This is a genomic window from Microbacterium sp. PM5 (assembly GCF_003293595.1).
Classification (GTDB): Bacteria; Actinomycetota; Actinomycetes; order Actinomycetales; family Microbacteriaceae; genus Microbacterium.
In genome coordinates, this window is the sequence record NZ_CP022162.1 from 2,607,741 (window position 1) to 2,663,891 (window position 56,151).

Sequence of the window (56,151 nt, forward strand, 5' to 3'; positions counted from 1 at the left end):
CAGCTGTCCGTGCTCGCGACTCTGGTCGCCGAGACCGAGACGGTGCTGGCAGAGGTCTCGGCGGCCCAGGTGGCTGAGGTGCGGCTGCTCGCGCGGGCCGGCCAACTCGCCGAGCGTCAGGCCGCCACCCAGCGGGGCTCGGTGCGCGTGCACGACATGGCCCTGCGTTCGATCGCCGCCGAGCTCGGCGGTGTCATGCGGGTGACCGACCGCACGGTGCAGCAGCGCATCGGAGAGGCGCGCGAACTCGTCGAGAGCTACCCTGCCACCCTTGAGGCGTGGGAGGCCGGGCGCCTCACCCGCGCCCACGTGCGCGTGATCCTGGATGCCGGGGCGTGCGTGCCTGCCGATCGCAAGGCCCCGTTCGAGGCGGAGGCGATTCGGCTGTGCGCCGCCGACACCCCCAACCGGGTGCGTTCCGCGGTCGAGATCCTCGCCGAACGCTGCGCCGAGCGCTCGTTCACCGAACGGCACGCGGAGGCGAGCCGCGGCCGACGGGTGCGTGTGGTGCCGGGCGCCCAGGGCATGTCCGACCTCATCGCGACGGTTCCGACCGTCATCGCGGAAGGGGTCATGGACCGCCTCACGCAGCAGGCGACGGTCATCATCGATGCGCGCACTCCCGACGACGACCCGCGCACCACCGATCAGGTGCGTGCCGACGTGCTCAGCGACCTGCTGCTGACGGGCGCGCCGGCGCTCGATCCGACCGCGTACGGCGACGGGCCGGGAACGCTCGGTGCGATCCGCGCCCAGGTGCAGGTCATCGTGCCCGCCCTCACCCTCCTCGGCGCCGACGAGGGACCCGTCGACCTGGTCGGGCGCGCACCCATCGACGCCGCCACCGCGCGGTGCCTCGCTGCCGAGACCCACTCGCTCGCGCGCGTGCTCACGGATCCCGTCGACGGCACCGTCATCGCGGTCGACCGGTACCGCACCGCCGTACCGCAGCGGCGATTCCTGCGCGCCCGCGACCAGCACTGCCGTTTTCCCGGATGCCGCCGCGCGGCCATCCGCTGCGAGATCGACCACACCATCGACCATGCCCGGGGTGGACCCACCGCGCTGTGGAACCTGGCCCACCTGTGCCAGCGGCACCATTCGATGAAGCAGTTCACCGCGTGGAGGGTGCGACAACATCCCGGCGGCGTTCTGGAATGGACATCTCCGACCGGCCGCCTCTACCGCGAAGACGCACCCGTGCCGCCGGTCGCGTTCGTCATGAGTCCTGCGCCACCGCCGGTACCCACCGACACCGCACCGCCGTTCTGATCCGCACGCTGGCCGTCCGGCATGCCGTGCACCGGCGCGCGGTCGTTAGAACCGCGGCGCGGCGGCGTCACGACAGCGGTGCGGCGCCCTCCGACAGGGTCGACGCCGTCACGCCCGGAACGTCCTCGAGTGCGTAGTACACCGGCAGGCCGCGCGCCTCGGCGATCGCGACGTCCTGATCCGCACCGCGCGACGCTCCCGGCAGGCGCAGCACCGCATCGCAGCGCTGGAGCAGGCGCTCCGCCGTCGGGTACATCACCTCCGCGGCCAGCGGGTCGGTCGGGCCCGTCGCCCCCGCGCTGTCGAGCACCGGCAGCGCCACCCATTCGCCGATCATCGGCAGATGACCGGCTCGAAACAGCGGCCACGCCGCCGTCTCGAGCCGTTTCAGGTTCTTCGCCATCAGCGCGGGGTCACCATCGGTGCCGGACGCGTAGGGGCCGGCGATCAAGATCATCAACGACGTACTCATGTCGGCTACACTAAGACACAACGTGCAAAAACAAGAAAGAACGTGAATGCTCGCCGCTGCCCGCAAAGACCTCCTGCTCGACCGCCTCCGCCGCGATGGGCGCATCGTCGCGAAAGAGATCGCCGCCGAACTCGGCCTCTCCGAAGACAGCATTCGTCGCGATCTGCGCGACCTCGATGCCGCCGGCCTCGCCGTGCGCGTCTACGGCGGCGCCCTGCCCGCCTCGCCCGCCGTCGTCGACTACGCCTCCCGCACCGCCGTCGCCCCCGACAGCAAGCGCCGCGTCGCCGCCGTCGCGGCATCCCTCATCGAACCCGGCGCCACCGTCATCCTCGACGGCGGCACGACCAGCCTCGCCCTCGTCGACGCGCTCCCGCGCACCCAGCCCGGCACGGTCATCACCCACAGCCCCACCATCGCCGCCGCCCTCCTCGACCACGTCGTCGACGTCTTCCTCATCGGCGGCCAGCTGTTCAAGCACTCCGCCGTGGCCTGCGGAGCCGCCGCCGTCGAAGCGGCCAGCCGCATCAGCGCCGACCTCTTCTTCGTGGGCGTCACCGGCATCCATCCCACCGCCGGACTCACCACCGGCGATGCCGACGAAGCTGCCATGAAACGCGCGCTCGCCGCCCGCGCCGCCGACACCTATGTGCTCGGCAGCGACGAGAAGATCGGCACCGCCTCTCGGTACGAGGTGCTCGCTCTCGACGCCGTCACCGCGATCATCGCCGACGTCGCCGAAGCCGACCCGACCGCACGCGCACTCGCCGCGCGCGGCGTGACCCTGCTGCACGCACGCTGACTCAGACGGCGATCATCACCAGACTCGCGATCGTGCCGACCGGGTGGTCGGGCCGCACCGACAGCGTTGCCTGATTCGCCCGCACGGCATGGCGCGGCGCGAACGCCGGATCTCGCGTCGCCGTGCGGTGACCGGCAGCGCCCATGAGGTGCGCCAGCTGTCGCCGTCGCTCCTCGTCCGTCGTGTGCCGCCCGTCGTCGGCCACCGACACCGTCGTGCGGTGATGATCGCGATGTGCTCGCACCACGATCCGGCCCGCCGTACGGCAATGGCCGATCGCATACGACAACAGGTCGGCGAGCACCTGACGCAGCTGCGTCTGCTCGAACCGCACGCTGCCGCAGCCCTCATCGATCACCTGCAGCGTCACCCCTCGGGCCCCTGCAACGCCCAGGAACACGGCGCATACGTCCGAGAGGGCCGCCGACACCTCGGTGGCGGGTATCGACCGCGCGACGTCCTCACGAGCCGTGCGGAACAGATCGTCCACCACGTCGACCAGCTGTTCCGTCGCCCGACTCAGCCGCCCGCCGATCTCACCAGCCGGGGAGTGCGATTCGAGCAGCTCGGCATAGCCGGCCACCGTCGTCAGGTGACCGCGCAGGCGGTGCGCCGCATCGCGCAGGAAGTCGTCACGGATCCGCGACGCCTCGAACACCGTCGTCATATCGCGCGCCACGATCACCGCGCCCCGCCGGGCGCCGCGCTGATCTCGGAACGGGCGGGCGGTGATCGACATCGCGCGCTGCTCGGCCCCTTCGCCCACCCACGTCGTATACGGAATCGCGTTGCCCGTCGACGCCACGTGGTGCAGGAGCTGCGGCCCCACCGCGATCGGCGTGGTCCGGTCGGCGTGGAAGAGGCGCAGGTCGCGGTACTCCGCGCCGGCGCTCAGGGTCTCGGGCAGCCCGGCCCGTGCGAACGCGTCGCGTGCCGGGCCGTTCAGGCGTAGGGGGATGCCGCGCTCATCGGTCACGATCACCGCTTCGCCGACGATCTCGTTCAGGGCCGACAGCACGAGCGGCCCGTCATCGCAGGCGCGGCGCGAGAGGCGGCCGCGTCCGCGCGCCGTCGATCCCGTTCTCCTCCTCGCCATACTCATGGGTCCTCTTCCGTGCTCGCCACGGTGTGCATCCCCCTCGACGGTTCTAGCAGAGGGCTTCGCTCGGCTCCGAGCGCAGCGGCGGCAGTTGTAGGTGGAATCACCGACGCGTTCTGCGCTGCCGTGCGCGAACTCGCCGTCTTCTTCGTCATTTTCGACGGCGAGCCGCACGAGTGCGTGAAAATGGTCGTCGGCGGGGGCCACTCGACAGGAGAATGCACATGTCACGCCCGTGCCCCCGATCGCTCCGCCTCCACGTGATCCCGCGATCGTGACGGGGCAGCTCCGCATCCTCGACGTCATGGTCGTCGAGGATCAACCGCTCTTCCGCGAGATGCTCGCCGTGCTGTTGGCCGATCAGAACGGCCTGCGCGTCTCCGCCGTCGCCTCCTCGGCGCAGAGCGCCCGCAACACCGACGTCCGCACTCTCGATGTCGCCCTCATCGACCTGCGCCTGCCCGATGGCGACGGCATCCGGCTGGGCCGCGAGCTGCGGCTTCGCCGCCCCGGTCTCGGCATCCTCGTGCTCTCCGCGTCCGACTCGATCAGCACCCTCCTGGAGGTTCCGGGCAGCGAGGCCGCCGGGTGGGGCTTTCTCTCCAAGAACTCCTCGCTGTCGGCATCCGCGCTCGTCTACGCCATCCGCGCCGTCGCCGCCGGGCGCACCGTGCTCGATCCCGCGATCCGCGCTCAACGCGAGATCCGCCGCAACAGCCCGCTCACCCGGCTCAGCCGACGCCAGCGCGAAGTGGTCGCCCTCGTCGCCGAGGGCTTGACCAACGCGGCGATCGCCGACCGGTTGGGCATCTCGCCCCGCTCCGTCGACGCGCACCTCAACGCGGCCTACGGCCTGCTCGGCATTCCGGCCAGTCGTGAGCGCAACCCGCGTGTCGAGGCGGTGCGCAGCTACCTGCAGCACACGACGTCGCCCTGGACCTCGGCGGGATGACCCGGTCGGGCCCCTCGCGCGACGTGCGTGCAGATGCCGTGACCGACCATCGGATCGTCCTGGTCGCGACGGCGGCGGCCACCCTCGCTGTCACGATCTACACCAGCCTGCAGGGCTGCCTGCTCAGCGGATGCCCCGCCGTCCACGGCGGCGGTGTCGGGGTGTGGGCCACGGTGGGCGCGGCCGTGGTCGCACCGGTCGTCATGCTGTCGGCCGTGCACCTGCTCAGGCCCGAGCGCTACGGCTACCTCGCCCGGTGCCTGTCGGTCGTCGCGATCGCGGTCGGAGCGGCCCTCACGCTCGCAGCCGCTCGAGCGGTTCTCGCGGCGATTCTCGCGCCGGATGCCGTCGCGCCGACCAGCATCGGCGAGTACGTCAGCGCCGCGGTGGCGGCGGCATGCGCGGTCGGTCTCGGACTCGTGCAGGTGGACGTCGCCCGCCGCATCCGCCACGCCGAGCGGGAGCAGTCGATCGCGCAGGCACGCGCCGCAGGCCTGGTCGCCGAACTGCAGGAGGAGGAACTGCGCCTGCGCTACGAGCTCGCCGAGACGATCCACGGCAGCGTGCAGGGCACCTTCGTCGTCATGGAGGCGCGGCTGCGGCATCTGGCGCTGTCGACCGCGCACGCCGATGCCGGAGTGGCCGGCGAGCTGCACGCGGTCGCCGACCAACTCCAACGGCTGCGCGAGAAAGAACTGCGCGCGCTCAGCGGACGGCTCTACCCCGTCGACCTCGAGCGCGGGCTCGCACCGGCCGTGCGCGCGCTCGTCGTGCGCCTGCCGCCGTCGGTGGCCGTCACGGCGCCCGACGACGCCGTCTTCTCGGCTTTCGAGAGCCGCCTCTCGCACGAAGCACGCGTTCTGGTGGTGCGGGTCATCGAGGACGCCCTCTCCAACGCGCTACGCCACGGCTCGGCCGACCACGTCGTCATCTCGGCGCGCGAGAGCGGCGGCATCCTGCTCATCGTGGTCGGCAACAACGGCTCCGCGCCGCCGGCGACACCGGCGCTGTCGGGGCTGGCGCGCCTTCGGCGACGAGCGCAGGTGCTCGGCGGAGAGCTCGTGCTCGAAACGCTCCACGGCGGGCGCTCGCGCACCGGCGCCCGACTGAAGCTCACTCTGCCGCTGAGTGCGGAAAGTGCCGGGGATGCCGCGGCATCCGCCTCCGCCACAGCAGCACCGCACACACCGCCCCCTGCACCATGACGACCGCGCTGATCGTCGACGCGATCACCCCCGCAGACTGATCCGCCGCGGTCAGCAGATCGAAGCCGGCGTGCCACAGCACCACGGGAACGATGCTCCACCGTGCGCCGGCCGTCATCCACGACAGGACGAACGATCCGAGCACCAGAGCCAGCATCCAGCCGACGATGCCGGCGCCCATCGCCTGATACGTCGGGTTGAAGAAGAACGCCGGAGCGTGCCAGACGATCCAGACCACGGCGACCAGCACCGATGCCCAGAACACCGTGACGCGCTCCGCGAGCGCGGGAAGCAGCCATCCGCGCCACCCGGCCTCCTCGCCCAGGCCGAACGTCGCCGCCCACACCAGTGCGACCAGAGGCCAGGGCAGGCCCGGCAGCTTTGCCGTGGTGCCGAAGGCGGCCGGGTCGGGCCAGCCGCCCGCGGCGAACGCAGCGGTGAAGAAGCCGATCAGGTAGTACAGCGCCGGCATCCCCAGCGCGGCGAACCACCAGAACCCGCCGAACCGCAGGCGCAGGATGCGTCGCGCCCACCGCGCCACGGCCGCCGGCCCCGCCGCGAACCAGGTCGCCGCCACCGCTCCGACCGCCGGTCCCACCGACGCGATGAAGAACGTGGCCGGTACGGCGTCGAGCGTGCCCGACGGCGCGGTGCGCGCGTCGACGAGAAGCGGCAGCCACAGTCCCCAGGTGACGGCGAAGGTGACGCCCAGGAACACCGCCACGGTGCCGCGCCGCGCGGGCGCCGCGATCCCCGCCGCTGGGTACGCGCTCATGCGTCGAGTCAACTCCGCCCCTCGCGGCACAGCCAGCGGTCGCGGCCGTGTCAAAGCGTCGTCGCGGGAACGCTCCCAGTCCGACCGCGCGATCGCCGGCGTCTGCGCCCCTACGTGCTTCCACGTAAAACTCTCGTGAAATCGCGGATTTCCGTCGATGGGCTGTTTCGCGCTGAGACACAATGATGCTGCGCCTGGTCTTGGGGCCCGGCGCGACCCTTCCGTTTCTGGGAACGGAGCACTTTCTGCAGCGCTGCGCCTCCCTCGCCGGATGCGCCGGGCCTGCGGTCGGCGGGTCGCATCGTGGGGAAAATGAGGAGTGACGATGAGTCGAGCTGGCGACGCTCGCATTGTGGAGATCTACGTCAACGCACACTGGCAGCCCGCGCCCTCGCGCCGTTACCTCGATCCGCCCACGGCTCGCCAGCTGCGCGCCGAGGGCATCACGATGGTGCGGGTCGCCCCCAGCCTCTGGAGTCGCATCACCGGCCGCGCCGCCGGTCTCGCCGGTCGCGACATCTCCGTCGCCCGCTACCTCGCGACCACCACGCACCGCGGCGGCGACGCCACCAGCCGGGCGTGACCGACCGGCCGCGCTCGGTGCGCGTGCTCGTCGTGGAGGGGCAACCCCTCCTTCGTGATCTGCTCGCGCGTCTCATCGATCAGCAACCGGGCATGCGTGCCGTCGCGCTGTGCGACTCGGCCCGCGCGGCGATCGAGGCGACCGAACGCGCGATCGACGTGGCCCTCATCGGCCCGCACGTTCCCGACGGCGGCGGGGTTCCGCTCGGCGAAGCTCTGCGTGCCCGATCGAGCCGCCTCGGCATCGTCGTGCTGGCGGCGCCCGAGACGCGGGATCTTCTGCGCCGCGTGCCGGCGGAAGACGCGGCCGGCTGGGCCGTGCTCTCCAAGAACCTCTCGCTCACGTCCCCGGCTCTCGTGTATGCCCTCACGTCGGTCGCCGCCGGACGCCGCGTGCTCGATCCCGCCATCCGGGCGGAGAGCGTCGAATGGCGCGAGAGCCCGCTGTGCCGCCTCAGCGCCCGCCAGCGCGAGGTGCTCTCCCTCGTCGCCGAGGGTCTCAGCAACACGGCGATCGCCCGGCGACTCGCCCTTTCGCCCCGCTCGGTCGAAGCGCACCTGCGGGCGGCGTACGCCGTGCTCGGCGTGGGGTCCGACCCCGCACGCAATGCCAGAGTCGATGCCGTGCGCGCCTATCTCGCGCACGGGGGAGCCGAGCGCGAGACCGCGATGGGTGAGATTCCTCTCATCTAGCCCCATGAGCCGCCTCGGGTGGTCGATGATGGGCGTGCCCCATCCCCATGCGGTGACGAACCCCAGATGTCACCAATGGAAGGCGGTCGCCCTGCCCCTGCCGGGGGGCTGGCGCAGGGCGACCGCATCCCTCCGCGCTGGGCCGGTGCTCAGGTCGTCGGAGGTTCGGTCCGCGCTCGGGCGAGCGTCTCCGCGAAGACGGCGAGCACGATGCCGAGGCAGGCCCCCGCCGTGTTGGCGACGATGTCGAGCACGCTCGGCGTGCGCGCGGCCAGCGCGATGGCCTGGCCGGTCTCGATCGTGACGGTCGTGAGGAACGCGATCGGCATCACCAGCCACCGATCGCGCGCGAGAATCAGCGTCAGAAGGAAACCCAGCGGCACGAACAGCAGGATGTTCGCGCCGAACTCGATCCGCGCGTAGGTCAGCAGCGGGAAGAGCCGCGTCACCGCTCGCAGCAGTGGCCCGGCCCCGGAGTCGACGGGAACGGGCCAGAATGCGATCAGCGCGAGCGCGATCACGTACGCTGACAACCACGCCCGGGCACTTCGACCCCACCCCGTCAGTCGCGTCTGCCAGGTCGTCGCGAGACGCCCACCGAGTGGGGGAGAACCGGCCTCTTTCGTCATCGGGCTTCCCTTCTACCGGGTCGCCCCGTCGCGACGAGAATACGGGCGGATTATAAGGAATTCCCTCTCCCCTCCATGTAGACGAATGGTTACACTGACTACTACTTGGGGGTAGGAATGGTGGGGTTGAGCTAATGGCCCGGCGGGAGCCGCGCGCGATCAACGTGGTGTCAGCGTACTGGGACACCGCCGGAAGTGGCCGCTTCTTCACGCGCTGGAGCGCGGTCGTGTCGCTGCCCGTTTCGGCGCTTCTGCTCGTCGCCATCGTCGAGGGCACCCGTGACGGCTATGTGCAAGGCATTGCCGCGGCTGTGCTCAGCTGGGTCGTCCTCGCCCTTCCCGTTCTCGCCGTGGCTGCCGCCGAACGGCGAATGCGCGATCACCGCTCTCGTGCGCTCCTGGTCACCGTCACGCTGCTGCTCGTCGCGACCGCGCGTCCGATCCTCAACGAGACGTTCATCCACCTCCTCTACAACGGCCGCTCCGGCGGCGTGTGGGCGGCGCGCATCGGCACCAATGTCATCGTGGCTTTCGGTCTGTTCACCCTCGTCGCGATCATCACCACCCAGTACCAGCAGACCCGTGCGACCGCCGACCGTCTTGCCCACGCTCTGGGCCGCTTGGATGCCGCAACCGAGCAGGTCGTCACCGACGATCGTGACGCACGTCTGGTCATCCGGGGCCTCGTCGCGGAGCTTCGTGCCGAGCGCGACGCCATGCTGGCGCGGGTGATCGACTTCGACGCCGTGCGCGACTTCTCCGAACGCGTGCGCGCCGCGAGCCACCGCCTGGAGGAGATGGCCGCCGCCAGTGCGCCGGTTCCCGCGCTGTGGGCGCCGCGGTCTCGCGCCGCTCGGCACCGTCACGGGCTCGAGCGGCTCCAGCCGACGCCGCTGCTGTGGGTCGGGGCGCTCTACCTGCTCATGGCTGCGCCGTATCTGCTGACGGTGGGAGACGTCTCCGATGTCGTCATCGCCGGCGTCGCCGTCTTCCTGCTCGATCTGGCTGCCGGCGCCGTGCTGCGCGCGGTGCCGAATCACAGCCGACGTGGCCGAGGCGTGATCTTCCTCCTCGTGTGGACGTTGGCGGGAATGACGTCCGCCGTCGTGGGACGTCTCCTGCTCCCGGCGACCGGGGCGCTGATGATCATCCCGGCGTTCGCCATGCCGCTCGCGGCGATCGTGCTCTCCCTCGCGATCGACACGTATCGCTGGGCGCGCACCGACGAGGCCGATGCCACCCGAGAGCTCGCCCGTGCGGCGGGTGACTTCGCCGACCGCGTGCGGCGAGCGCAGGCTCCGTTGCTGCACGCGGCATCCACCCTCCACGGGCGCGTGCAGGGGCGCTGCGTGATCTTCGCCGCTCGCGTCGACGAGAATCCGCCGACGGCCGATGACATCGCCCAGTTCCGTGTCGAGACCGACCGGGCGCTCGACGAGGTGCTCGTGCCCGTGCCGACGTCGGAGATCGAGACGGTGGGCGCCTTGCGGCGGATGCTGGCGGGGTGGGAGCCGATCATGGTGCTGGAGACCCGCATCGACGACGCCGCGGCGTCGGCCGTGGACGGTGCCGAGGCCGCCCCCATCGTCTCGGAAGTCGTCAACGAGGCCCTCGTCAACGCGGTCAAGCACTCCGGTGCGCGCGCGGCACGGATCGACATCTCCACGGATGCCGGGGGAGACCTCCACGTGCGCGTCGCATCGGCCGGTGAGCTGCCTCGCGCGGTCATGCCCATGCGGCCCTTCGCGGGACGAACGCTCCTCTATCAGGACGGGCGCGACGTCGTGCTCGAGTCGACCCTGCCGGCGACCCTGATCGCTGCCCCCGCCTGAGTCGGCACGTCATCTGGCCGTCGCCCGGCCGACACAGAGCGATCCTCTGCGGGCGCTATGCTCGCCCTACGCGCGCGTCCTCGGACGCCTCGGAGCAGACCCCCCTTCACGCCCCGCAGGAGATCGCATGTCCATTCGCTACAAGGCCGTCATCCCCGCTGCGGGTCTCGGCACGAGGTTCCTTCCCGCCACCAAGGCGATGCCCAAAGAGATGCTGCCCGTCGTCGACAAGCCGGCCATCCAGTACGTCGTCGAAGAGGCGGTGGCCGCCGGCATCCGCGACGTGCTCATCATCGTCGGCCGCAACAAGAACAACATCGCCAACCACTTCGACTCGGTCCCCGAGCTCGAGACGGCGCTGACGACGAAGGGCGACACCGCCAAGCTCGGCAAGGTCGCCCACTCGTCGCAGCTCGCCGACATCCACATCACCCGCCAGGGCGAACCGCGGGGGCTCGGGCACGCCGTGTCGCGAGCGGCCTCGTATGTCGGCGACTCCTCGTTCGTCGTCATGCTCGGCGACGACCTCATCGATGAGCGCGACCCGCTCCTTCCGACCATGCTCGCGGTCCACGAGCGCACCGGCGGTGCCGTCGTCGCGCTCATGGAGGTCGATCCCGAACAGGTCCATCTCTACGGCGTCGCCACCGTCGGGGCTCGCGGCGACGACGGTTCGGTCCGCATCCTCGACCTCGTCGAGAAGCCCGCCCGCGAGGATGCCCCCTCCAACCTCGCTGTCATCGGCCGCTACGTGCTGGGTCCGGAGGTGTTCGGAGTGCTCGCGCACACCGAGCCCGGCAAGGGCGGCGAGATCCAGCTCACCGATGCCCTCCGTGAACTCGCGGCCGATTCGGACGGGCCCGGCGTGTACGGTGTCGTCTTCAGCGGACGCCGCTACGACACCGGCGACCGGGTCGACTACATCAAGGCGATCCTGCAGCTCGCCTGCGACCGCGACGACCTCGGGCCCGAGCTGCGGCCGTGGATCAAGCAGTTCGCCGCCGGCCTCGACGAGACGGTCGTTTCTCCGGCTCCGCCTGCGGTGGAGACGGCCTGATCCCGGTAGTCTGGTACCGACAACACAGGAACGGTGAGCTTCGCCTGCAGAGCCTGTCCCCCCAACCCCCGGTAGTGTCCCCACACGACCGGTTGGCGGTCGCCGACCCCCCGCGTGCGGCCGCCGCGACCGAGGAGCCGGAGTATCCCTTCGGCTCCTCGGTCGCCCTTTTTCACGGCACGTATCGAGTCGCCTTGACCGCGTCGTCTCGACGGGTTTGGCGGTGATGACCGCGTAGCGTAGACTTTCCCTTTGGTGCTCGTGCTGCCTGCGGCCGACGCCACGAACGTGAGCCCTCCACTGGCGTGTTCCCCTCCGCGGATCTCGTACCCGCGCAGCGAACCACCCCGGAGCGGGATTCACGAACCTCTCCGTTCGAATCAAGAAAGCAGCACTACTGTGACGCGCACCTACACCCCCAAGGCCGGTGAAGTGACCCGCGAGTGGGTCGTCATCGACGCGACCGACGTCGTTCTCGGACGCCTCGCCTCGCACGCCGCCGCCATCCTCCGCGGCAAGCACAAGCCCACCTTCGCGAACCACATGGACACCGGTGACTTCGTCATCGTCGTCAACGCCGAGAAGGTCGCCCTCACGGGTCAGAAGCTCCAGAAGAAGATGGCCTACCGCCACTCGGGCTACCCGGGCGGGCTCACGGCCACCTCGTACGCCGAGCTCCTCGAGAAGAACCCGGTCCGCGCCGTCGAGAAGGCGATCCGCGGCATGCTCCCCAAGAACAGCCTGGGTCGCCAGCAGCTGTCGAAGCTGAAGGTCTACGTGGGCGCCGAGCACCCGCACGCGGCCCAGCAGCCCACCCCGTACACCTTCGGCCAGGTCGCTCAGTAAGCGCGCCGAGAGATATAAGGACAACTCATGGCGAAGATCGCTGACTCCATCGAAGAGAACACCCTCGACAACGCGGAGAGCTACACCACCGAGAGCGCTCCGGTCGAGGCCGCTGCCGCGCCCCGCCCGGTGCTGTCGGTTCCCGGTGCCGCCGTCGGCCGCCGCAAGCAGGCCATCGCGCGCGTCCGCCTCATCCCCGGCTCCGGCACCATCACGGTGAACGGCCGCACGCTCGAGGACTACTTCCCCAACAAGCTGCACCAGCAGCTCATCAACGACCCGTTCACGGTGCTCGACCTCGCCGGCGGGTACGACGTCATCGCCCGCATCTCCGGCGGCGGCCCCTCGGGTCAGGCCGGTGCGCTGCGCCTGGGCATCGCCCGCGCGCTGAACGAGATCGACGCCGAGAACAACCGCCCGACCCTCAAGAAGGCCGGCTTCCTCTCGCGCGACGCCCGCGTCAAGGAGCGCAAGAAGGCCGGTCTCAAGAAGGCCCGCAAGGCTCCGCAGTACTCGAAGCGCTAAAGCTTCATGGCGCTGTTCGGGACGGACGGTGTGCGGGGCCTGGCCAACGGCCCCCTCACCGCCGACCTCGCGCTCACCCTGGCCCAGGCGACTGCCGTCGTCCTGGGCCAGGGCCGTATCGCCGAGGCGCGAAAGGCCGCGGGCAAGCGGCTCACCGCTGTCATCGCACGTGACCCTCGCGTGTCCGGTCAGTTCCTGTCGGCAGCCGTCGAAGCGGGGCTCGCCTCGTCGGGCGTCGACGTCCTCGACGCCGGAACGCTGCCCACGCCGGCGGCTGCCTACCTGATCGGCGACATCGACGCCGACTTCGGCGTCATGATCTCGGCATCGCACAACCCTGCCCCCGACAACGGCATCAAGATCTTCGCCCGCGGCGGCGTCAAGCTCCCCGACGAGGTCGAGCGACGCATCGAAGAGGCGATGGCGGGTGAGAAGCTGCGTCCCACCGGCGGCGACGTCGGGCGGGTGGTGCGCTTCTCGGATGCCGAGGACCGCTACGCGATCCACCTGCTCGCGTCCCTGCCGCACCGCTTGGACGGGCTGCACGTCGTCCTCGACTGCGCGCACGGCGCGGCATCCGGTGTCTCGCCCGAGACGTTCCGCAACGCCGGGGCGAAGGTGACGGTCATCGGTGCCGATCCCGACGGCGTCAACATCAACGACGGCTACGGGTCGACGCACCTCGAGAAGCTGTCGGCGGAGGTCGTGCGCACGGGCGCCGACGTCGGCATCGCCCACGACGGCGACGCCGACCGGTGCCTCGCGGTCGACGCCGACGGGCGCGTGATCGACGGCGACCAGATCATGGCGATCCTCGCGGTCGCGATGAAGCGCGACGGGCGCCTCAAGAACGACACGCTGGTGGCGACCGTCATGAGCAACCTCGGCCTGCACCGCGCGATGGCCGCCCAGGGCATCACCGTCGAGCAGACCGCGGTCGGTGACCGGTACGTGCTCGAGCGGATGAACGAGGGCGGCTTCTCCCTCGGCGGCGAGCAGAGCGGCCACGTCATCATGAGCCGCTACGCCACGACCGGCGACGGTGTGCTCACCGGGCTGCACCTGTGCGCCGAGATGGCGCGGACGGGGCGTTCGCTGGCCGAGTTGGCGTCGGTCATGACCGTCTTCCCCCAGGTGCTGATCAACGTGCGCGGGGTCGAGCGCTCCCGCGCGACCGACGCCGACGTCCTCGCCGGTGTGCAGGTCGCCGAAGCGGCTCTCGGCGACAGCGGGCGGGTGCTGCTGCGCCCCTCGGGAACCGAGCCGATGGTGCGCGTCATGGTCGAGGCCGCCTCGCAGGACGATGCGCAGCGCATCGCCGAAGAGCTCGCCGACATCGTCCGCGGCTGAGGCGGCGATCGCCCCAGATTACGCGCCGGTAAAACGTTGCCGGCGCTCTGGCGCTTCGCTTGCGCGGCGCCCTAGCCTGAGCCTGCACTCACTACCCATCCCCGAGCCCTGACCCGACAGGATCGGGGCTCTGCGGGCATGACGACTGGGGTGCGCGGCCCCTCCGTCAGCGTTCCCCCCGACGCACCCCCCCCGACGGAGGGGCTGCTCCCCTCGACCGGCCGGCGACGGCGACGCTCAGGCCGGTTCCTGCCAGCTCAGCGACTCGATGTACCGCAGCAGCACGCCTTCGCGCAGCGCCCAGGGGCTCACCTCGAGTTCGTCGACGTCGAGCGCCGTCATGGCCGTGTGCAGCACCACGGCGGCCGCGACGATCTGGAAGGTGCGGTCGGCGGTGATGCCGGGCAGCTCCTGACGGGCGGATGCCGGGATACGTGCCAGCCGCGGAATCCACGAGCCCAGCGCTCCGCGGGGAAGCAGCATTCGCTCGCTGCCGCTCCACCCCGGAACGGGATAGCCGGCGAGCTTGGCCAGCGACCGGATGGCCTTCGAGGAGCCGACGACGTGGTTCGGTCGCGGCTGACCGGACATGCGCGCGGCGACGGGCGCGAGCACACCCCGCGCGTGCTCGCGCAGCACCTCCACGGCGTCTTCGCCGGGCGGGTCGTGGGGAAGGAACTCCACCGTCGTCCTTCCCGCGCCGAGAGGGACCGATGCGGCCACGTCGGGCAGCTCGTCCGCGCCGGCGGCGATCTCCAGCGATCCGCCGCCGATGTCGAAGAGCAGGATCTGCCCCGCCGACCAGCCGAACCAGCGGCGCACCGCGAGAAACGTGAACCGCGCCTCCGACTCGCCGCCCAGCACCTGCAGTTCCTGGCCGAGGGTCGCCTCGATCCGCGCGATCACGTCGGCCCCGTTCGTGGCCTCGCGCACCGCGCTGGTCGCGGTCGCCAGCAGCTCGACGACGTTCTCCGCCTGGGCGACGGCGCGGGCCTGCGCGACGGCATCCACGAGCGCCTCCACACCCGCCTCGCTGATCGCGCCGTCGGGCTCGAGATAGCGCATGAGACGCAGCACCGTGCGCTGGCTCGTCGTGGCCTGCGGACGCCCGCCGGGATGGACATCGGCGACGAGCAGGTGGACGGTGTTCGAGCCGATATCGAGGACTCCGAGACGCATGGGTTCAGCGTATCCACAGATAGAGTGGGCCCGATGTCCACCGAAGACGAGACGACGATCGACTCGCTGTACCGCGAGATCGGGCGCGCAGACTGGGCACGCCTGGCTGCCGGCATCCCCGCTCCGCTCACCGAGACCGAGGTCGTGCAGCTGCGCGGTATCGGCGATCGGCTGGATCTCACCGAGGTGCGCGAGGTCTATCTGCCGCTGAGCCGGCTGCTGAGCACCTACGCCGAGAACACCCAGCGCCTCGGCGCCGAGACCGCCGCCTTCCTCGGCGAAGCCGACTCGACCACGCCGTTCGTGGTCGCCGTCGCCGGGTCGGTCGCGGTCGGAAAGTCCACCATCGCACGGCTGCTGCGCGAGTTGATGAGCCGGTGGCCGGGAACGCCCCGGGTGGAACTGGTCACCACCGACGGCTTCCTCTACTCGAACGCGGAGCTCGAGCGCCGCGGCCTCATGGAGCGCAAGGGCTTTCCGGAGTCGTACGACCGCCGCGCACTGGTCAGCTTTCTCACCGAGGTCAAATCCGGCGCCGCGGAGGTGCGCGCCCCGTTCTACTCGCACGTCCGGTACGACATCGTCCCCGATGCGCATGTCACGGTCCGTCGCCCCGACGTCGTCATCGTCGAGGGCCTGAACGTGCTCTCGCCCCCGCCGTCGCCTCACGACGTCGCCGTCAGCGACCTCTTCGACTTCTCGATCTACGTGGATGCCGACGAAGCCGACATCGCGCAGTGGTACGTCGACCGCTTCCTCGCCCTCCGCCGGGGGGCGTTCAGCAACCCGAGCTCGTTCTTCAACGTGTTCGCCGACCTCTCCGACGAGGAGGCCGTCACAACGGCCCTCGGCTACTGGAACGAGATCAACCTGCCCAACCTCCGCGAGAACGTCGCGCCCACCCGCCACCGCGCCACTCTCGTGCTGAAGAAGGCGGCGGCGCACGCGGTGGAGTCGGTGCGCCTGCGCAAGCTCTGACGGCGGCGTCCGCCGAATTCACGGCGTTTGTCAGGGCTCCGAGCAAATGCCCGCACCTAGCATTGACCCTATGTGTGGAATCGTCGGTTACGTAGGTCCTCGCGACAGCCAGGCCATCCTCCTGTCCGGGCTCGCCCGCCTCGAGTACCGCGGCTACGACTCGGCCGGCATCGCCGTGATCGACGGCGGCGGTGACCTCGACATGCGCAAGCGCGCGGGCAAGCTGCAGGTGCTGCGCGACGATCTCGCCGCCCACCCGATGCCCGACGGCACGACCGGCATCGGTCACACGCGGTGGGCCACCCACGGGGGTCCGACCGACGCCAACGCGCACCCCCACCTCGCCGACGACGACAAGCTCGCCGTCATCCACAACGGCATCATCGAGAACTTCTCGGAGCTGAAGGCCGAGCTGCTCAGCGACGGGTACACGTTCCGCTCCGAGACCGACACGGAGGTCGCCGCGGTCCTCCTCGGCCGCGAGTATCAGGCCTCCGGCGATCTCGTCGCCGCCTTCCGCACCGTCGTGGCCCGTCTGGAGGGCGCTTTCACCCTCCTGGCGATGCACCGCGATCAGCCCGGGCTGGTCGTCGGCGCCCGCCGCAACTCCCCCCTCGTCATCGGTCTCGGTGAGGGAGAGAACTTCCTCGGCTCCGACGTCGCCGCCTTCGTCGAGCACACCCGCCACGCCCTCGCGATCGGTCAGGACGAGATCGTCGCGATCACGCCCGCCGGCGTCGAGGTGACTGACTTCACCGGCGCCCCCGTCGAGGTCGAGCCGTTCGAGGTCGTCTGGGACGCGTCGGCGGCCGAGAAGGGCGGCTGGTCCTCGTTCATGGCCAAGGAGGTCTCCGAGGAGCCCGACGCGGTCGCGAACACCATCCGTGGACGCCTGCACGACGGCACCGTGACCATTCCCGAGCTCGAGGGGCTGGACGAGCTGTTCACCGGCATCCGTCGCATCGTCGTGATCGCGTGCGGCACCGCCGCCTACGCCGGGCAGACCGGCAAGTACGCGCTGGAGCAGTGGACCCGCATCCCCGTCGATGTGGAGCTCGCGCACGAGTTCCGCTACCGCGACCCGGTCATCGGCGAGGACACGCTGGTCGTCTCGATCAGCCAGTCGGGTGAGACCATGGACACCCTGATGGCCGTCAAGTACGCCCGCGAGCAGGGCGCCAAGACGCTGTCGATCTGCAACACGCAGGGAGCGACCATCCCGCGCGAGTCGGATGCCGTGATCTACACGCACGCAGGGCCCGAGGTGGCCGTCGCCTCCACGAAGGCCTTCGTCGCCCAGATCACCGCGCTGTACCTGCTGGCCCTACACGTCGCGCGTCTTCGCGGCACGATCCCCGTGGCCGAACAGGCGACGCACGTGCGCGAGCTCGAGGCGATCCCCGCCAAGATCCAGCGGGTGCTCGCGGAGGAGCAGACGCACATCGAGCAGTTCTCCCACTGGATGGCCGACACCCAGTCGGTGCTGTTCCTGGGGCGCCACGTGGGCTACCCGATCGCTCTGGAGGGTGCGCTCAAGCTCAAGGAGATCAGCTACATCCACGCGGAGGGCTTCGCCGCCGGCGAGCTCAAGCACGGCCCGATCGCCCTGATCGAACCCGGTCAGCCGGTTTTCGTCATCGTGCCCTCTCCGCGCGAATCGGCGGAGCTGCACAAGAAGGTCGTCTCCAACATCCAGGAGATCCGCGCCCGAGGCGCCCGCGTCATCGCCGTCGCCGAAGAGGGCGACGCCGCCGTGCTGCCGTTCGCCGACGAGGTGCTGCGCATCCCGCTGGCCGGCCCCCTGTTCGAGCCGCTCCTGGCCGTCGTGCCGCTGCACATCTTCGCCATGGGCCTCGCCACCGCGAAGGGCCTGGACGTCGACCAGCCGCGCAACCTCGCGAAGTCCGTCACCGTCGAGTAATCGCCGCCGCAGGTAGGCTGGCGGGGGCGCGCGTGCGGAGGGGGTGGATGCCGTGATCATCGGAATCGGCGTCGACCTCGTCGACATCCCGCGCTTCGAGCGGTCGCTGCAGCGCACGCCTCGGCTGCTCGAGCGGCTCTTCGCGCCGACGGAGCGCGCCCTCCGACCGCACTCGCTGGCCGCCCGCTACGCCGCCAAGGAAGCGCTGATCAAGGCTCTCGGCGGGTCGGACGGCGTGCACTGGACCGACATCGAGGTCGCGAGCGAGCCGTCGGGTCGGCCCGTCTTCGCACTCACGGGCGAGACGGCGGCGACCGTCGCCGCGCGCGGCATCGGCGCCCTCCACCTGTCCCTCAGTCACGACGCGGGCCTGGCGACCGCGTACGTCATCGCCGAGTCGCAGGAGAGCGCATGAGCAGACTCCCCGAGGGCGTGCTGCGCGAAGCCGTCATCGACACCTCCGCGATCACCGCGAACGTGCGGCATCTGCGACAGCTCACGGCATCCGAGATCATCGCCGTCGTCAAGGCGGACGGGTACGGGCACGGCGCCGTGCGGGCGGCCCGCGCGGCGCTGGAGGGCGGTGCGCGCCGCATCGGCGTCTCCGACATCGACGAGGCGCTGGCCCTGCGCCGTGCCGGCATCGATGCCCCCCTCGTCGCCTGGCTGCACGCACCCGGAGCCCGCTTCGCCGAAGCCGCCTCCCGTGGCGTCGAGCTCGGCGTCTCCAGCCTCGATCAACTGCAGGCCGCCGCCGCGGCGGCGACGGGGGATCGCCCCGTGGGCGTGCACCTGAAGATCGAGACGGGTCTCGGCCGCAACGGACTCGCCCCCGGCGACTACGCGGTCGCCTTCGCCGAAGCGGCCCGCCTCGAGCGCATCGGGCGCCTGCGGGTCGTGGGCATCTTCAGCCATCTCTCCAACACGTCCTCCGCCGACGACCGCGCCGCGATCGAACGCTTCACGGACGGGCTCGCGCTCGCGGCATCCCACGGTCTCGCTCCGCAGCTGCGGCACATCGCCGCCTCGCACGCGGCCATCGCCCTGCCCGAGTCGCGCTTCGGGTGCGTGCGGCTCGGTATCGCGATCTACGGGCTGTCGCCGTTCGCCGACCGCACCTCCGCCGATCTGGGCCTGCGGCCGGCGATGACCCTGCGCGCTGCGGTCGCGGCCGTGCGGCGCGTGCCGGCCGGCCAGGGCGTCTCGTACGGCTACGCCTACCGCACGACGCAGGCGACCACGCTCGCGCTGATCCCCGCCGGGTATGCCGACGGTGTGCCGCGCGCAGCCTCCGGCGGCGGCGCCGTCCGCATCGGCGGGGAGGTCTTCCCCGTTGCCGGCCGCATCGCGATGGACCAGTTCGTCGTCGACGTCGGCGACCACCCGGTCGCCGTGGGCGAGGAGGCGGTCCTCTTCGGCGATCCGACGCTGGGCGCGCCGCCGGTGGAGGTGTGGGCGGATGCCGCGGGCACCATCAACTACGAGATCGTCACCCGCATCGGTCCGCGCGTGCCGCGGCGCGAAGGCGCGGTGTGACCGCTCACCGATGCGCGCTGCGCCCGCGTCCTGCGGGAATCCGCGACCCGCGGGCGGCGTTGCAGCGGGGTGGGAAGAAGACGAAACGGTGATCGCATGAACGGATTGGATGAGTTCGTCGGGCAGCGCGAGATCGCGTCGCCCGCAGAGATGGAAGAGCTCGGCCGGGCTTTCGGTCGCGCGCTGCACGCCGGTGACCTCGTCGTGCTCACCGGTCCGTTGGGCGCCGGAAAGACGACGTTGACGCGCGGCATCGCCGCCGAGCTCGGGGTTCGCGGCCGCGTGCAGAGTCCGACGTTCGTCATCGCCCGCACGCACCCCTCGCTCGCCGACGGCCCCTCACTCGTGCACGTCGACGCCTACCGCCTCGGAACCGACGGCGAGCTCGATGACCTCGACATCGACTTCGCCCACGCCGTCGTCGTCGCCGAATGGGCGGCACCGTTCGCGGACGCCGTCGCCGACCGCTGGTGGGAGGTCGAGATCGACCGGGGCTGGAGCGGCACCGGCGTCGACAACGCCTGCGGCACCGCCGGTCCCCACATGGCCGCGATGGAGGACGCCGCACCACGGCTGGTCCGCATCACTCGCCACGGGTGAGCGCTCCGGCGCGCGCTCACCCCGATTACCCTGGAGGGGTGATCCTCGGCATCGACACCTCGCTCGGCACCGCCGTCGGCGTCGTCGATCCCGACGGCGCGGTCCGCGCCGACCGCACCAGCGACAACCCGCTCGGCCACGCCGAAGTCATCGGCGACCTCCTGCGCGACGCGCTCGCCGACGCGGCCCGGGGCCCGATCGGACAGACCGGGGCGGCAGAGCCGGTCAGCCTCACACACGTCGCCGCCGGCATGGGGCCGGGCCCCTTCACGGGGCTGCGTGTGGGTATCGCCGCCGCGCGCGCCTTCGCTCTCGCGCGGAACCTTCCGGTCGTCGCCGTGCCCAGTCACGACGCGGCAGCCCTGGCGATCCTCCTCGACGATGCCCTCGCCGATCCGTACGCGCCCGCACGCCGATTCGCCGTCGTGACCGACGCCCGCCGGCGTGAGGTCGCGTACTCGGTCTACGAGGGCATGGATGCCGACGGTCTTCCGATCCGCGCGACGGGACCAGCCCTCGCCCTGCGCACCGAGATCGACGCGGTGCTGTCCGCACACGAGGCGGACCGCGTCGAGGTGACGACGATCAGCGCGGCCATGCTCGCCGTCGTCGCGTCCCGCGCCGTCGCCGCGGGACGCGAGCTCGCCGGTCCGGAGCCGCTCTACCTGCGCGCGCCTGACGTCACGCTGCCCAAGAGCGTCGCCCGCCCGGGCGTCGAGGGGCGCGCATGACGCTGCGCGCCGCCACCGTCGACGACCTCGCGGAGATCATGGACCTCGAACGCGCGTCGTTTCCGACCGACGCGTGGAGCGAGCCGATGATGCGCGAAGAGCTGCTCTCACCCCACGCGCACTACCTGGTCGACGTGGAGGCGGGGCGGTTGCTCGCATACGGCGGGGTGCGCGCCGTCGCGCGCGCCGCCGATGCCGACATCCAGACGATCACCGTCGCCGCGTCCGCGCGGGGCCGCGGGCGGGGGCGGACCCTGCTGCGGGCGCTCCTGGAGGCAGCGCGACAGCGCGGGGCGCGCGAGGTGTTCCTCGAGGTGCGTGCCGACAACCCGACCGCCGCCGCACTGTACGTCTCAGAGGGGTTCCTCGAGATCGCGCGTCGCCCCCGCTACTACCAGCCCGACGACGTGGATGCCGTCGTCATGAAGCTCGACCTCGTCGCTTGGGCCGCCGAGCGGCACGCGCAGACGCAGACCGGGGGAGTGTGCTCATGACCGTTCGTGAACCGCTTGTGCTCGGCATCGAGACCAGCTGTGACGAGACCGGCATCGGCATCGTCCGGGGACGCACCCTGCTCAGCAACACCATCTCGAGCTCGATGGACGAGCACGCCCGCTTCGGCGGGGTCGTGCCCGAGGTCGCCGCCCGCGCGCACCTCGAAGCTCTGCAGCCGGCGATCGACGCGGCCGTGGCCGAGGCCGGCATCGCCCTCACCGACGTGGATGCCGTCGCCGTCACGAGCGGGCCCGGTCTCGCCGGAGCGCTCATGGTCGGCATCGGCGCCGCCAAAGCGCTCGCCGTCGGCCTCGACAAGCCGCTGTACGCCGTCAACCACCTCGTCGGGCACATCGCCGCCGATCTGCTCACCGGCGAGGACGTCGACTACCCCACCGTCGCGCTGCTGGTCAGCGGCGGACACACCTCGCTGCTGCTCGTCCGCGATCTCGTGAGCGATGTGGAGCTTCTCGGCGAGACCCTCGACGACGCCGCCGGTGAGGCCTTCGACAAGATCGCCCGGATTCTCGGACTGCCCTACCCCGGCGGACCGGAGATCGACCGCGCCGCGGCGGGCGGCGACCCGGCCGCCATCCACTTCCCGCGCGGGCTGTCGCGCGCCTCCGACATGGCGGCGCACCGCTACGACTTCTCCTTCTCCGGTCTGAAGACGGCCGTGGCGCGCTGGGTCGAGCAGGCCGAGGCCTCGGGGCAGCAGGTCGCGGTGGGAGATGTCGCGGCATCCTTCCGCGAAGCCGTCGTCGATGTGCTCGTCACCAAAGCACTCGATGCGTGCGCGCAGCACGGCGTGCCGCGCCTGCTGCTCGGGGGCGGCGTCATCGCCAACCGGCGCCTGCGCGAGGTCGCGCTGGCGCGCGCGGCCGAAGCGGGAGTCGCCGTGCGCATCCCGCCGCTGAGCCTGTGCACCGACAACGGGGCCATGATCGCCGCGCTCGCGTCGGAGCTGATCGCGAGTGGACGCGCTCCCTCGAGCCTCGCCTTCGGTGCCGACTCGACGTTGCCGGTGACCGAGATCCAGGTCGCCGGGGAGGCCACGGGATGAGCGACGACCGCCCCGACACGGCGCCCGACGACGTTCCGCCGCCGCGCATCGACGCCCGTCTGGAGGCGCCATCGGCCGACGTCGCGCCCGCGGGCACGGCGGCCCTGCCCGGAGCGCATCGCGGCGGCTTCCAGCGCGAACTCACCGAGCCGGTGCCGGTTGCGGTCGGCGCGCCGGTGGAGCCGGATGCCGCGACCACGGGGTCGTGGACACCCGAACCTGACGTGCGCTGGGCGCCGACGCCGCCGGTGCTGCCTCGCAGCGCCTCGTGGGCTCTCGCCCTCGCCGTCGTGGCACTGATCGTCTCGCTGGTCGTCGGCTGGGGCGTGCTCATCGGCATCCTGGCCGCGGTGCTCGCCGTGGTCGCGCTGCGCCGTCCCTGGGAGAGTCGGGCCGTCGCGGTCTGGGCGCTGTGCCTGAGCCTGCTGTCGCTCGCCTACAGCGCGGGCTGGCTGTGGTGGGCGTCGACCCAGGGGCCGCTGTTCGGCTGACGGCGCCGCGCCGGCGCGATCGGCGTCAGCGGGTGACGCGCTCGGCGAGCAGCGCGACGCGTGAGGTCCCCGCACGCGTGAGGATGAGCGTCGCGGCGCGCGGACCGGTCAGCTTCAGCTGGGTGCGAAGGATGGCGGGGTCGACGTCGACGCCGCGCTTCTTGATCTCCAGCGTTCCGATCTCCCGCTCGCGCAGGGCGCGCCGGAGCGCCTTCACATCCGAGGGCAGCTCCTCCAGGATGCGGAAGGACTGCACGAAGGGGCTCGTGATCTCGGCATCGGAGGTCAGGTAGGCGATGCCGGGGGCGAGCATTCCGGCGTCGAGGCGGCGAGCCACCTCGCCGATGAGGCGCGCACGGATGACAGCGCCCTCCGGCTCGTGGACGAAGGCGCCGAGCGGCCGTGTCTCGGCATCCTCGGCATCGGACGCAGCGGTCAGCTCGGCGGCGCTGTCGGAGCGGACGACGAGGGCCGAGCGGCGAACACCGTCGCGAGCGAGCGTTCCGGTCCAGACCACGAGCTCGATCGTCGACCCGTCGACGCTGATCCACTGCGCCTCCGCATCCGCGGGGATCTGTGCCCGGTCGAAGGCCGGTCCGAGTTTGATGCCCGCGGGCATCCGCTGCGCCAGCGCGAAGACCCATTCCAGCGGCGGCGACCAGTCGCCCGCGGCGACCCGCACCGTTTCGGTATGGCCGGCCGTGCGTCGGGCCGGATCGAGCCACACCGCCTCGACGCCGTCGAGGGCGACCTCCTCGGCGCGGGCATGGCGCACGGTCGCGGACTCGCCGAACGGGGCGAGGTTGTACGCGGCCAGGGCGGCCGTGGTCTCGTCGGCGTCGACCGCGAGCACGTCGAGGCCGATCCCGGCGAACGCGAGCGCATCCCCGCCGATGCCGCAGCCGAGGTCGGCGACGCGGTGCACTCCGGCGTCGCGGAACCGGCCCGCGTGGCGGGCGCCCACCGACAGCCGTGTGGCCTGTTCGAGACCCGCCCGCGTGAACAGCATGCGGTCGGCGAACGCCCCGAACTTCGCGCGCGCCCGCGTCCGCAGCCGCGCCTGGCCGACGGCGGCCGAGACGAGCTCGGGCGACAGCCCCTGCGCCCGCAGCCGTGACACGGTGCGCGCCACCTCGTCGGCGGAGTCGATGGCACCGAGCTCATCGGCCAGCCGCAGCCCCTCGGGGGTGAGCAGGGCGGTGAGCTCGGCGCGTTCCATCCCGCCAGCCTATGCGGGGCTGCTCAGCACCCGCTCACCTTCGTCCAGCGCGATGCCGACGTCTGCTGCAGACTCGTCACGGTCGCATCCCCCTGCCCCAGGTAGTCCAGGCTGCCCACCGCGTAATACGGGTTGTAGGGATTGACGCCGTAGCTGGTCGCCCGGCCCGCGGCCTTGTGGGCGGCATTGGTCGCGCTCACGCACGTCGCGCCCGGTGCGGTCGGCGTCGGGCTGGGGCTCGCGGTCGGCGTGGCCGTCGGCGTCGGCGTGGGCGTCGGCGTCGGACTCGGTGTCGCCGCGCGGTCGACCCGCCGGTTGTGCGCGAAGAAGAAGCCGGTCACGTACGCGGGGTAGTCGATGCTGTTGGTCGAGACGTACGAGCCGCCCGGCCCGCCGCCGGCCGGCCAGTTGTGACCGAGGCCGGTGTTCTGGATGAGCGAGACGCGCGGACCCGCGGCATCCGCGTACATCGTGCCCGACCCCGCCGTGTTGGTGCCGGCCAGCCCCGCCATCGAGAACGTCGACGACGACCCGGCGCCGTAGATGCCGGCCATGATCTGCGCGTTGAGAGTGTTGTAGCCCGTCGCGACCGTGGTGTCATTCGATCCGTAGATCACCGAGGTGAGCTGGCTCGAGAACGATGCGGATGCCGAGCCGGCGAAGGTGCGGCACGTGGCCGTGCCCTGAGCCTGCGAGACGGCGACGCTGCCGATCTGTCCCGACGTCGTGCCGACGGTCGGTCCGGCATTGATGCCGATGCCGGCGAACACGTCGGGGGCGAGGCACCCCATCACCATGGTCTCGCCGCCGCCGGAGGACAGGCCCGAGAGGTACACCTGCGCCGGGTCGATGCCGAGCGCCGCGCGGCCGGTGAGCGCCGACACCAGCGCCAACAGGTTGTCGTCATGGCGGGCGGGTGCGGTGCGCGAATGGTTGCCGTCGTAGTAGTCCCAGCATCCGAGCACCACACCCCCGCCCGGGGCGTCGGGAAGGGCGACGACCATGCCGTACTGCTCCGCCGTCGCGGCCCAGTTGCCGGCGGTCTGCAGGGTCGACGCCGTCTGCACGCACCCGTGCAGGCTGATCATCAGCGCGCGGCCGTTGCCCAGGGTCGCGGCGCTCGCCGGCGTGTAGAGCCGCACGCTCATGCCCGCGATCGACTCGGTCGTCCACGACCCCGTCGCCGCCGCAGCGGGGCTCGTGGCCGGTGCGGCCAGGAGGGCGCCGACAGCCAGGGCCGCCGCCGTCAGGGCCGCGGCCAGCGCGCGTCGCCGCCGATGAGCGGGGTGATCCGTCGTGAGGTCGGGGGTGGTCATCGGTCGACTCCGATCCCGCTCCCGCCATCGTCCGGGCACCGTTGCCCGGTCGTCCCGGTCGTGGGAGCGCAGGTCCGATGGTAAGTGAAACATGATTCATGTAACAGGGGGGTGACGGTCTCGCAGAGTTGGCACTCGCGTTGCACGAGTGCCAGCCGCGCTCTAGACTTCTGTTAGCACTCCACCCCTGTGGGTGCTAACGAGTCTTGAAGCATCACGCCCAGCAAGAAAGAGGTAGACCGTGTCGGTTTCCATCAAGCCGCTCGAGGACCGCATCGTCATCAAGCAGGTCGAGGCTGAGCAGGTCACGTCCAGTGGCCTCGTCATCCCTGACACCGCCAAGGAGAAGCCCCAGGAGGGCGAGGTCGTGGCCGTGGGCCCCGGCCGCATCGACGACAACGGCAACCGCGTGCCGCTCGACGTCGCCGTCGGTGACCGCGTCATCTACAGCAAGTACGGCGGCACCGAGGTGAAGTTCGGCGGCGACGAGTTCCTCGTCCTGTCGGCCCGCGACGTTCTGGCGGTCGTCGTCCGCTGACGATCGCACACGACGATGGCCCCCGGGGTAGCCCGGGGGCCATCGTCGTTAACGCGGATTGGCGGAGGAACGACGACCAACGGCAGGATGCCTCGGCATCCGTCGGTCCGAACATGTCACGACCGTCGTAGGCTTTCTCTCATGACACCCGCCGAGACCGCACGTGAAGAGCGGCGCGGGGGGATCTCCGCCTTCGCGGCGTACTTCCTCTGGGGATTCATGCCCCTCTACTTCCTGCTGCTGGCGCCCATCGGGCCGTGGGAGATCGTCGTCTGGCGCATTCTCTTCTCCCTCGCGTTCTGCGCGATCCTGCTGACGCTCACCCGCACGTGGGGCAAGCTCATCGCGATCCTGCGCGATCGACGGCTCGTGTTCTGGACGATCATCGCGGGCCTGCTGATCTATGTGAACTGGCAGGTGTTCCTGATCGGCATCCTCACCGGGCACGTCATCGAGGGGAGCCTCGGGTACTTCATCAACCCGATCGTGACCGTGCTGCTGGGCGTGATCGTGCTGAAGGAGCGTCTGCGGCTGGCGCAGTGGATCGCGATCGGGTTCGCGGGACTGGCCGTGATCGTCATCATCGTCGCCTACGGATCGTTCCCGTGGATCGCGCTGACCCTGGCGGCGAGCTTCGGCACCTACGGTCTCGTGAAGAAGCAGATCGGTCCTCGGGTCGATGCGATCAGCGGCCTCACCCTGGAATCTCTCTGGCTCACCCCGATCGCCCTCATCCAGCTGGTCGTGGTCGCCGCCACCACCGGCCTCGTCTTCGGCACCCAGGGCGCCGGGCACACCGTTCTCGTCACCCTTGCCGGCGTCGTCACCGCTGTTCCGCTGCTGCTGTTCGCTGCGGGTGCGCGACGGGCGCCGCTCACCGTGATCGGCTTGCTGCAGTTCGTGGCCCCCATCCTGCAGTTCATCACCGGCGCGTGGATCCTGCACGAGCCGATGCCGCTCGAACGCTGGATCGGGTTCGCGCTGGTGTGGGTCGCGCTGGTCGTGCTGAGCGTCGATTCCGTGGTGTCGTCGCGGCGGGCCCGAAACGTCTCGGACGTCGCCGATCTGGTCTGAGAACGTCTCGACGACGTGAGCGGCGCCCGCGCGACGTTCATAACGATTGCGTCGCGGTGCTTCTCTTCGATGCGTGCGCGAAACATCCTGGTGACACAGCAGGTTTAGCGTTCAAGCCAGACCGCGGAGCCCGTGCGCCGCGCGATGTCATCGAAGAAAGGGAAGAACCCATGGTTCATCGCAACAAGGCGCTCATCGCCGCGTTTGCGCTCGCGGGCGCCGCGTCGCTCGCCCTCGCAGGGTGCTCCAGCTCGGGCGGAGGCGGCACCACGTCGGCTCCCACGGCAACCTCGACGGGGTCGGCGGACCCTGCCGCCGCCTGCACGCCCGGCACGCCCTCGACCGGACCGTTCACTCTCGCGACGATCCTGCCGCAGACCGGTTCGCTGGCCTACCTCAACCCGCCCGCCGAGGCCGGCTACGGCCTCGCCGTCGAAGACATCGACGCCGCCGGCGGCGTGCTCGGCCAGCCGATCAAGGTCGGCCCGATCACCGACTCCGGCGCCTCGTCGGACCTGTCGGTCTCCACCGCCTCGGCTGCGCAGATCGCCTCCTCCGACGCGCAGGTCGTGCTCGGTGCCGAGTCCTCGAGCGTCAGCCTCAACTTCGTCGACACCATCGTCTCGAAGTGCAAGGTGCAGATCTCGCCCGCGAACACCGCGACCGAGCTCTCCGGTTACTCCAGCTACTACTTCCGCACCGCTCCGCCGGACACGGTGCAGGGCTCGGCGCTGGGCAACCTCGTCATCGGTGACGGCGTCCAGAAGGTCGCGTTCATCGTCTTCAACGACGCGTACGGCACCGGCCTGCGCGATGTCGTCGAAGACACCGTCACCAAGGCGGGCGGCGAAGTCGTCTACGGCGCCAAGGGCAAGGGCCAGGAGTTCGCTCCCGGTCAGAAGACCTTCTCCTCCGAGGTGTCGGCGGCTCTGGCGGCCAAGCCCGACGCGATCGTGATCCTCGCCTTCGACGAGACCAAGCAGATCGTCCCCGAGCTGAAGGCTCAGGGCTGGGATCTGTCGAAGACGTACCTCGTCGACGGCAACACGGCCGACTACAGCAAGGACTTCGAGGCGGGCACGCTCACCGGCGCCCAGGGCACCATTCCCGGCGCCCAGCCCGACCCCGAGTTCAAGCAGCGCCTCGTGGACTTCTACAAGAAGAGCGCGAACGCCGACCTGAAGGACTTCTCGTACGCTCCCGAGTCCTACGACGCCATCGTGCTCGCGGCACTGGCCGCCGAGAAGGGCAAGGGCACCGACGGTCCGACGATCCAGGCGAACCTCGCCGCGGTCTCGGGCACCACCAACGGTGAGAAGTGCTCCGACTACGCCTCGTGCCTCGCGCTCATCAAGAGCGGCAAGGACATCACCTACACGGGTAAGGCGGGCATTGGTCCGTTCAACTCCCAGAACGACCCGTCGAGCGCCTACATCGGCATCTACAAGTTCGACGCGAACAACACTCCCGTCTTCCAGAAGTCCATCCAGGGCTCCGTGAACTGACACCTGCGCACGACAGAAGGGGCGGATGCCGCGGCATCCGCCCCTTCTTCGTGTCTCGGCGCGCAGCCGGCGGGTGAATATGCCCGCCGCGGCATCCGTTCTCCCGTCGCCAGCGCCGTCAACAGATGCGGACGCGGTCAACGGACGCGGATGCCGTGCCGTTCGGCGTCCGCATCCGTTGCGCATCTCCGCATCGAAAGCCGCGCGCATGCAGAAGGGGCCTCGCCGAGACGGCGAGGCCCCTTCTGTCCCTGAGCGGTCAGTCCGAGTGCGACGCCTCGACATCCGCGGCGAGCGTGCCGAGGTACAGCTCGATGACCTTCGGGTCCTTCGCGAGTTCGCGTCCCGCGCCCTCGTAGGCATTGCGGCCCTGGTCGAGGACGTACGCGCGGTCGCAGATCTGCAGGCAGCGACGGGCGTTCTGCTCCACCATGATGATGGTCACACCGGTCTTGTTGATCTCCCGCGTGCGGATGAACGTCTCGTCCTGGCGAACGGGGGACAGGCCCGCGCTGGGCTCGTCCAGCAGGAGCACCTTCGGCTTCATCATGAGGGCGCGCGCCATGGCGACCGACTGGCGCTCGCCGCCGGAGAGCGATCCGGCGCGCTGCTTGCGACGCTCGCCCAGCACGGGAAAGAGCTCCCAGATCTCGGCGACGCGGCTCTGGAACTCCTTGGGTCGCAAGAACATGCCCATCTGCATGTTCTCCTCGATCGTCAGGGAGGGGAAGACGTTGTTCGTCTGGGGAACGAAGCCGATCCCCGCCTGCACCAGCTGGTTGGCCTTCTGGTTGGTGATGTCCTCGCCCTCCAGCGTCACGGCGCCGGAGCGGACGTTGACGAGGCCGAAGAGGGCCTTCAGCAGCGTCGACTTGCCGGCGCCGTTGGGGCCGATGATTCCGACGAGCTCACCCGGAAACGCCTCTAGGGTGCAGTCGTTGAGGATGTTGACGCCCGGCAGGTAGCCGGCGACGAGGCTGTCGGCCTTGACGACCGGCGTCGCCGTCGGTGCCTCGGGCGCAGCCGCGGCGGATGGCATGCTCATTTGTGGTCGTCCTCCTGCTCGGCCTCGGCTTCGACCTCGGCCTCGATCTGGGTGATGAGGCCCGTGTTCACGGCGGCATCGTCGCCGAGATCGGTGTCGTGATACGCGCCCAAGTAGGCGTCGATCACGGCCGGGTTCTTCATGACGCGCTCCGGATCGCCCTCGGCGACGACCTCGCCCTGGGCCATGACGACCACCCAGTCGGAGATGTGGCGCACCATGTGCATGTCGTGCTCGACGAACAGCACGGTCGTGCCGTCGTTGCGCAGCGCCTGGATGTGCTCGAGCAGGCTCTGCGTGAGCGCGGGGTTGACGCCGGCCATGGGCTCGTCGAGCATGATCATCTTCGGATCGCTCATCAGGGCCCGAGCCATCTCGAGAAGCTTCTTCTGCCCGCCGGAGAGGCTTCCGGCCATGTCGTCGCGCTTGGTGTCGAGCTTGAAGCGCTGCAGCAGCTCCTCGGCTTTGGCGATGTTCGCCTTCTCGGCGCCGCCCCACAGCGGCTTGACGAGGCCGACCGCCAGGTTCTCACCGGGGTTGTCCTTCGCGCCGATCAGCATGTTGTCGAGCACCGTCATGCGCGACAGTGCCTTCGTCAGCTGGAACGTGCGCACCATGCCGGCACGGGCCACCTTGGATGCCGCGGTGTTGCCGAGCGTGCGTCCGTCGAACGACCACTTGGCAGCCTCGGCCGGCGAAGGCCCCCCGAAGAGCTTCTTCGCCGACGACGGCTTGTCGAAGCCGGTGATGAGGTTGAAGAACGTGGTCTTGCCGGCGCCGTTCGGGCCGATCAGCGCCGTGATCGCGCCGCGCTGCACCTCGAGGTGGTCGACGTCGACGGCCGTCATCCCGCCGAAGCGTCGCACGATGTTGTCGACCACGAGGATGGGATCGGGCTTGGCCGAGCCGGGCGTCTCCGCGACGTTCAGCAGCGTGGAGCGGATGGCCTGTGTGATTGCGCCGGGCTCCTGCGAGACCGGAACGGCGCGGTCGGCGGTCTGGTCAGGCATTGAAGCTCAACTCCTTCTTATTGCCGAGGATGCCCTGTGGTCGGAAGATCACCAGCAGCATGAGAGCGATGCCGATCAGCACCCACGACAGCCACTGCGTCTGCTGCGTGTTGAGGATCGACGCCGGGATGTACTCGCCGGCGATCTGCACGATCGCGATGCGCACGACGAAGAAGATGATCGATCCGAGCAGCGGGCCGAAGATCGTGGCGGCGCCGCCCAGCAGCATGATCGTCCACAGGTTGAACGTGAGCGGGCGGCCGAAGCCGTCGGGCTGCACGGAGGCCGGCAGCACCACCAGGATGCCGGCGATGCCGCCGAGCACCCCGCCGATGATGAGCGCCTGCATCTTGTAGGAGTACGAGCTCTTGCCGAGGCTGCGTACGGCGTCCTCGTCCTCGCGGATGCCCTTGAGCACGCGACCCCACGGGCTGCGCATGGCCAGCCAGGTGAACAGCAGGGCGATGGCGACGAGGGTCCACGCGACCAGGCGCGTCCACCAGTCGTTGCCCGACCCCGGGTCGGTGTTGGGGTAGGAGAACCACAGGATCTGCGTGGTGCCCGGAGGCAGGATCGACAGGCTCGTGAACGCCCCGCGGTATTCGGGTCCGACGAGGCCCGTCGACCCGCCGGTCACGTCGGCGAGAGCGGACAGGCGTCCGACCATGCGCACGATCTCGGCCGCACAGATCGTGACGATCGCGAGGTAGTCGCCGCGCAGTCGCAGGGTCGGGATGCCGAGCACGAAGGCGAAGACGACACACGCCACGATCGCGACGAGAACCCCCAACCAGAAGCCGCCGCCGTTGATGACGGTGATCGCGAACCCGTAGGCGCCGAGGAGCATGAAGCCCGCCTGCCCCATGTTCATGAGCCCCGTGTATCCGAAGTGGATGTTGAGGCCGATCGCCGCGATGACGTACGCGGCGGTGATCGGCGCGATCGCGGTCTCGGTGAGCTGCTGCAGCAGCGTGATCCAGAAGTCCATGGCCCTCTCCTTAGCCGACTCGCTCGGCGCGGCCGAAGATGCCCTGCGGCCGGAACAGCAGGATGACGATGAGCAGTGCGAGCGCCGTGGCGTACTTCAGATCGCCCGGCAGCCAGATGTTCGTGAGTTCGACGATGAGGCCGATGACCATCGCACCGGCGAACGCGCCGAACGCGGTGCCGAGCCCGCCGAGGGTGACGGCTGCGAACAGCAGCAGCAGCAGTTGTCCGCCGGTCTCCCAGCCGATGCCGTTGAGGACGAGGCCGAGCAGCACGCCGGCCAAGCCCGCGAGGCCCGAGGCGAGGATCCACACGCCACGGATCACCTTGTCGACGTCGATGCCGGATGCCGAGGCCAGCGCCGGGTTGTCGGAGACCGCGCGCGTGGCGCGACCGAAGCGCGTGTACATCAGGCCGAGCCCGACCGCCGCGATGGCGACGATCGCGATTCCCATCGCGACGTACGACTGGATGGTCAGGGTGACGCCGAGGATCGTCACCGTCGCCGGGTTCGACTTGTCGATGCGCACCGTTCCCGCGCCGATCCACAGCTGCACGACGTACTGCAGGGCGATCGACAGGCCGATCGACACGATCATCATCTGGGTCAGGCTCAGCCGGCGCCGCCGCAACGGCTTCCACAGCGCGGCATCCTGCACCCATCCCAGCGCCGCCATCACGACGACGGCGAGGCCGCCGCCGAGCCAGAGGTTGCCGGTGAGGGAGGTGAGGAACCAGGCGAGCACACCGCCGATGGTGACGAGCTCGCCGTGGGCGAAGTTGCTGAGGCCGGTGGTGCCGAAGATGAGCGACAGCCCCAGCGAGGCGAGTGCCAGAAGCAGGCCCAGGCGGATGCCCTGCACCGCTTGCTGCCAGAACCGCGGCCAGTCGAACGCGCTCGCGCTGGCGGCGGCGCCGTCCGGGCTGTCGGAGAGCTTGAAGATCGCCGAGACGTCGGAGTGCAGCGTCACGCTGACCTCGCGCGAGTCGGCGCCGTCGAGGTACTGGCCCTGGACAAGAGTCGCGGCATCCACCTTCACCGTGTAGGTGCCGTCCTTCGTGACGGCGAACACCCACCGTCCGGCGCTGTCGGTCGTCGTGGTCGGGCTGGCGCCGACGCCGGGGCCGGAGATCGTCAGTCCCACACCCACCGCGGGTGAGCCGTCGCTCTGGCGGATCGTGCCCTGCACGCACGCCGTGGACGCATCGGCGGAGCACGATGCCGCAGCGGCTGCAGCGGGCTGTGCCGGCAGCAGCACCGCCAGCAGCGTGATCGCGGCGAACAGAAGGGAGACGAGGAGGGCGACTCGTCGTCGCGGATGGACCCCGAGTCTCGCTGAGGACACGAGCATGGCACTCCACTCTGAAATCGACGGCGGCCATCCGGACGGTCGCTCGTTGGTGGGTCGAGGCTACGACCCGGATGTGTCGCGCGTGTTTCGCACAAGAACGTCGTCGCTCCGTCGTTGGAGCTTCGTCGGGGTGCGCATCGTCGCGTGGAGAAACGCTCCCTCAGATGCCGCCCCGCGTCAAGAGGCGAAACGTTCACGTGAACGTATCGAGATGTCCGGGGCGAGCCGCGCGCCGGACGGGCCGGGAGTATCCGCGGAATGCGCGGAGGTCGCCGCGACTTACAATCGGTACACCCGCCTTTCGCGCGCGCGATACACACGCGACCCGCGCGCGCCGCACATGCCAGACACAGGAGAGCACGTGGAGCACAACGACCCGTTCGGTTTCGTCGGATTGACCTATGACGACGTGCTCCTGCTGCCGGGGCACACCGACGTCATCCCCTCCGAGGCCGACACGTCGTCGCGGGTCACCCGCCGCATCACGGTCGCCACCCCGCTGCTGTCGGCGGCGATGGACACCGTCAGCGAGGCGCGGATGGCCATCGCCATGGCTCGCGAGGGTGGACTCGGCATCCTGCATCGCAATCTCGCCATCGCCGAGCAGGCCGCGATGGTCGACCAGGTCAAGCGCAGCGAGTCGGGCATGATCACCGACCCGATCACGACCACTCCGGACGCGACGATCGAAGAGGTCGACACGCTCTGCGGCCAGTACCGCATCTCGGGTCTTCCCGTTGTCGACGACGAGGGGCGACTGCTGGGCATCATCACCAACCGCGACATGCGCTTCGTCTCGGGCTTCGAGCGCCAGACGACGAAGGTTCGCGACGTCATGACCAGCGAGGGCCTCGTGACCGGTCGCGTCGGCATCGGCGCCAACGAGGTCATCGCCCTGTTCGCGCAGCACCGCGTCGAGAAGCTGCCGCTCATCGACGATGACGGCAAGCTGGCGGGCCTCATCACGATCAAGGACTTCGACAAGAGCGAGAAGTACCCGCTGGCGACGAAGGACGACCAGGGGCGCCTGCGCGTCGGTGCGGCGATCGGCTTCTTCGGCGACGCGTGGGAGCGCGCCGAGGCCCTGCGCGACGCGGGTGTCGACGTCATCGTCGTCGATACCGCCAACGGGCAGTCTCAGGGTGTCATCGACATGGTCCGTCGCCTCAAGGCCGATGAGTCGTTCGCGCACATCGACGTCATCGGCGGCAACGTCGCGACCCGGGAGGGCGCACAGGCGCTCATCGAGGCGGGCGTGGATGCCGTCAAGGTCGGCGTCGGCCCGGGTTCGATCTGCACCACCCGCATCGTCGCGGGCGTCGGCGTGCCCCAGGTCACCGCGATCTGGGAGGCCTACCAGGCGGCGCGTGAGGCTGACATCCCGGTCATCGCCGACGGCGGTCTGCAGTACTCGGGTGACATCGCGAAGGCGCTCGTCGCCGGTGCCGACACCGTCATGCTGGGATCGCTCCTGGCCGGCACGGACGAGTCGCCGGGTGAGATCGTCTTCCAGGGCGGAAAGCAGTTCAAGCTCTACCGCGGCATGGGATCGCTCGGGGCGATGCAGACCCGCGGCAAGAAGACGTCGTACTCGAAGGACCGCTACTTCCAAGCGGACATCCCGAGCGACGACAAGCTGATCCCCGAGGGCATCGAGGGTCAGGTGGCCTATCGCGGCCCGGTGTCGGCCGTGGCCTACCAGCTCGTCGGCGGCCTGCGGCAGTCGATGTTCTACGTCGGCGCCCGCACCATCGAGGAGCTGAAGGCGCGCGGCAAGTTCGTCCGCATCACCGCGGCCGGGCTCAAGGAGAGCCACCCGCACGACGTGCAGATCGTCGTCGAGGCGCCCAACTACAAGCGCTGAGCGCGGCCCGCCGCATCCGCGGCCGCGGCATCCGTGGTGTCACGAACTCCGCAGATTCGCACGAACTCCGCACCCAGTCGCGTTATCGGGTGCGGAGTTCGTCACCTTCTGCGGGGTTCGTGAACCGGGCTCGCGCCGGAGCGGCGTGACCGGTTCGCGCGGGCGGGCCGCGACCGGTTAGGCTGGTCGGCTCTGCGCCCGCACCGCGGCGAGGGCGGAAGGACCCGCTGTGGGCTACATCGACATCGCCGCCGTCTCCTTCGTGCTGCCGGACGGCCGACCGCTTCTCGACGAGGTGACGTTCCGGGTGGCCGACGGCAAGACGACGGCCCTCATCGGCCCCAACGGGGCCGGCAAGACCACGCTCCTGCGCCTCATTCGCGGTGAGCTCGCCCCGCAGTCCGGCGTCGTCACGATCGACGGCGGACTGGGTGTCATGGACCAGTTCGTCGGTCACGGCACGGCGGAGCAGTCCATCCACGATCTGCTCGTCTCGGTCGCCCCGGCGCGCGTCGGTGCCGCCGCACGCGAGCTCGAGGATGCCGAGGCCGCCATCATCGACCGCGACGATCTCGACACGCAGATGCGCTACGCGAGTGCCCTCGCGGACTACGCCGAGGCGGGCGGCTACGAGTACGAGACCGTCTGGGACACCTGCACGATCGCGGCTCTCGGCATCCCCTTCGCCCGTGCCCGCTTCCGCGCGTTGACCAGCCTCTCGGGCGGCGAGCAGAAGCGTCTCGCGCTCGAAGCGTTGCTGCGCGGACCCGACGAGGTGCTGCTGCTCGACGAGCCCGACAACTACCTCGATGTGCCCGGCAAGCGCTGGCTCGAAGAGCGTCTGCGCGAGACCCCGAAGACCGTGCTGCTCGTGTCCCACGACCGCGAGCTGCTGGCGCGTGCCGCCGACCGCATCGTGACGTTGGAGCCGGGCGGCGCGGGCAGCAGTGCCTGGGTGCACGGCGGCGGCTTCGACGGCTATCACGCCGCGCGCGAAGACCGGATGGCCCGACTCGACGAGCTGCGCCGCCGGTGGGATGAGCAGCACCTCAAACTGCAGCGGTTCGTCGCCGACATGAAGGCGAAGGCGGCCGCCAGTGACGAGTTCGCCTCCCGTTACCGTGCCGCCCAGACTCGGCTTCGTCGTTTCGAAGACGCCGGCCCGCCCGAAGAGCGTCCGCCCGCGCAGAACCTCGATCTGCGCCTGCGCGGAGCGCGCACCGGCAAGCGCGCGGTCGTCGCCGAGCAGCTGGAGCTGACGGGCTTGATGAAGCCGTTCGACCTGGAGGTCTGGTTCGGCGATCGCATCGCCGTGCTCGGCTCGAACGGGTCGGGCAAGTCCCACTTCCTGCGGCTGCTGGCTCGCGGCGGCACCGATCCCGACGCTCTCCTCGGCCACGTCACCGAGGTCGGCGCCGCGCTCGAGCCGGTCGCCCACAGCGGGCGCGCGGTGCTCGGCGCCCGTGTGCGGCCCGGGTGGTTCGCCCAGACGCACCGCCATCCCGAGTACGTCGGGCGCTCGCTCCTCGACATCCTCCACCGCGGCGACGACCGCAGATCCGGGATGCCGCGCGATGCCGCCAGCTCGGCGCTCGACCGCTACGGCCTGGTCCGTCAGGCGGAGCAGGGCTTCGACAGCCTGTCGGGCGGGCAGCAGGCGCGCTTCCAGGTGCTGCTGCTGGAGCTGTCGGGCGCGACGCTGCTGCTGCTGGACGAGCCCACCGACAACCTCGACCTCGTGTCGGCGGAGGCGCTCGAAGAGGCGCTCGGCCGGTTCGAGGGCACGGTGCTGGCGGTCACGCACGATCGCTGGTTCGCGCGTTCCTTCGATCGCTTCCTGGTCTTCGGCGCGGACGGTCGGGTCGTCGAGTCCGATGAGCCGGTCTGGGACGAGACCCGGGTGCCGCGGGCGCGATAGGGGCGCGCCCGCGGTCGTCGGTCAGGCGCCCGGCAGACGGAACGGCTCGGCCGCGCGCGCGTCGGCATCGAGCACGAGATCCGCGAGGGTGGCCCCCACCCCCGGCGCGAACTTGAAGCCCTGCCCCGAGAATCCGGCGCCCACCACCACCGGTCCGACCCGGTCGAGCACGAACGCCTCGGTCGGTGTCGTCGTATAGGTGCAGGAGATCGGCACGGCGGTGTCGGCGTCGAGGCCGGGGAACCACTCGCGGACGTAGTCGCGCAGCTCGCGCTGGAGCACCGGCCGGTGCGGGCGCCGGTCGGGATCGACCTCGTCGCCGATGCCGTGGAAGCCGACCTTCACGCCCTCGCCGGGCGTCGGCATGCCGTAGACGTTCGCCGGCTGCGAGCCCGGAGCGACGAAATGGTTGAACGAGGGCCAGGGGTCCGTGGAGGTCGCCGTGAAATGCGCCGGCGTCTCCTCCGTCACCCGCAGCGGCGGGAGGGGGATGCCGAGGTCGGCGAGAAGCCCCGAGGTCCAGGCGCCCACGGTCACGACGAGCACGTCGGCGCGCAGCGTCTCGGCGTCCGTCACCACGGTCGCGCCGTCGGCATCGGGCGCGACCGCGACCGCGCGCACCCGCGTGTTCCACCGCACCTCGCCGCCGCCGGCGACGATGCGGCGCTCGAGCTCGCGCAGGGTCGCCGCCGCCCGGGCGACGCCGGCGTCGGGCGAGAACAGCACCGTGTCCTCGAAGCGCATCCCCGGCCAGCGCCGGCCGGCCGTCGCGCCGTCGAGGATCTCCGCCGGGATGCCGCGGGAAGCCAGCTCGCTCGCGATCGCCGGCAGATCGCGCGCCGTCGCACTGCCGAGCGCGAGTCCCGACCCGTGCGAGACGAGCCCGTGCAGTCGCAGCAGCGGTTCGCCCTCCACCGTGCCGAGCGCGTCCCAGCCCTCGCGCGCGCGGACGAGCAGGTCGAGGTAGTGGGCGTCGCCGTACGCATTGTTGAAGTTGCGGGTCTCGCCGTGCGAGGCGCCCTCGTGGTGGCCGCGGGCGAACCGCTCCAGCACGATCGGGCGCTCGCCGCGGCGCACCAGCTGCCACGCGGTCGCCAACCCCATGACTCCGCCGCCCACGACGATGATGCGTTCCGACATGGCATCCCTTCTCCCGGTGCTCCCATCCTGCCGCGCCGACGCCGGAGGGTGAGGGCGGGCTCCGCGAGTAGGCTGAGGGGGTGACCATGGAGATCGAGCTCGGCCGCGCCAAGCGCGCCCGCCGTGCCTACGCGTTCGACGACATCGCGGTCGTGCCTTCGCGGCGCACCCGCAACCCCGAAGACGTCTCGACCGCCTGGTCGATCGATGCCTTCGGCTTCGAGATCCCGGTGCTGGGGGCGCCGATGGACTCCGTCATGAGTCCGCGTACCGCCGTCATGCTCGGCCAGCTCGGCGGACTCGGCGTGCTCGACCTCGAGGGCGTGTGGACCCGCTATGACGACCCCGAACCGCTGCTCGCCGAGATCGCCTCTCTGCCGGCATCGGAGGCGACCCGTCGGATGCAGGAGCTGTACGCCGAGCCCATCAAGCCCGAGCTCGTGCGCGACCGCCTCGCCGAGATCCGCGAGGCGGGGGTCACGGTCGCCGGATCCCTCACGCCTCAGCGCACGCAGGAGCTGTACGAGACCGTCGTCGCCGCCGGTGTCGACCTCTTCGTCATCCGCGGGACCACGGTGTCGGCCGAGCACGTCTCGAGCGTCGACGCGCCCCTGAACCTCAAGAAGTTCATCTACGACCTCGACGTGCCCGTCATCGTCGGCGGCGCCTCCACCTACACCGCGGCGCTGCATCTCATGCGCACCGGCGCGGCCGGAGTGCTCGTCGGCTTCGGCGGCGGGGCGGCCTCGACGACCCGTGCGACCCTCGGCATCCATGCACCGATGGCGACGGCCGTCGCCGACGTCGCCGGCGCGCGCCGCGACTACCTCGACGAGTCGGGAGGCCGCTACGTGCACGTCATCGCCGACGGTGGCGTCGGCACGTCGGGCGACATCGTCAAGGCGCTGGCGATGGGCGCGGATGCCGTCATGCTGGGCGTCGCGCTCGCGCGCGCGACCGACGCGCCCGGCCGCGGTTACCACTGGGGCCCCGAGGCGCACCACCCGAAGCTGCCGCGCGGCAAGCGCGTGGAGGTCGGGCAGGTCGCGCCGCTGGAGGAGATCCTCTACGGCCCCGCCCCGGTCGCCGACGGCACCGCGAACCTCATCGGCGCGCTGAAGAAGTCGATGGCCACCACCGGGTACTCCGACCTCAAGGAGTTCCAGCGCGTCGAGGTCGTCGTCGCGCCCTACATGGCAGGTCGATGACCGCGGAGCCGTTCCCGCCGACGCTGCGCGAGGTCATGCTGCGCCCCTGGTGGCTCGGCATGCTCGTGTTCGCCCTCGTCGTCGCGGCGGTGTTCGCCTGGCTCGGCCAGTGGCAGCTGGGCCGCGCCATCGACACCTCGCCGCCGGCGCCCGGCGCCACCGAACAGGTGCGCCCGATCGCCGACGTGACCGCGCCCGGCGCCTACCTGCCCGAGCCGCTGGTCGGTCAGCGTGTCGAGGTCGCCGGATCGTTCGTCCCCGGCGATTTCCTCGTGGTCTCCTCGCGCTTCAACGACGGTCAGCAGGGGTACTGGGTCACCGGGCAGCTGCGCACCGACGCGGCGACGCCGACCTCCCTGGCCGTCGCCGTTGGCTGGAGCGCCGACCGTGCGGTCGCGGATGCCGCGGCATCCACTCTCAACGCCGACCCCGGCGGCGCGCTCACGCTCACCGGTCGGCTGATCGCCGACGAGGGTCCCGTCGCGCCCCCGCGCGGGGCCGCGGACACCGAGATGACGCGGATGTCGCCGGCCGCGCTGCTGAGCTGGTGGCATGACACCGAGGAGCTGTCGGTGTACCGCTCCTACCTCGTCGCCGACGCCGGCGAACCCCTCGTGGGCGGGCTCGTCGCGATCGACTCGCCGGCGCCGGCGGAGGGCTCCAGCGTCAACTGGCTGAACATCTTCTACGCCGTCGAATGGGCCATCTTCGCGGGCTTCGCGTTCTACATGTGGTACCGGCTCGCACGCGACGCGTGGGAGAAGGAGGTCGAGGCGCTGGAGGAGGCGCAGGCCGCCGGAGCGGCCGCGCACGCCGACTAGACTTGACGGCATGCCTCAGCCCAAACTCGCCAGTTTTCCGGCGATCCGCGGGGCGCTCAGGTTCTACCAGATCGCCTCGGTGATCACGGGTGTGATGCTCCTGTCGCTGTGCGCCGAGATGATCGTGAAGTACGCGTTCGGCTACGAGCTGTTCGCGGGCGGGTCCGGGGGAGCGCTGTGGCTGCACCCCGTTGCCCTCGACGGCGGCGCCGACCTCACCGGGGGAGCGATCAACCTCTCCACCGGCATCCTCATCGCGCACGGCTGGTTCTACGTCGTCTACCTCTTCGCGTGCTTCCGCGTCTGGAGCCTCATGCGCTGGGGCTTCGTGCGCTTCATCGTGCTCGCGCTCGGCGGCATCGTGCCGCTGCTGTCGTTCTTCATGGAGGCGCGCGTCGCGCGCGAGGTGCGGGCCTACCTCGCCCAGCGCGAAGCCGACGAATCCTCCGCCTCGATCCCCGCCACGGAAGGCAGCCGGTGACCACCCAGACCGAGACCGCTCAGCGTCCCGTCCTCGTCGTCGATTTCGGAGCCCAGTACGCGCAGCTCATCGCGCGTCGGGTGCGTGAGGCCGGTGTGTACAGCGAGCTCGTGCCGCACACCGTCACCGCCGCCGAGGTCGAGGCCAAGAACCCCGTCGCGATCATCCTGTCCGGTGGGCCGTCGTCGGTCTACGAGCCCGGGGCGCCCTCGCTCGATCCCGGCGTGCTGCAGCTCGGCGTGCCGACGCTCGGCATCTGCTACGGCTTCCAGGTGATGGCCCAGCAGCTCGGCGGCGAGGTCGCCAACACGGGCCTGCGCGAGTACGGCGCGACGGATGCCGTCGTCGTGAACGACGGCGGAGTGCTCCTCGGCGGTCAGCCGGCCGAGCAGAACGTCTGGATGAGCCACGGCGACCAGGTCGCCACGGCACCGGCCGGCTTCGAGGTGCTCGCTTCGACCGCCGCGACACCGGTGGCCGCCTTCGGCAACGCCGAGAAGTGCTTCTACGGCGTGCAGTGGCACCCCGAGGTCAAGCACTCCGACTACGGCCAGGACGTGTTGGTCAACTTCCTCCACAAGGCGGCCGGCCTTGCGGCCGACTGGAACAGCGGCAACGTCATTGCCGAGCAGGTCGATCGCATCCGCGCACAGGTCGGCACCGGTCGCGTGCTGTCCGCGCTGTCGGGCGGGGTGGACTCGGCCGTGTCGACGGCGCTCGTGCACAAGGCCGTCGGCGACCAGCTCGTCGCCGTGTTCGTCGACCACGGGCTGCTGCGCAAGGGCGAGCGCGAGCAGGTCGAGAACGACTACGTGGCCTCCACCGGTGTGCGCCTGATCACCGTCGACGCGCGCGACACGTTCCTGAACGCGCTGGCCGGTGTCAGCGACCCCGAGCAGAAGCGCAAGATCATCGGCCGGGAGTTCATCCGGGCCTTCGAGAAGGTGCAGGCCGACCTGGTCGCCGAGGCGGCCGCCGAGGGCGAGCCGATCCGCTTCCTCGTGCAGGGCACGCTCTACCCCGACGTGGTCGAATCCGGCGGCGGAGCCGGCACGGCCAACATCAAGAGCCACCACAACGTCGGCGGGCTTCCGGAGGATCTGCAGTTCGAGCTCGTCGAGCCGCTGCGCACGCTGTTCAAGGACGAGGTGCGCGCCATCGGCCGTGAACTCGGCCTTCCCGAAGCGATCGTCGGGCGTCAGCCCTTTCCGGGGCCCGGCCTCGGCATCCGCATCGTGGGCGAGGTCACCGCTGACCGTCTCGAGATTCTGCGTGACGCCGACGCCATCGCCCGCGAGGAGCTGACCAAGGCCGGCCTCGACGGGGAGATCTGGCAGTGCCCCGTCGTGCTGCTGGCCGACGTGCGCTCCGTCGGTGTGCAGGGAGACGGTCGCACGTACGGACATCCGATCGTGCTGCGCCCGGTCTCCAGCGAAGACGCCATGACCGCCGACTGGACGCGCCTGCCCTACGACGTGCTGTCCAAGATCAGCAACCGCATCACCAATGAGGTCCGCGAGGTCAACCGGGTCGTGCTCGACGTCACGTCGAAGCCCCCGGGAACCATCGAGTGGGAGTGATCCCCGCATGACGAAGGGCCCGTCCGGCGATCCGGACGGGCCCTTCGTGCGCGGGTGCGCTGTGTGTCAGTTGTTGCCGCGCAGGATCGCGATCATGCGCAGGATCTCGATGTAGAGCCAGACGACCGTCACCATGATGCCGAAGCCGCCAAGCCAGCCGAACTCGCGGGGCGCGCCGTTGCGGACGCCCTGCTGGATCTGGTCGAAGTCCTGCACGAGCGAGTAGGCGGCCATGATGACCACGAGCACACCGATGATCAGGCCGATCGGAATGCCGGCGATCTTCGCGCTGTACAGGCCGAAGGCGCCGGGCGCGATGCCCGTCCACATCAGCACCAGGTTGATGAGGCCGAAGACGAGATAGCCGACCATCGCGATCAGGAAGATCTTGTTGGCGCGGGCGCTCGCGCGCACCTTGCCGCTCGCGAACAGGGCGAGGGTCACACCGACGACGGCGAAGGTGGCGATCGTGGCCTGCATGACGATGCCGGGCCAGATGAACTCGAAGTAGGCCGAGATGCCGCCGACGAACAGGCCCTCGAAGGCCGCATAGCCGAAGATCAGCGCCGGGCGGACCTTCTTGCGGGAGGTGAAGGAGACGACCATCGCGAGGACGAAGCCGCCGAGCATGCCGAGGATCCACGGCACGATCGTGATCTGCGATGTGCGCGCCACGTCGGTGGGCGAGAAGGCGCCGCCGAGCGTCCACACCCAGCCGATGACGGCCGTGACGAGGAGGATCGCGAACAGGCCCACCGTCTTGGCGACGGTGTCCTCGACGGTCATGCGGCCGGTCTGGTGCGACGCGGCGGCAGGGGCGGCGAACGCGCCCTCGAGCTGGGCGTTCACCGCGGCATCCGTCACCTGGTGCGACGTCGCGGCGTAGGCGGTCGGGGCGCCGGGCTGCGGTGCGGCAGGCGGCGTGAGGCCGGGGCGCTGCTCTTGGAACGCCGGGTTGTTGAATGCGAAGTTGCCGGAGGCCATGGTCTCTTTCCACTCCCTAGGGTGCACCGGTCGGGTGCACAGCGAGGTGCTGTGGATAACAGGCTATCGGACGGCTGCGCCGCATCGTCAGGCGCCGGCTGTGCTGCTGCTGTGAAGGCGCTCAGACGGGCCTCGATCGGTAGCCTGGGCCCATGCCTCGTGCCCGCCCGCTGGTGATCGGTCATCGCGGCGCCCCCGGATACCGCCCCGAGCACACCCGCTCGTCGTATGAGCTGGCGCTGGCGATGGGAGTGGATGCCGTCGAGCCCGATGTCGTCTTCACGAAGGATGCCGTGGCCGTCGTCCGGCACGAGAACGAGATCTCGGGGACGACCGACGTCGCCGACCGTCCGGAGTTCGCGGACCGTCGCACGACGAAGCCGGTCGATGGCGTCCCGCAGACGGGCTGGTTCACCGAGGACTTCACCTGGGCGGAGCTGTCGACGCTGCGCTGTCGCGAGCGACTGCCGCACCTGCGCCCCGGCAGTGCGGCCTTCGATGACACGGAACCGCCGCTGCGGTTGCGCGACCTGCTCGATCTCGTCGCGACAGCCTCACGTGAACAGGGGCGCGACATCGGCATCGTGCTGGAGATCAAGCACGCCACCTTCTTCGGGGCGCGGGGCTTCGATGTCGCGGCGCTGGTCGCCGCCGAGCTGCGCGACGCGGGGTGGGCCGAGGGAGCGCACCCGCTGTTCGTGGAGTCGTTCGAACTGACCGTCCTGCGACAGCTGCGTGCGCGCGGCATCCCCGCGACGTACGTCTACCTCGTCGAGGCCGACGGTGCGCCGTTCGATCTCGTCGCGGCCCACGGTGAGGCGGCGACACCGTATCGCGACCAGGTCAGCGCCGCCGGGCTGGCACGGCTGGCGCCGGAGGTGGACGGCATCAGCGTCGACAAGGCGATGCTGCTGAGCGCGTCGCCGCCGGGGGGAGCCGAGCTGGTCGCCGAGGCGCACGCGGCGGGGCTTGCCGTGTTCACCTGGACGTGTCGTCCCGAGAACACCTTCCTGACGCCCGCGTTCCGCCGCGGTGAGGACGACGCCGCCTTCGGCGACTACCGTGCGGAGTGGGCGGTCCTCCGGGATGCCGGGATCGACGGTGTCTTCGTCGACCATGCCGACCTCGGGGTGGCGTCCTTCGGCTGACCGGCCCTCCGTTCGGCCGCTGAGTGTTCACCGTGCGCTTCGCAGCTGCGACACAGCTCTCGCATAGGGTGAGGGCATGACCCTCCCCGGCATCGTCGTCACCGGAGTGCGCCGGTCGTTCGGACACGTGCAGGCCGTGCGCGATGTCTCGTTGGAGGCGCGGGCGGGCGCCGTCACCGGGCTCGTCGGCCCGAACGGCTCGGGCAAGACCACGCTCATGCTCATGCTGGCTTCGCTGCTCGCGCCGGATGCCGGTTCGATCCGCATCGGCGGCGTCGACCCGCTCGCCGAGCCCGCCGCCGCCCGCGCGCTGCTCGGCTGGATGCCCGACGCCCTCGGCGCGTGGCCGACCCTCACCGCCCGCGAGACGCTCGTCATGACCGGCCGCCTCTACGGTCTGGACGCCGCGGCGGCCCAGGCGGGCGCCGCGCGGCTGCTCGACGAGGTGGGGCTCGGGACGCTGTCCGATGCGCCGGCACGCGTGCTGTCGCGCGGACAGAAGCAGCGCCTCGGCCTCGCGCGCGCCCTCGTGCACGATCCCCGCGTGCTGCTGCTGGACGAGCCGGCCTCGGGCCTGGACCCGCAAGCACGCATCGACCTGCGCGTGCTGCTGCGCCGCCTCGCCGCCGAGGGGCGCACGATCCTCATCTCCAGCCACATCCTCTCCGAGCTCGAGGAGGTCGTGGACGAGGCGGTGTTCCTCGTCGACGGCGCGACGGTGAGCAGTGAGCGGGTCGCGGCGGCGGCGACGCGTCTGCGCACGTGGCGCATCCGCCTCGCCGGCCGTGATGCGACGGCGGCGGTGCTGCCGGTCGCCCAGACGCTGGGCCTGGACGCCGCGCTCGTCCCGATCGACCGCCGCGACCTGCTGGTCTCGTTCGCAAGCGACGACGACGCGGCATCCGCCCTCGCCGCCCTCATCGGGGCGGGTCTGCCGGTCGCGGAGTTCGCGGCGGCGACAGGACTTCTGGAACACACGTTCCTCGACCTCGAGGGGGAGCGCTCATGAACGCCACGCGGCTGTGGACGATCGCCCGCCTGGAGCTGCTCCAGCGGGTGCGCACCGTGTCGTGGTACGTGCTGCTCGGTGTGTTCGCGCTCCTGCTCATCGGCGTGACCGCGCTGGCCTACCTCGCCTATGGCGGCTGGGGTCAGAGCGGCCCCGGGATCTATTCCGTCGTCGTCTGCGTCACCCTGCTGCTCGTGCTGCTCGTCTCGCCCACCCTCAGCGGCAACAGCATCAACGGCGACCGGGATGCCGCGACGCTCGCTCCCGTGCAGGTGACGCTCGTCACGACGGGGGAGATCCTCCTCGGCAAGTTCATCGCCGGCTGGATCACCGGGCTGGCCTTCGCCGCCGTGGCGGCGCCGTTCCTGGTGATCGCCACCTTCGCGGGCGGCGTCGACCCGCTCACCGTGGTCGTCTCGCTCGTCGTGCTCGTGGTGGAGACCGGCGTCGTCGCCGCGATCGGGGTAGCGCTGTCGGGCCTGCTCGCACGTCCGCTGTTCTCGGTCGCGACGACCTACCTCGTCGTCGCCGCCCTGACCGTCGGAACGCCGCTCGGGTTCGGGCTGATCGGCGCCGCGGTCTCCAGCGAAGGCACCTCGATCACCCGCTCCTACGAGACCGGTCCCGACGGAGCGCCGCTGTGTCAGGACGGTGCCCGCTTCTGCGGCGACACCCCGGAGAAGCTCGTCTGCGGCCCGTGGCAGACCGGCACCTACCGCGTGCCGCGCTTCGACTACGTGTGGTGGCTGCTGTCGGCCAACCCCTTCGTGATCCTCGGCGATGCCACGCCCACACGGTTCACCGAGTACGGCTACCCCGACGACCTCTTCGGCTCGCTGAAGCTGTCGGTGCGGTCGGCGCAGCTGCCCCCGTCGCTCGAACAGCGCTGGGACGATTGTGCGCCGGGCACGTACCTGGACTCGACGCAGCCCACCCCGCGCCAGATCATCGACGAGACCGTGCCGAGCTGGTTCGTGGGCCTCGCCGTCCAGGTGGTGCTGGCGGGCCTGCTGCTGTGGGGTGCCTGGGCTCGTACGCGCACACCGGCGCGATCGCTGCCGCCGGGAACGCGCATCGCATAGACCTTCGGATGAACTCGGATGAGGATCCTCTCATCCGTCTTTCGCCTCGTGCAGGGGATGCATAGCCTCCATACAGCCGCGTCCTACCCCGATGTGGCACATCCCCCTGCACGAAAGGCGGTCTTCCCTTGCAACGACCACGGCAACGACGCATCCTCGCCACGGCAGGTGCGATAGCACTGCTGCTCCCCTCCACGGCCGCATTCGCCGCGACCGCCGACGACGCCGACCCGTCGTCGCGGTTGCTGACCGCGGCATCCGCCGGAAAGATCTCGACGTCGTTCACGTCGGCGGCCATCGACGCCAACGGACTCGTGAGCGTCGTCGTCGAGATGACGGGCGATCCCGTCGCCGTGGTGGAAGCCGAGCAGGGCCGCGAGCTCAGCGACGGTGAGCGCGGCGACGTGAAGAACCGCCTCAAGGATGCGCAGGAGCCGGTGAGCTCGGCCATCGAGGACAAGGGCGGCTCGGTGCAGGCCGAGATGCAGTCGGCGTACAACGGCGTGCAGGCGAAGGTGCCGGCGGCCGAGCTCGACGCGATCGCGTCTCTGCCGAACGTCGTCGCCATCCATCCCGTGCGCAAGTACACCGTCGACAACGCCGTCTCGGTTCCCTTCCTCGGTGTCCCCCAGGTGTGGGAGAGCACCGGCTACACGGGGCAGAACGTCAAAGTCGCCATCATCGACACCGGCATCGACTACACCCACGCGACCTTCGGCGGTCCCGGCACGGTGGCGGCCTTCGACGCCGCGAAGGCGAACTCGGCCCAGCCCGCCGACCCGACGATGTACGGTCCCGACGCCCCGCGCATCAAGGGCGGAATCGACCTCGTCGGCGACGATTACAACGCCGACCCGAACAGCGCCTCCTACCAGCCGGTGCCCCACCCCGACGACAACCCGCTCGACTGCAACGGCCACGGCTCGCACGTCGCCGGCACCGCGGGCGGCTCGGGCGTGCTCGCCGACGGCACCACTTACCGCGGCCCGTACGACTCCACGACCCCCTCGAACCAGTTCCGCGTCGGACCGGGTGTCGCCCCGCAGGTCGACCTGTACGCCGTGCGGGTCTTCGGGTGCGAGGGTTCGACCGATGTGGTCGTGCCCGCCCTCGACTGGGCGGTCGATCACGGCATGGACGTCGTGAACATGTCACTCGGCTCGTCGTTCGGACGTGCCGACGACCCGGATGCCGTGGCCGCCGCCAACGCGGTCGGTGCCGGTGTCGTCGTGGTCGCGTCCTCCGGTAACGCGGGTCACAACCCGTACCTGACCGGCTCGCCGGGCACCGGTGACGGTGTGATCTCGGTATCGGCCGTCGACAGCGCCGAGGGTTTCCCGGGCGCGACGATCACGGTCGGCGGCACCCCCGTCGAGGCGATCAACGCCAACGGTGCCTCGCTCGACGGCATCGGCGATCTGACGGTCGTGCGCCTCACCGGCGACAACGCGCTCGGATGCTCGCCGGCGGCATTCACCGCCGCGGGAGTCGTCCCGGGCGGAAAGCAGATCGCGGTCGTCGACCGCGGATCGTGCGCCCGTGTCGCCAAGGCCATCTACGGCCAGCAGGCCGGAGCGGCGGCCGTGGTCATGGTGAACAACACCGACGACCTGCCGCCGTTCGAAGGCGTCGTGACGGCCAATGCCGACACCGGGGAGCCGTTCGACCTGACGATTCCGTTCCTCGGCGTGCGCTCCTCGAGCGGTCCCGCCTTCGTCGCCGGCGCCACGGCGAGCCTCGTCGCCACGCAGATCGCCAACCCCGGCTTCCGCGGGTACGCGTCGTTCAGCTCGTCGGGTCCGCGCTCGGGCGACAGCGCCATCAGCCCGGACGTGGCCGCCCCCGGCGTCTCGATCTCGTCGGCCGCGGTCGGCTCGGGCAACGGTGCGGCGATCCTGTCGGGCACCTCGATGGCCGCCCCGCACGTGGCGGGTGTGGCGGCGCTGTCCGCCGAAGCACACCCGTCGTGGACGGCTCCGCAGATCGCGGCATCCGTGGTGTCCACCGCCGATCCCGACAAGGTCGCCGGCCAGAGCCTGACGCTCGGCGGGGTGGGTCTCGTCGATGCCGCTCAGGCCGTGGCGACGACGGTGACGGCGACGGGTGACGCGTTCCGGACGGAGAGCGGTTGGGCGCGCGAGTCGGCGCTCAGCTTCGGCTTCCAGGAGTCGCCGCTCGGCTTCGGTGGCGTGAAGACCGTGACGGTGCGCAACGACGGGCCGACCGCGGTGCGCTACGACGTCTCGACGACCCCGTCGGCGCAGTCGAAGAAGGCACGCATCCTGCTCTCGAACCGCTCGATCACCGTCCCGGCGCATGGCTCGGCGAAGGTGCTGCTGATCGTCGCCGCCGCCGCGAAGGACGTGCCCAGCTCGGTCGGCGCCGACGACCAGTTCGCGTTCTCCGAGATCTCCGGTGACATCGTGCTCACGTCGTCCGACTCCACGCTGCGCGTGCCCTACCTGCTCGTGCCCCGCGCCGACAGCACGGTGCGCGCGACGATGAACGGCCCGTGGTTCAGCGGCAAGCAGAAGGTCGCCGACGGCACCAAGAAGCTGACGCTGCGCAACCTCGCCGGCGCCCTGCCGGCCGGTGCCGACGTGTACACGTGGGGCCTGTCCGACCCGCAGGACGCCAGCAAGACCCTGGCCGACACCGGGTACGACATCCGCGCGGTCGGGGTGCAGTCCTTCCCCGATGGCGACGACACGCTCATGGTGTTCGCGATGAACATGCACCACCGCTGGTCGAACGCGGCCGCGAACGAGTACGACATCGTGATCGACAGCGACCGTGACGGCACCCCCGACTGGATCGTCCTGTCGGCCGACTCGGGCGGGGTCCGCAACGGCGACACCAACGGTCTGTCCGAGGTCTTCATCGTCAACGCCAAGACGAAGGAGACGGCGGCCGCCGGCTTCCTCACGCAGGCGCCGACCGACAGCAGCACCCTGCTGATGCCGGTGCGGGCGAGTGATCTGGGCATCACCGGTGCGTTCTCGTACACCGCCCAGACGCACGCGTCCAACGACGCGTCGGACGCGGTGGACGGGTGGGCCACGTACGACCCGACGGCGCCGGCGATCAGCAACGGCCAGTTCGTCACGGTGCCGCAGCGCGGCTCGGCCAGCGTCGACGTCACCTTCAACGCGAAGCAGATCGACGCGCAGAAGCCGCTGGGCTCGATGGTGGTCGTGATGGACAACCAGTCCGGCGCGGACGAGGCGCTGCTGCTGCCGCTGAAGAAGTAGCCCCGGCTAGACGGAAGAGGGGGTGGATGCCGCGGCATCCACCCCTTCTTCTTTCGTGTGCGCTGTCGCGCCGTCGCGTGTGCTGTCGCGAGGTCAGGCGCAGAGCTTGGGCTCGGCGCCCTGACCGAACCGGTAGTCGTAAGTCTTGCCATCGACCGAGACGACCACGCGCATGCCGTCGATCTGCGCTTGCGTGTAGGACTGACCCGGAGACGGGCAGCCGAGGGAGCCGTCGTTGAACGTCACCGCTTCGGAGGACACGAGCGCGGGGGTGCCCGTCACGCCCCGCTTCGTGAGGTCGGCGACGAGGGCGTCCCAGCGGCTCTGGGGTACGGCGATCGCCGGCCCGCTCGGGCCGATCGGGCCGGGCGTCGTCGTCTGCAGCGGCGGGCGCGTCGACGGGGAGACGCCCGGCAGCTCCGCAGCGGGATCGGTGCCGCCGGAGCTGCACGAGGTGAGCGCGAGCGCCGCCAGGGCGATCACGGTCAGGATCGGGGTTCTGCGCATGGGGGCCTCCTCGCGCCGACGGATGCGGTGTGCCTGATGAAGTGAGGGTAGGCCCTGCGCCTGCGAATGGGCGGAGAGAACGGGGAAGTCCTGCGTCGACGCGACGGCGGGAGTCGAACCCGCAACGCACCCGGTTATGAGCCGGTGCCCGGGTCCGCCCGGATCGCCGCGATGCCCCGGTGAGGGGACGCCCCCACGCTAACCCGCCGTGACCGCCGGGGACAGGTGTGTGACCTGTGGTTGCGATATGTGTCCGCGCGTGACACGGGCGATCGTCGGGGTCACAGCGTCCGATCGAACGCGCCCTGGCGCGTGGAGACGATGTCTTTGCCGAGGGGCATGAGAGAGATCGGGATCATCTTGAAGTCCGCGATCGCCATCGGAATGCCGATGATCGTGATGCACAGCGCGATGCCGCTGACCAGGTGCCCGAGCGCGAGCCACCACCCGGCGAGGATCACCCAGACGACGTTGCCGAGGAACGAGCCCACGCCCGCCGTCGGCTTCGGCACGATCGTGCGCCCGAACGGCCAGATGACGTAGCCCGCGGTGCGGAACGAGGCGATCGCCCAGGGGATCGTGATGATCGGAATGCACAGCACCACACCGGCGACCACGTAGCCGACGAACAACCAGAATCCGGCGAAGATGATCCAGACGATGTTGAGGATCGTGCGCATGCGTCCATTCTCCCGTCCGCGCGGGGCTACGCGCGACGCCGGGTCGCCGCGCGCTGCGCGTGACGCAGCAGTCCTACCAGCCCGGAGATCAGCGCGAGTGCGCCGAGCGCCATGAGCGTGGCGGCGACGAGCGTCGTTCCGGTCAGCTGGGGGACGATCATCGACAGGTTCTCGAGCGCCCGAGGCGTCCAGGTCAGAGCGGCACCGACGGTGGCGAGGGCGGCGAAGACGAGCCCCCAGACGATCCCTGCCCAGCGGATGCGCGGGCGCGGCAGGGCCTCGGGCGCGTCGGGCGCGAGAGCGTCGGCAGCGGATGCCGGGAACACGTCAGAGTCTGGTGTGGAATCGCTCATCGGGATCCTCCTGTCGTGGTTGCGGGTGATGGCTGCATGACGGAGATGAAGCCGCTGTCCTGCTCGATGACGATGCGGTGGTGAGTGCGGGCATCGGCGGCGCCGACGGTCGTGGCGAGGCGGATGCGCCCGTCAGCGAGACGGGTGCTCGTGACGGCGGGGTCGTCGGCGAGGCGCGCGGATGATCTGCCGTCGGCATCCGCGAGGCGGACCCGATCGACCGCGGCGTCCCGCGTGGTGATCTCGATCTCCATTCGGACGGATCCCTCGAGTGGCTCCGCCATGATCTGCGTGTTACCCGAGGTCTTCTCCACATAGACCGAACCGTCCACACCGTTGTCTGGAGCGACGATGACGAGGTCACCCCACGTCTGCACGAACGGGTCGGATGCCGAAGTGCCGGGCTGAGAACCATCGCCCACCGTCAGCCAGTAGCTCCCGATGTGCAGCGTCTGCGCGACGGGCACTGCCGTCGCCGCGCCCGCGCCGAGCAGCGTCACGACGGTCGCGAACGCGAGGAAGCCGCTGCGGCGGCGCAGCACACCGGCGACCACCATCGACACGCCGAGCGCGACCGCCGCGACGAACAGTCCGCGTGCGGGGCCGAGAGCATCGCGCTGGGCGATGGCCGTGGCGGTGCCCGCGATCACGGCGATGCCGAGCGCGACCCCGACGAACGCGAGCGGCGTGCGCGGCGAACTCAGGCGCCGCAGTCTCCGGCGCTCGGCGGCTTCAGCGGCGAACGCGGTGGCGCGCTCCTGCCGCTCACGGCGAGCCTGCTCGCGGACGGCGCGATCGACATCCTGCTGCTGCCGGCGCCAGGCGTCGTCCTGCATCTTCCACGCGGCGTGCTGCTCGCGCCACGCGGCGTACGCGTCGTCGTCGGGTGCAGGGCGTGTCGACGCGGCCGTGCCGGCATCGGTCGAGGAGTCGGCGGCGGTGGCCGGGGAGGGGAGGGCAGGGGAGGATGCCGCGAAGCCGGCGGCATCCGTCCCCCGCGGGTCCGCGGGGACGACCGGACCCGAACCGGTCGCCGCGGCGGACGCATCCGGCGACGCATCCGCAGCGGAAGCCCTCTGCTGCGGGGGTGCCGGAGGCGCGGAGCGCGCGGAGTGACGCGCGGCGCGCACGATGATGAACAGGAGCGCGACGGCGAGAGTCAGACCGACGGTCACCAGCAGCGCAGACAGAGCAGACCATCCGCCGAGCCCGGGACTCAGCATCCATCCCGGGATCCTGCCGACGAAGACCACTCCCGGTCCGAGCGGGATGAGACCGAGGATCAGCAGACCGAGGATCCCGACCTGGGCCGGCTCGAACCGGCGACGCAGAGCGTCTCGCAGCACGATCCGGCCGTCGAGGTCGGGCAGCAGTGCCCAGGCGAGCGCGTAGAGGAAGATCACCGGAAAGCCGAACAGGCCGACCACGACGAGGATGCCGCGGACGATCAGCGGATCGATCCGGAGGCGCGCGGCGATGCCCGCGGCCACCCCGCCGATCCAGCCGTCACCGCGGACCATGCCGAGTCCCGAGGTCCACGAGAAGAAGCGGTCGCCGGTGTTGCGGCTGTCGGCGGCGGTGCGGCTTCCGGCGGGAGGGGGCGGCGTCGACGATGTGGTCTGCGGCGGGTCCACGGGTGGAGTGGTCATGCAACGATCTTCGCGGCGCGGCACGCGCGCCGACCATCGGGGGAATCCCTGAGACGGCCCTGATCTCGGCGGCCGCAGCGGTGACGGCCGAGGTCGCGGATGGTTGGATGGCCGTATGACGCCCGCCGCCGCCTCGGACGCCGCGCGCGCCGCGCCCGCGCCGCGCCCGGTGCCGCCGGCCCGGCCCCCGCTCGTGCGCCCTCGCGAGGGCGTCGTCGCCGGCGTCGCCGAAGGACTCGCCCAGCACCTCGGTGCCCCCGTGAGCGCCGTGCGCGCGCTGTTCGTCGTCCTGGCGCTGTGCGCAGGCGCCGGCATCCTGTTCTACGCCTGGTGCTGGGCCTTCGCTCCCCGCGCCGCGGGAGACGCGCCGACCACGAGTTCGGCGCCGGTCGCCTGGATTCTCACGTGCGGCGCCGCGATCGTGCTGCTGCCGCTGACCGCGCTCGCCGTCGTCGGCGCGAGGGCGAGCTCAGACCTCGCCCTCGTCGTCGGCGCGGCATCGGCGACAGCCGCAGCCGCCGGCGCATGGGCGACCCTGGTCGACCGCCGCGACCCCCTCCGCGGACCGGGGCACGCGGCGATCGTCCGCACCGCGGTCGTGATCATCCTGCTCGCCGTGTTCGCACTGACCATCCTCGCCCTCCGCGAGGGTGCGGCGGCGGACGCCCTGCTGATCGTGGTGCCCCTGGCCGCACTCGCCGCGATGCTGTCGTCCACCTTCGTCGGAAAGTGGCGCGAACTCACGGGTGAACGCGATCGACGCATCCGCGAGGAGCAGCGCGCTGAGATGGCCGCGCACCTGCACGACTCCGTTCTGCAGACCCTCGCCCTCATCCAGAACCGGGGCGGCGCTTCGAGCGACGTGGCGCGGCTCGCCCGCGCACAGGAGCGGGAGCTGCGCGCGTGGCTCTACGACGGCGACCAGCCGGCCGACAGCGACCTGGCAACCGACCTCCGTGATTACGCCGCGGCGCTCGAGCTCGACTACCCGGTGCGAATCGACGTCGTCGTCGCCGGGGTCTCGAGCGAGCGGGCCAGCGGCGAGATCGCGGCCGCCGCTCGAGAGGCCATGCTGAATGCGGCACGTCACGCCGGCGGCGACGTCTCGGTGTACATCGAAGGACGCTCCGACGGCGTCGACGTCTTCGTCCGCGACCGAGGGCCGGGGTTCGCCCTCGACGACGTCGCCGCCGACCGGCTCGGTGTGCGGCAGTCCATCATCGGGAGGATGCGGCGTCTCGGGGGCACCGCGACGGTCACCTCGGGACCGGAGGGCACCGACGTGCACCTGCGGTCGGCCGGCGCCGAGGGGAACGGCCGTGGCTGACGGCATCCGCGTGGTCATCGTCGATGACCACTCCATCTTCCGCTCGGGTCTGCGCAGCGACCTCGACGACACCGTCGAGGTCGTGGGAGAGGCCGCCGACGTGCCGACCGCGATCGGCGTCATCGCCCAGACGCGGCCGGACGTGGTTCTGCTCGACGTGCATCTGCCCGGCGGGCACGGCGACGAGGCCACAGGCGGCGAAGAGGTGATCCGCGCTTGCGCCGGAGTGCCGACCCGGTTCCTCGCGCTGAGTGTGTCGGACGCGGCGGAGGACGTCGTGCGAGTGATCCGCGCGGGCGCCCGCGGCTACATCACGAAGGGGTCGTCGGGCGCCGAAGTGAGCCGCGCCGCTCACGCCGTCGCCGGGGGCGATGCCGTGTTCTCGCCTCGTCTGGCGGGGTTCGTGCTCGACGCGTTCGGCGCCGTCGCGGGCGAGACCGCCGCCGTTGACGACGAGCTCGATCGCCTCTCGGCCCGCGAACAGGAGGTGATGCGCCTCATCGCCCGCGGCTACGCGTACAAGGAGGTCGCGAGCGCGCTGTTCATCTCGATCAAGACGGTCGAGACGCACGTCTCGGCGGTGCTGCGAAAGCTCCAGCTCTCGTCGCGCCACGAGCTGACGGCCTGGGCTTCGCAGCGGCGCCTGCTCTGAGACGGTCGCCGCGGCATCCCGCATGCGGTGTCAGAGCCGCGACCTAGACTTGACGGGTTATGAGCGACCCGATCAAGCCCGTCATCGTCGGCATGCCCACGGATGCCGCGCGCGGCGCGGGAGGCCGGCTCGACGAAGATCTGCTGGCCGGTCTCAACCCGCAGCAGCGCGAGGCCGTCACCTATCGCGGGCAGGCCCTGCTCATCGTCGCCGGTGCGGGTTCGGGAAAGACGAGCGTGCTCACGCGCCGCATCGCATCGCTGCTGCGCGCACGCGAGGCGTGGCCGAGTCAGATCCTCGCGATCACCTTCACCAACAAGGCCGCCGGCGAGATGCGCGAACGCGTGCAGCAGCTCATCGGCGACACCGCGCAGGGCATGTGGATCTCGACCTTCCACTCGGCGTGCGTGCGCATCCTGCGCCGTGAGGCCGACCAGTTCGGCTTCACCAAGAGCTTCACGATCTACGATTCCGGCGACTCGCGCGCCCTCATCAAGCGACTCGTCAAGCAGTACGAGGCCGACGCGTTCGGGTTGACCCCGGCATCCGTCCAGGGGCGCATCTCGAAGCTGAAGAACGAGCTCGCGGATGCCGAGTCGTTCGCGCGCACGGCCAACATGAGCGATCCCGCCGAGCGCCTGTTCGCCGAGATCTTCGCCGACTACCAGCGTTCGCTGCAGCGCGCGAACGCGTTCGACTTCGACGACCTCATCGCGCAGACCGTCTACCTGTTCCGTGCGTTCCCGCACGTCGCCGACACCTACCGCCGACGCTTCCGCCACATCCTCGTCGACGAGTACCAGGACACCAACCACGCCCAGTACGCGCTGATCCACGAACTCACGCGGCCCATCGAAGACGTCGGTGCCCTGCTCGACGAGACCGACGGCGCGTCGCTGACCGTCGTCGGCGATTCCGACCAGTCGATCTACGCCTTCCGCGGCGCGGACATCCGCAACATCACCGAGTTCGAGCGCGACTACCCCGGCGCCAAGGTCGTGCTGCTCGAGCAGAACTACCGCTCGACGCAGAACATCCTGACCGCGGCCAACGCCGTCATCAGCAATAACTTCGACCGCAAGGACAAGAAGCTCTGGACCGACGTCGGCGCCGGAGACAAGATCGTCGGCTTCACCGGGTATTCGCAGCACGACGAGGCCCAGTTCGTCGCCGACGAGGTCGAGGCGCTCCACCGCGCCGGTCTGCCGTACGGCGAGATGGCCGTGTTCTACCGCACCAACTCGCAGTCCCGCGCGCTGGAGGAGATCTTCATCCGCGCCGCCGTGCCGTACAAGATCATGGGCGGCACGAAGTTCTACGAGCGCGCCGAGATCAAAGACGCGATGGCCTACCTCATCGCCGTCGC

53 protein-coding genes and 1 tRNA gene (2 of these 54 running past the window's edge) are annotated in these 56,151 nt (G+C 70.6%); 36 read left to right on the top strand and 18 right to left on the bottom strand.

Annotated features, from left to right (window positions below; all coding sequences use genetic code 11):
- Positions 1–1,272, top strand: partial view of an HNH endonuclease signature motif containing protein gene (locus tag CEP17_RS12410; protein WP_112932445.1) — the 3' portion only. 36 nt of this gene lie to the left of the window's left edge; the window shows 1,272 of its 1,308 coding nt (coding positions 37–1,308); the start codon falls outside the window, past its left edge; it ends in the stop codon at positions 1,270–1,272.
- Between the two features lie 67 nt (positions 1,273–1,339).
- On the opposite strand, the gene CEP17_RS12415 is transcribed toward CEP17_RS12410, so the two are convergent.
- Positions 1,340–1,744, bottom strand: coding sequence for a DUF4406 domain-containing protein (locus CEP17_RS12415; protein WP_239498529.1), 405 nt, complete (start codon positions 1,742–1,744; stop codon positions 1,340–1,342).
- Positions 1,745–1,790: 46 nt separating this feature from the next.
- Between CEP17_RS12415 and CEP17_RS12420 the strand changes: the two genes are divergently transcribed.
- The gene (locus CEP17_RS12420; protein ID WP_112932447.1) at positions 1,791–2,546 is read left to right on the top strand and encodes a DeoR/GlpR family DNA-binding transcription regulator; all 756 of its coding nucleotides are present in this window, start codon (positions 1,791–1,793) and stop codon (positions 2,544–2,546) included.
- Between the two features lies 1 nt (position 2,547).
- Here CEP17_RS12420 and CEP17_RS12425 read toward each other — a convergent pair whose 3' ends face one another.
- Entirely contained in the window at positions 2,548–3,648 is a 1,101-nt protein-coding gene (locus tag CEP17_RS12425) for a HAMP domain-containing sensor histidine kinase (RefSeq protein ID WP_239498530.1), read from the bottom strand.
- Between the two features lie 271 nt (positions 3,649–3,919).
- Between CEP17_RS12425 and CEP17_RS12430 the strand changes: the two genes are divergently transcribed.
- Together CEP17_RS12430 and CEP17_RS12435 are read left to right on the top strand one after the other, a co-directional pair.
- Positions 3,920–4,597 carry a response regulator transcription factor gene (locus tag CEP17_RS12430; protein ID WP_204359830.1) on the top strand — a complete coding sequence of 226 codons (678 nt, stop codon included), beginning with the start codon at positions 3,920–3,922 and terminating at the stop codon, positions 4,595–4,597.
- The gene (locus CEP17_RS12435; RefSeq protein ID WP_112932450.1) at positions 4,594–5,802 is read left to right on the top strand and encodes an ATP-binding protein; all 1,209 of its coding nucleotides are present in this window, start codon (positions 4,594–4,596) and stop codon (positions 5,800–5,802) included. The genes CEP17_RS12430 and CEP17_RS12435 overlap by 4 nt, the downstream gene beginning before the upstream one ends.
- Here the strand turns inward: CEP17_RS12435 and CEP17_RS12440 are convergent.
- Positions 5,711–6,577 carry a CPBP family intramembrane glutamic endopeptidase gene (locus CEP17_RS12440; protein WP_112932451.1) on the bottom strand — a complete coding sequence of 289 codons (867 nt, stop codon included), beginning with the start codon at positions 6,575–6,577 and terminating at the stop codon, positions 5,711–5,713. The two genes, CEP17_RS12435 and CEP17_RS12440, sit on opposite strands and share 92 nt — an antisense overlap.
- A gap of 325 nt (positions 6,578–6,902) precedes the next feature.
- On the opposite strand from CEP17_RS12440, the gene CEP17_RS12445 reads away from it, so the two are divergent.
- A complete protein-coding gene (locus CEP17_RS12445; protein ID WP_112932452.1) occupies positions 6,903–7,160 on the top strand; it encodes a hypothetical protein in 258 nt (85 codons plus the stop codon).
- Entirely contained in the window at positions 7,157–7,852 is a 696-nt protein-coding gene (locus tag CEP17_RS12450) for a response regulator transcription factor (RefSeq protein WP_036318294.1), read from the top strand. Before CEP17_RS12445 ends, CEP17_RS12450 begins: the two co-directional genes overlap by 4 nt.
- Positions 7,853–8,001: 149 nt before the next feature.
- Here the strand turns inward: CEP17_RS12450 and CEP17_RS12455 are convergent, their stop codons facing one another.
- Positions 8,002–8,481, bottom strand: a complete 480-nt coding sequence (locus CEP17_RS12455) for a VanZ family protein (protein ID WP_239498531.1) — start codon at positions 8,479–8,481, stop codon at positions 8,002–8,004.
- A 134-nt stretch (positions 8,482–8,615) separates the two neighbouring features.
- Here CEP17_RS12455 and CEP17_RS12460 point away from each other — a divergent pair, with 134 nt between their 5' ends.
- The 5 genes from CEP17_RS12460 (at position 8,616) to glmM (ending at position 14,091) form a co-directional block, all read left to right on the top strand.
- On the top strand, positions 8,616–10,313 hold the full coding sequence (locus tag CEP17_RS12460; protein ID WP_112932453.1) for an ATPase: 1,698 nt from the start codon (positions 8,616–8,618) through the stop codon (positions 10,311–10,313).
- Between the two features lie 127 nt (positions 10,314–10,440).
- Entirely contained in the window at positions 10,441–11,370 is a 930-nt protein-coding gene (locus CEP17_RS12465) for a UTP--glucose-1-phosphate uridylyltransferase (protein WP_112932454.1), read from the top strand.
- Between the two features lie 399 nt (positions 11,371–11,769).
- Entirely contained in the window at positions 11,770–12,216 is a 447-nt protein-coding gene (gene rplM, locus CEP17_RS12470; RefSeq protein ID WP_005050409.1) for a 50S ribosomal protein L13, read from the top strand.
- 27 nt (positions 12,217–12,243) lie between these two features.
- Positions 12,244–12,741 carry a 30S ribosomal protein S9 gene (gene rpsI, locus CEP17_RS12475; protein WP_005050408.1) on the top strand — a complete coding sequence of 166 codons (498 nt, stop codon included), beginning with the start codon at positions 12,244–12,246 and terminating at the stop codon, positions 12,739–12,741.
- A 6-nt stretch (positions 12,742–12,747) separates the two neighbouring features.
- Complete coding sequence (gene glmM / locus CEP17_RS12480) at positions 12,748–14,091, top strand: phosphoglucosamine mutase (protein ID WP_112932455.1); 1,344 nt, start codon at positions 12,748–12,750, stop codon at positions 14,089–14,091.
- 237 nt (positions 14,092–14,328) lie between these two features.
- Here the strand turns inward: glmM and CEP17_RS12485 are convergent, their stop codons facing one another.
- Positions 14,329–15,270, bottom strand: coding sequence for a Ppx/GppA phosphatase family protein (locus CEP17_RS12485; RefSeq protein WP_112932456.1), 942 nt, complete (start codon positions 15,268–15,270; stop codon positions 14,329–14,331).
- A gap of 33 nt (positions 15,271–15,303) precedes the next feature.
- Between CEP17_RS12485 and coaA the strand changes: the two genes are divergently transcribed.
- The 9 genes from coaA to CEP17_RS12530 all read left to right on the top strand — a co-directional run bounded on the left by coaA (position 15,304) and on the right by CEP17_RS12530 (position 23,085).
- On the top strand, positions 15,304–16,248 hold the full coding sequence (gene coaA, locus CEP17_RS12490; RefSeq protein WP_005050402.1) for a type I pantothenate kinase: 945 nt from the start codon (positions 15,304–15,306) through the stop codon (positions 16,246–16,248).
- A 70-nt stretch (positions 16,249–16,318) separates the two neighbouring features.
- Positions 16,319–18,169 (top strand): glutamine--fructose-6-phosphate transaminase (isomerizing), encoded by a 1,851-nt coding sequence (gene glmS / locus CEP17_RS12495; RefSeq protein WP_112932457.1) that lies wholly within the window; start codon positions 16,319–16,321, stop codon positions 18,167–18,169.
- A gap of 52 nt (positions 18,170–18,221) precedes the next feature.
- A complete protein-coding gene (locus CEP17_RS12500) occupies positions 18,222–18,584 on the top strand; it encodes a holo-ACP synthase (protein ID WP_036318303.1) in 363 nt (120 codons plus the stop codon).
- The gene (gene alr, locus CEP17_RS12505; protein ID WP_112932458.1) at positions 18,581–19,705 is read left to right on the top strand and encodes an alanine racemase; all 1,125 of its coding nucleotides are present in this window, start codon (positions 18,581–18,583) and stop codon (positions 19,703–19,705) included. Before CEP17_RS12500 ends, alr begins: the two co-directional genes overlap by 4 nt.
- 96 nt (positions 19,706–19,801) lie before the next feature.
- Positions 19,802–20,305, top strand: a complete 504-nt coding sequence (gene tsaE, locus CEP17_RS12510; RefSeq protein ID WP_112932459.1) for a tRNA (adenosine(37)-N6)-threonylcarbamoyltransferase complex ATPase subunit type 1 TsaE — start codon at positions 19,802–19,804, stop codon at positions 20,303–20,305.
- A gap of 38 nt (positions 20,306–20,343) precedes the next feature.
- Complete coding sequence (gene tsaB, locus CEP17_RS12515) at positions 20,344–21,036, top strand: tRNA (adenosine(37)-N6)-threonylcarbamoyltransferase complex dimerization subunit type 1 TsaB (RefSeq protein ID WP_239498532.1); 693 nt, start codon at positions 20,344–20,346, stop codon at positions 21,034–21,036.
- Positions 21,033–21,530, top strand: a complete 498-nt coding sequence (gene rimI / locus CEP17_RS12520; RefSeq protein ID WP_112932461.1) for a ribosomal protein S18-alanine N-acetyltransferase — start codon at positions 21,033–21,035, stop codon at positions 21,528–21,530. The genes tsaB and rimI overlap by 4 nt, the downstream gene beginning before the upstream one ends.
- A complete protein-coding gene (gene tsaD / locus CEP17_RS12525) occupies positions 21,527–22,594 on the top strand; it encodes a tRNA (adenosine(37)-N6)-threonylcarbamoyltransferase complex transferase subunit TsaD (RefSeq protein WP_039413420.1) in 1,068 nt (355 codons plus the stop codon). The genes rimI and tsaD overlap by 4 nt, the downstream gene beginning before the upstream one ends.
- Positions 22,591–23,085, top strand: a complete 495-nt coding sequence (locus tag CEP17_RS12530) for a hypothetical protein (RefSeq protein ID WP_112932462.1) — start codon at positions 22,591–22,593, stop codon at positions 23,083–23,085. The genes tsaD and CEP17_RS12530 overlap by 4 nt, the downstream gene beginning before the upstream one ends.
- 25 nt (positions 23,086–23,110) lie before the next feature.
- Here the strand turns inward: CEP17_RS12530 and CEP17_RS12535 are convergent, their stop codons facing one another.
- Positions 23,111–24,304 carry a class I SAM-dependent methyltransferase gene (locus tag CEP17_RS12535; protein ID WP_112932463.1) on the bottom strand — a complete coding sequence of 398 codons (1,194 nt, stop codon included), beginning with the start codon at positions 24,302–24,304 and terminating at the stop codon, positions 23,111–23,113.
- Positions 24,305–24,327: 23 nt separating this feature from the next.
- Complete coding sequence (locus CEP17_RS12540) at positions 24,328–25,620, bottom strand: PHB depolymerase family esterase (protein WP_112932464.1); 1,293 nt, start codon at positions 25,618–25,620, stop codon at positions 24,328–24,330.
- A 241-nt stretch (positions 25,621–25,861) separates the two neighbouring features.
- Between CEP17_RS12540 and groES the strand changes: the two genes are divergently transcribed.
- The 3 genes from groES to CEP17_RS12555 all read left to right on the top strand — a co-directional run bounded on the left by groES (position 25,862) and on the right by CEP17_RS12555 (position 28,737).
- Complete coding sequence (gene groES / locus CEP17_RS12545) at positions 25,862–26,158, top strand: co-chaperone GroES (RefSeq protein WP_005050391.1); 297 nt, start codon at positions 25,862–25,864, stop codon at positions 26,156–26,158.
- A 141-nt stretch (positions 26,159–26,299) separates the two neighbouring features.
- Positions 26,300–27,232, top strand: coding sequence for an EamA family transporter RarD (gene rarD / locus CEP17_RS12550; protein WP_112932465.1), 933 nt, complete (start codon positions 26,300–26,302; stop codon positions 27,230–27,232).
- Positions 27,233–27,402: 170 nt separating this feature from the next.
- Complete coding sequence (locus CEP17_RS12555; RefSeq protein ID WP_112932466.1) at positions 27,403–28,737, top strand: ABC transporter substrate-binding protein; 1,335 nt, start codon at positions 27,403–27,405, stop codon at positions 28,735–28,737.
- Positions 28,738–28,996: 259 nt separating this feature from the next.
- Here the strand turns inward: CEP17_RS12555 and CEP17_RS12560 are convergent, their stop codons facing one another.
- Genes CEP17_RS12560 through CEP17_RS12575 form a run of 4 tightly spaced genes read right to left on the bottom strand, consistent with a single transcriptional unit; the run spans position 28,997 to position 33,131 of the window.
- Positions 28,997–29,782, bottom strand: a complete 786-nt coding sequence (locus CEP17_RS12560; protein WP_005050387.1) for an ABC transporter ATP-binding protein — start codon at positions 29,780–29,782, stop codon at positions 28,997–28,999.
- Positions 29,779–30,792: an ABC transporter ATP-binding protein gene (locus tag CEP17_RS12565; RefSeq protein WP_112932467.1), complete on the bottom strand. Its 1,014-nt coding sequence runs from the start codon at positions 30,790–30,792 to the stop codon at positions 29,779–29,781. Before CEP17_RS12565 ends, CEP17_RS12560 begins: the two co-directional genes overlap by 4 nt.
- Entirely contained in the window at positions 30,785–31,780 is a 996-nt protein-coding gene (locus CEP17_RS12570; protein WP_036322111.1) for a branched-chain amino acid ABC transporter permease, read from the bottom strand. The genes CEP17_RS12565 and CEP17_RS12570 overlap by 8 nt, the downstream gene beginning before the upstream one ends.
- Positions 31,781–31,790: 10 nt before the next feature.
- Positions 31,791–33,131: a branched-chain amino acid ABC transporter permease gene (locus CEP17_RS12575; protein ID WP_112932468.1), complete on the bottom strand. Its 1,341-nt coding sequence runs from the start codon at positions 33,129–33,131 to the stop codon at positions 31,791–31,793.
- A 361-nt stretch (positions 33,132–33,492) separates the two neighbouring features.
- Here CEP17_RS12575 and guaB point away from each other — a divergent pair, with 361 nt between their 5' ends.
- Both guaB and CEP17_RS12585 read left to right on the top strand, forming a co-directional pair.
- Positions 33,493–34,995, top strand: a complete 1,503-nt coding sequence (guaB, locus tag CEP17_RS12580; RefSeq protein WP_039413362.1) for an IMP dehydrogenase — start codon at positions 33,493–33,495, stop codon at positions 34,993–34,995.
- A gap of 229 nt (positions 34,996–35,224) precedes the next feature.
- Positions 35,225–36,913 carry an ATP-binding cassette domain-containing protein gene (locus tag CEP17_RS12585; RefSeq protein WP_112932469.1) on the top strand — a complete coding sequence of 563 codons (1,689 nt, stop codon included), beginning with the start codon at positions 35,225–35,227 and terminating at the stop codon, positions 36,911–36,913.
- Positions 36,914–36,934: 21 nt separating this feature from the next.
- Here the strand turns inward: CEP17_RS12585 and CEP17_RS12590 are convergent, their stop codons facing one another.
- A complete protein-coding gene (locus CEP17_RS12590) occupies positions 36,935–38,053 on the bottom strand; it encodes an FAD-dependent oxidoreductase (RefSeq protein WP_112932470.1) in 1,119 nt (372 codons plus the stop codon).
- 86 nt (positions 38,054–38,139) lie between these two features.
- Here CEP17_RS12590 and CEP17_RS12595 point away from each other — a divergent pair, with 86 nt between their 5' ends.
- From CEP17_RS12595 to guaA, 4 genes are read left to right on the top strand one after another with little or no spacing between them, the layout of a single operon-like run.
- Positions 38,140–39,261, top strand: a complete 1,122-nt coding sequence (locus CEP17_RS12595; protein WP_016463524.1) for a GuaB3 family IMP dehydrogenase-related protein — start codon at positions 38,140–38,142, stop codon at positions 39,259–39,261.
- Positions 39,258–40,082: an SURF1 family cytochrome oxidase biogenesis protein gene (locus CEP17_RS12600; RefSeq protein WP_112932471.1), complete on the top strand. Its 825-nt coding sequence runs from the start codon at positions 39,258–39,260 to the stop codon at positions 40,080–40,082. Before CEP17_RS12595 ends, CEP17_RS12600 begins: the two co-directional genes overlap by 4 nt.
- 10 nt (positions 40,083–40,092) lie before the next feature.
- Positions 40,093–40,563 (top strand): DUF3817 domain-containing protein, encoded by a 471-nt coding sequence (locus CEP17_RS12605; protein WP_036318291.1) that lies wholly within the window; start codon positions 40,093–40,095, stop codon positions 40,561–40,563.
- Positions 40,560–42,143, top strand: coding sequence for a glutamine-hydrolyzing GMP synthase (guaA, locus tag CEP17_RS12610; protein ID WP_112932472.1), 1,584 nt, complete (start codon positions 40,560–40,562; stop codon positions 42,141–42,143). The genes CEP17_RS12605 and guaA overlap by 4 nt, the downstream gene beginning before the upstream one ends.
- A gap of 66 nt (positions 42,144–42,209) precedes the next feature.
- Here guaA and CEP17_RS12615 read toward each other — a convergent pair whose 3' ends face one another.
- On the bottom strand, positions 42,210–43,127 hold the full coding sequence (locus CEP17_RS12615; RefSeq protein WP_036318290.1) for a Bax inhibitor-1/YccA family protein: 918 nt from the start codon (positions 43,125–43,127) through the stop codon (positions 42,210–42,212).
- A gap of 152 nt (positions 43,128–43,279) precedes the next feature.
- Between CEP17_RS12615 and CEP17_RS12620 the strand changes: the two genes are divergently transcribed.
- The 4 genes from CEP17_RS12620 (at position 43,280) to CEP17_RS12635 (ending at position 49,617) form a co-directional block, all read left to right on the top strand.
- On the top strand, positions 43,280–44,275 hold the full coding sequence (locus CEP17_RS12620) for a glycerophosphodiester phosphodiesterase family protein (RefSeq protein ID WP_112932473.1): 996 nt from the start codon (positions 43,280–43,282) through the stop codon (positions 44,273–44,275).
- A 76-nt stretch (positions 44,276–44,351) separates the two neighbouring features.
- On the top strand, positions 44,352–45,284 hold the full coding sequence (locus CEP17_RS12625; protein WP_112932474.1) for an ABC transporter ATP-binding protein: 933 nt from the start codon (positions 44,352–44,354) through the stop codon (positions 45,282–45,284).
- Entirely contained in the window at positions 45,281–46,366 is a 1,086-nt protein-coding gene (locus tag CEP17_RS12630; RefSeq protein ID WP_112932475.1) for an ABC transporter permease, read from the top strand. The genes CEP17_RS12625 and CEP17_RS12630 overlap by 4 nt, the downstream gene beginning before the upstream one ends.
- Before the next feature lie 128 nt (positions 46,367–46,494).
- Positions 46,495–49,617, top strand: coding sequence for a S8 family serine peptidase (locus CEP17_RS12635; protein WP_112932476.1), 3,123 nt, complete (start codon positions 46,495–46,497; stop codon positions 49,615–49,617).
- 93 nt (positions 49,618–49,710) lie between these two features.
- On the opposite strand, the gene CEP17_RS12640 is transcribed toward CEP17_RS12635, so the two are convergent.
- From CEP17_RS12640 to CEP17_RS12655, 5 genes are all read right to left on the bottom strand, one after another.
- Entirely contained in the window at positions 49,711–50,124 is a 414-nt protein-coding gene (locus CEP17_RS12640; RefSeq protein ID WP_112932477.1) for a hypothetical protein, read from the bottom strand.
- Between the two features lie 98 nt (positions 50,125–50,222).
- A tRNA-Met gene (locus tag CEP17_RS15140) sits at positions 50,223–50,295 on the bottom strand.
- Positions 50,296–50,405: 110 nt separating this feature from the next.
- Positions 50,406–50,804, bottom strand: a complete 399-nt coding sequence (locus CEP17_RS12645; protein ID WP_016463491.1) for a YccF domain-containing protein — start codon at positions 50,802–50,804, stop codon at positions 50,406–50,408.
- A 26-nt stretch (positions 50,805–50,830) separates the two neighbouring features.
- Positions 50,831–51,157 carry a hypothetical protein gene (locus tag CEP17_RS12650; RefSeq protein WP_162722453.1) on the bottom strand — a complete coding sequence of 109 codons (327 nt, stop codon included), beginning with the start codon at positions 51,155–51,157 and terminating at the stop codon, positions 50,831–50,833.
- A complete protein-coding gene (locus tag CEP17_RS12655; RefSeq protein WP_112932479.1) occupies positions 51,154–52,806 on the bottom strand; it encodes a PspC domain-containing protein in 1,653 nt (550 codons plus the stop codon). Before CEP17_RS12655 ends, CEP17_RS12650 begins: the two co-directional genes overlap by 4 nt.
- Positions 52,807–52,921: 115 nt before the next feature.
- Between CEP17_RS12655 and CEP17_RS12660 the strand changes: the two genes are divergently transcribed.
- The 3 genes in view from CEP17_RS12660 to CEP17_RS12670 are tightly spaced (at most 59 nt apart) and all read left to right on the top strand, a layout consistent with a single transcriptional unit that may run on beyond the window.
- On the top strand, positions 52,922–54,133 hold the full coding sequence (locus CEP17_RS12660; protein ID WP_112932480.1) for an ATP-binding protein: 1,212 nt from the start codon (positions 52,922–52,924) through the stop codon (positions 54,131–54,133).
- Positions 54,126–54,785, top strand: coding sequence for a response regulator transcription factor (locus CEP17_RS12665; RefSeq protein ID WP_112932481.1), 660 nt, complete (start codon positions 54,126–54,128; stop codon positions 54,783–54,785). The genes CEP17_RS12660 and CEP17_RS12665 overlap by 8 nt, the downstream gene beginning before the upstream one ends.
- 59 nt (positions 54,786–54,844) lie before the next feature.
- Positions 54,845–56,151, top strand: partial view of a UvrD-helicase domain-containing protein gene (locus tag CEP17_RS12670; RefSeq protein WP_112932482.1) — the 5' portion only. Its footprint extends 1,117 nt past the window's final position; only the first 1,307 of its 2,424 coding nucleotides appear in the window; its start codon is at positions 54,845–54,847; its stop codon lies beyond the right edge, outside the window.

What these genes read in the sequence shown, in the direction of transcription:
- CEP17_RS12415 (WP_239498529.1), bottom strand. Translation starts at nt 1,744, where the DNA reads ATGAGTACGTCGTTGATGATCTTGATCGCCGGCCCCTACGCGTCCGGC.
- CEP17_RS12420 (WP_112932447.1), top strand. Translation starts at nt 1,791, where the DNA reads ATGCTCGCCGCTGCCCGCAAAGACCTCCTGCTCGACCGCCTCCGCCGC.
- CEP17_RS12425 (WP_239498530.1), bottom strand. Translation starts at nt 3,648, where the DNA reads ATGAGTATGGCGAGGAGGAGAACGGGATCGACGGCGCGCGGACGCGGC.
- CEP17_RS12435 (WP_112932450.1), top strand. Translation starts at nt 4,594, where the DNA reads ATGACCCGGTCGGGCCCCTCGCGCGACGTGCGTGCAGATGCCGTGACC.
- CEP17_RS12440 (WP_112932451.1), bottom strand. Translation starts at nt 6,577, where the DNA reads ATGAGCGCGTACCCAGCGGCGGGGATCGCGGCGCCCGCGCGGCGCGGC.
- CEP17_RS12445 (WP_112932452.1), top strand. Translation starts at nt 6,903, where the DNA reads ATGAGTCGAGCTGGCGACGCTCGCATTGTGGAGATCTACGTCAACGCA.
- CEP17_RS12455 (WP_239498531.1), bottom strand. Translation starts at nt 8,481, where the DNA reads ATGACGAAAGAGGCCGGTTCTCCCCCACTCGGTGGGCGTCTCGCGACG.
- CEP17_RS12460 (WP_112932453.1), top strand. Translation starts at nt 8,616, where the DNA reads ATGGCCCGGCGGGAGCCGCGCGCGATCAACGTGGTGTCAGCGTACTGG.
- CEP17_RS12465 (WP_112932454.1), top strand. Translation starts at nt 10,441, where the DNA reads ATGTCCATTCGCTACAAGGCCGTCATCCCCGCTGCGGGTCTCGGCACG.
- rpsI (WP_005050408.1), top strand. Translation starts at nt 12,244, where the DNA reads ATGGCGAAGATCGCTGACTCCATCGAAGAGAACACCCTCGACAACGCG.
- glmM (WP_112932455.1), top strand. Translation starts at nt 12,748, where the DNA reads ATGGCGCTGTTCGGGACGGACGGTGTGCGGGGCCTGGCCAACGGCCCC.
- CEP17_RS12485 (WP_112932456.1), bottom strand. Translation starts at nt 15,270, where the DNA reads ATGCGTCTCGGAGTCCTCGATATCGGCTCGAACACCGTCCACCTGCTC.
- coaA (WP_005050402.1), top strand. Translation starts at nt 15,304, where the DNA reads ATGTCCACCGAAGACGAGACGACGATCGACTCGCTGTACCGCGAGATC.
- glmS (WP_112932457.1), top strand. Translation starts at nt 16,319, where the DNA reads ATGTGTGGAATCGTCGGTTACGTAGGTCCTCGCGACAGCCAGGCCATC.
- alr (WP_112932458.1), top strand. Translation starts at nt 18,581, where the DNA reads ATGAGCAGACTCCCCGAGGGCGTGCTGCGCGAAGCCGTCATCGACACC.
- tsaE (WP_112932459.1), top strand. Translation starts at nt 19,802, where the DNA reads ATGAACGGATTGGATGAGTTCGTCGGGCAGCGCGAGATCGCGTCGCCC.
- rimI (WP_112932461.1), top strand. Translation starts at nt 21,033, where the DNA reads ATGACGCTGCGCGCCGCCACCGTCGACGACCTCGCGGAGATCATGGAC.
- tsaD (WP_039413420.1), top strand. Translation starts at nt 21,527, where the DNA reads ATGACCGTTCGTGAACCGCTTGTGCTCGGCATCGAGACCAGCTGTGAC.
- CEP17_RS12530 (WP_112932462.1), top strand. Translation starts at nt 22,591, where the DNA reads ATGAGCGACGACCGCCCCGACACGGCGCCCGACGACGTTCCGCCGCCG.
- CEP17_RS12535 (WP_112932463.1), bottom strand. Translation starts at nt 24,304, where the DNA reads ATGGAACGCGCCGAGCTCACCGCCCTGCTCACCCCCGAGGGGCTGCGG.
- CEP17_RS12540 (WP_112932464.1), bottom strand. Translation starts at nt 25,620, where the DNA reads ATGACCACCCCCGACCTCACGACGGATCACCCCGCTCATCGGCGGCGA.
- rarD (WP_112932465.1), top strand. Translation starts at nt 26,300, where the DNA reads ATGACACCCGCCGAGACCGCACGTGAAGAGCGGCGCGGGGGGATCTCC.
- CEP17_RS12555 (WP_112932466.1), top strand. Translation starts at nt 27,403, where the DNA reads ATGGTTCATCGCAACAAGGCGCTCATCGCCGCGTTTGCGCTCGCGGGC.
- CEP17_RS12560 (WP_005050387.1), bottom strand. Translation starts at nt 29,782, where the DNA reads ATGAGCATGCCATCCGCCGCGGCTGCGCCCGAGGCACCGACGGCGACG.
- CEP17_RS12565 (WP_112932467.1), bottom strand. Translation starts at nt 30,792, where the DNA reads ATGCCTGACCAGACCGCCGACCGCGCCGTTCCGGTCTCGCAGGAGCCC.
- CEP17_RS12570 (WP_036322111.1), bottom strand. Translation starts at nt 31,780, where the DNA reads ATGGACTTCTGGATCACGCTGCTGCAGCAGCTCACCGAGACCGCGATC.
- CEP17_RS12575 (WP_112932468.1), bottom strand. Translation starts at nt 33,131, where the DNA reads ATGCTCGTGTCCTCAGCGAGACTCGGGGTCCATCCGCGACGACGAGTC.
- CEP17_RS12590 (WP_112932470.1), bottom strand. Translation starts at nt 38,053, where the DNA reads ATGTCGGAACGCATCATCGTCGTGGGCGGCGGAGTCATGGGGTTGGCG.
- CEP17_RS12595 (WP_016463524.1), top strand. Translation starts at nt 38,140, where the DNA reads ATGGAGATCGAGCTCGGCCGCGCCAAGCGCGCCCGCCGTGCCTACGCG.
- CEP17_RS12600 (WP_112932471.1), top strand. Translation starts at nt 39,258, where the DNA reads ATGACCGCGGAGCCGTTCCCGCCGACGCTGCGCGAGGTCATGCTGCGC.
- CEP17_RS12605 (WP_036318291.1), top strand. Translation starts at nt 40,093, where the DNA reads ATGCCTCAGCCCAAACTCGCCAGTTTTCCGGCGATCCGCGGGGCGCTC.
- CEP17_RS12615 (WP_036318290.1), bottom strand. Translation starts at nt 43,127, where the DNA reads ATGGCCTCCGGCAACTTCGCATTCAACAACCCGGCGTTCCAAGAGCAG.
- CEP17_RS12620 (WP_112932473.1), top strand. Translation starts at nt 43,280, where the DNA reads ATGCCTCGTGCCCGCCCGCTGGTGATCGGTCATCGCGGCGCCCCCGGA.
- CEP17_RS12625 (WP_112932474.1), top strand. Translation starts at nt 44,352, where the DNA reads ATGACCCTCCCCGGCATCGTCGTCACCGGAGTGCGCCGGTCGTTCGGA.
- CEP17_RS12630 (WP_112932475.1), top strand. Translation starts at nt 45,281, where the DNA reads ATGAACGCCACGCGGCTGTGGACGATCGCCCGCCTGGAGCTGCTCCAG.
- CEP17_RS12640 (WP_112932477.1), bottom strand. Translation starts at nt 50,124, where the DNA reads ATGCGCAGAACCCCGATCCTGACCGTGATCGCCCTGGCGGCGCTCGCG.
- CEP17_RS12645 (WP_016463491.1), bottom strand. Translation starts at nt 50,804, where the DNA reads ATGCGCACGATCCTCAACATCGTCTGGATCATCTTCGCCGGATTCTGG.
- CEP17_RS12650 (WP_162722453.1), bottom strand. Translation starts at nt 51,157, where the DNA reads ATGAGCGATTCCACACCAGACTCTGACGTGTTCCCGGCATCCGCTGCC.
- CEP17_RS12655 (WP_112932479.1), bottom strand. Translation starts at nt 52,806, where the DNA reads ATGACCACTCCACCCGTGGACCCGCCGCAGACCACATCGTCGACGCCG.
- CEP17_RS12660 (WP_112932480.1), top strand. Translation starts at nt 52,922, where the DNA reads ATGACGCCCGCCGCCGCCTCGGACGCCGCGCGCGCCGCGCCCGCGCCG.